This window comes from Flavobacterium sp. 22659, from assembly GCF_052044235.1.
In the GTDB taxonomy this organism is placed as follows: domain Bacteria; phylum Bacteroidota; class Bacteroidia; order Flavobacteriales; family Flavobacteriaceae; genus Flavobacterium; species Flavobacterium johnsoniae.
The window spans coordinates 17295-61847 of record NZ_JBQEMU010000002.1 but is presented as its reverse complement, the minus strand read 5'-3'; the positions used below and the strand labels follow the sequence as shown (position 1 = coordinate 61847).

Genomic DNA, 44553 nt, shown 5'->3' with positions numbered 1-44553 from the left:
GATGAATTTCATTTCCGCTTGGGTCAGAAAGCCAGATTCCTGATTTTTCAACGAATTTGAGCATTTGCCCAAATTTCATTTTTAAGCCTTTAATTAAATTTTTGGGATCAAAAAAATCTGGTTTTTCCATTCCGTTATAGAAACAGGCAGATACGTACGGGCAGTCGGTATTACTGCCTTCAAAACTTACCTGAACTTCTTCGCCAATTTCGGGTCTGAAATAATTTCCTTTTCCTGAACCTCCGTACGATTGTGCAACACGCATCCATTCGCTTTTAGAAGCATAAGTATACCAATTGTACTGTACTTTTACACGTCCGAGTTTTTCGGGGTCATTGTTATCAATTACTTTAGCCGACTGACTTTCGGCAGCAGCAAATGCATTTACATCAGTATAATGCGGCGCTGCAACATCGGCAGGAATTGCTTTGAATTCGCAGGTGTAATTTCCGTTTACCTCAGAACGGTGTACAACTTCAATTGCCAGTAAATGGTGTTCTACGGTTTTGTTTTCTATGGTAAAAGTCTGGCCTAAACCTATAGGCAGGTAGGAGGTACCGCTGTAAAATATGCTGTTGGCATCGTGCCCTGCGGTCTGCATTTTTACCATTTCTTCAATATCTTGTTTGTTTTGAGCATTGTTGGTATAAGCACCGTTTTCTAATCCCGGACGAACAATATATGGTTGTTTAAAATTGGCAATAGAAGCAAACCTGTCCCTGCTTCCTTGTGAGGTTTTTTCGGCACCGTTTTTTAAATTAGACGCAGTAGCGTAGTCGTAACCGCTGAATGAAGTTTTTTGCGAAACCAAATTGGCTTCGATACTAAAGTTATGAAGCGAGGATTCGTTTAGAAGCCTGATATTGGTATTTTTAATTTTTCCGAACTGCATGCGCATTCCGTCAAAATAAAACCATTGTGCATAACGTTGAGAAAGACGTTTAAGGAAATCAAAATTGGTTTCGTTATACTGGGTTTTAAATTTAAATTCTTTTGTATAAGTAGGAACAATAGATTCACGCTGATAAAATTCTCCAGAACTTTCTTCGGCAAAAATTTCGAGTCCAATTTGCTGTAGATTTTTTTCAAGGAATATTCGTGATTTTGGCATATCGTCAAGCGTTATGGTATGACTGATTCCCGAAACCTGAAGTCCGGCCGGGCTGCCGTCTTCGTCTAGAGAACCTAATTTTGTAATTCTTCCTTTAGACATGAGCCTGATGCCATTTACTTTGAAGGTAAAAATTACTTCACTGCCTATATAATTACTAAATGCTTTTTCTTGATCCTGAGGTTCTATAATAGGTTTTCCGGTATACTGCCAAAAGAAAGAAAAATGGTGATGATCGGCCATTTTTTGAGACAGTTGAAGATTGTAATAAATAACATTTTGAGAAAAACCTTCTATCGTAATTTGTACTTGTTCTGAAAAATGTGACATGGTTTGGTGTATAAAAATAAGTTTGATTTAGTTAAGTGAAATCCATTTTTTAGAAAAGTCGGCATCTCCAAAAACCAGTTGCTTAGCCGTTAATTCCATTGAAATAAGCATTGGGGTTTGGGTTGTACTTTTAAATTCTTCGTTATAAGAAATGCAGTAGGCTTTATCAAAAGTTAATTCCCTCATTTTGCTCATGGCATCTCTTCTAAAAAAAATAATTTTGCCGTTTTTGGTTAAATCACCGCTTAACATCCAGGATAAAAAACTGGTGCTTTGGCTGGCCTCGATACTTATTTTTATTGTGCCTCCTTTGGCGTTTCCAACGGGTTTATTTAATCCGTCAATTTTCTGCCAGAATTTTATATTAAAATCAAGCACATTAAATTCTTCTCCGTCAATTTGTAGTTTTGCTAAAAAGCTCATTATTTATTTTTTGATTTGATACAATAGATTGTTATTCCAGATTCTTTTGAAGAAAAGAATTAGAATATTTCGTAATATTTGTAGTTGGATTTTCTACGAAATAGGTATTCGAAGAATTTGTTATGCAGTATTGGCTATAAAATTATAGGGAAGTGAATTACAAAATATACCCCTAAACGGCATAAAAGTATCAGAATAAGCTTTTTTTTAGTTTTCAGCTTTGGGAAGATTTAATCAAAAAGACGGTTTTTGACAAAAAAACAAAACCCTCAATCTTTTTAAGATCAAGGGTTTTAATTTGAAATGCAGTATAATTTTATTCTACATCCAGATAAGGATTTAAAATTTCGGCTAGTTCATTGAGCCAGTAAAAGCTGTTTTCGAGTTTGGGTATTTCTTGTTGCAGGGTTTCGTTTTCTCTTATTAAACTTAACGAAAGAACAAAATTTACCTGCCTTAGGGCTTTTGCCATTTGTTCTGGCGTTATGTTTTGATTAAAGAAATTGGTAAGCCTGATTTCGGTTTCTTTAGAAAGGGTTTTGGTACTCATAATCTTAACTTTATGGAAATGAAACCCGCGTGACTTAGGTGTCCTACGCTGTTAAGAGAGCGTTGCAGTTGTTTCCAATACCGCCACCATACCACACGGGCAAACTTTTTTTCTGATATCATATCTTAACTATTAGGACTGTAAAGATATCAAAAAATGTTTTAATTGTAAGAAAAATATTTCTTTTTAGTTTTTTGTTTCTAAATCAAATTTCCAGAAAATTCTCTTATGAAAATGAGTGTTCTAGCCCTGATTGTAACGACATCCTTTTGTGGTGGGGTTCACCACAAAAGATATAGTGAAAAGCAGGAATCAGCTCCTTAAAAATCAAATACGAAGATATGAAATGGAAATGAAAACCTAGGCTTGTATTATACTCAAAATGGTTTTTGGAATTTCGGCAAAAGCCTCAAAAGAATAAGGTTTAATAAGATAGGCTTTTACGCCCAGAACGTCGCATTTTTCTTTGTATGAGGGATTTATACTTGTAGAATATACAAAGCAGGGAATGTTTTTTAAGTCTGAGTTGTTTAAAATTTGCTGTAAGGCTTCTATGCCGTCAACAATAGGCATGTTAATGTCGGTCAGGATTACGTCTGGGCTTTCGTTTGATGCGTTTTTTAGGTAATTGAGCAGTTCTTCACCATTGGCTACAAGGCTTACTTTGCCAAAATTTGGGTTTTGATTGAATGTTTCGAAGATTACATCAGCGTCATCATTGTCATCTTCGGCAATTATGATATGCAGGTTGTTTTTTTGTGGCATTTTATAAAATTGGGAAGTAAAGATTAAATGTCGTTCCTTCATTCAATGTACTTTCAACGGTAATGTTTCCGGAGTGGTTTTCCATAATCTTTTTACAAATCGCAAGGCCTATACCGTTTCCTGAATATTCGTTTCGGGCATGAAGGCGCTGAAAAATGGTAAAGATTTTAAGAAGATGGCTCGACTCCATGCCAATTCCGTTGTCTTTAATTTGAATCTTTACAAATTTAGCATTTTGATTTGGCATTTCAACATTTAAATTTTCGGCCTGATAAATTTCTATAAGCGGCGCAACGGTTTCTTTGCTGTATTTTATGGCATTGGTGATAAGGTTGCCAAAAAGCTGGCGGATTTGAACTTTTGAGGCTTTTATGGCGGGAAGTTTTCCTATTCGAATATCGGCTTTTTTATCGGTAATAATAATTTCGAGATCTTCGATGACTTCGGCAATTATCGAAGCGAGATTAATTTCAGTTCGTTCTTCCTGAGCAGTGTGCGACGAATACTGCACCAAATCATCAACCAGTGAATTTAACCGCAAGGCCGATGATTTTAGAACGTTCATTGATTTGGCATCGGTTTCAGAAAGGTAACTTCCGTCGATTCTGTCATTGTGCATTACAATTTTCCGAAGCGGTTCTTTTAAATCGTGTGAGATTACATGAATAAACTCTTCGAGATTGGTATTGATTCGGTTTAGTTCTTTGATTTTTTCTTCTAATTCCTGCTGATGTCGAATGAGGGCTTCTTCGTGTTTTTTCTTTTCGGTTAAATCGGTAATGACGATTCCAATGGCTTCTACAGCAGGTTCGAGATCAGTTAAGGCGATATAAGCCGGAAAAGTTTTTTTTTCGTTATTGGATTTAAAAAGGATTTCGTGTGTGGTGATTCCGTATCGAAGTGCCTGAATAATCTGTACAAACTGCGTGGGATTATCAAAATATTCGTTTAAATACGTCCCGATAATCTGCTCTGAAGGAATGCCGACCAGTTCTGAAAAATAGTCGTTGCAATACAATATGAGTCCGTTGCGCGAAATACTAAGCGCACCCTGGCGGAATTTTTCTATTAAAAGACGGTACGTATAATCTGCCGTTTCCAGAGAATAAAGTTCCGGAACTCCATTGTTGTTGACTACCAAAGCATCTACATCTCCTTGTTTTATGGCATTGACGATGCTGTTAGATTCATAAAGTTCTTCCTTTAATGATTCTATTTCAGCGAGTAATGATTCTATATTTATTTCTTTGCTTTTCAACTATGTGCCTATATTTAGTATATATAAAACCTTTTCTTTATCTGACAGATCGCCTAGAATAATTCTTCTGGGTTCTGGATAAACTTTAATTAATGTTGGGATTGCCACAATTTGATGAATCACGGCTTGTTCCTTGTCACGGCTTATATCTATTATTTCTAATTCGTAATTATCGCTTAGATAAGTGTCGCAGATTTTGCGTAAATTTTCGATTGCATGTCCTGATTTAACAGACATACCTGAAACAAAAAGCATGAATTTATGTTTGGTTGTACTTGTGCCATCAGATGAATCTTCCATAATTAGGTGTTTATAGGTTTAATATTAAGACCTACAAGAACTCTTTCCTCATTAGAAAGGTCACCAATGATTTTACGTATTGGCTCAGGAAATTTTCTCACCAAAGTTGGTACAGCCAAAATTTGATCGCCTTCTGCCAATTGCGGATTCTTCAGCAAATCGATAATCTCGATGCTGTATTTTCCTTTTAAGTGTTCTTCGGCGTACTTTTTTATGTTTTCAAGCGCCTTGATCGATTTTGGCGTTTGGCCTGCTATATAAAGCAATAATTGCCATTCGGCTACTTCTTTTTTCATTTTAATTTTCTTTTTTCTTAGAAGACAGTTTTTCCTGCAATTCTTCTGTTGCTTTAAGGATACTCAGTTCTTCTTCTGCCGATTCAAATTCGGTTCTCAACGCTTCAATATTGGCTTCAAGAACTTTGCGTTTGCGTTCAATTTCTCTGTCTTTTCGGCTTATTTCATTTTGCAGCTTAATATCAGAAATGGTTTTCTTAAACTGATGTGATTTTCTGGCTGCTCCGGTCAGGATTCCCTGCGGACCTAATTCTACATCGAGTAATTCAATTCCTTTATTGGTGATCACAAATTCTCTTACCTGGTTAGAATGTCCCATTCCTCTGGCTTTGATAATAAAAATGCCGCGGTTTCTTTCGCCAACGCCTTCCATATCACGAACCGTAATCCAGGTATCGACTAGTGACGATACAGATTCTTCGGCCAAATCTGGTCTGAAATTGTCCGTTTGTTTATTTAAAGACGTAAACATCGCCGTAATATTATTGGCTTTGAGCATATCAATTAACCTTACGAGCATAGAACGAACTTCGTGTTCGCTTCCTACCGAAATAAGATTACTAATAGGATCAATAATAATAGTGGTTGGTGCAAATTCCTTAATCATTTTTCGAAGGGTAAGCAAATGCAGTTCAAGACCGTTTAACGACGGACGTGAAGAGTGTATTTGCAAAATGCCTTTTTTGATGTGTTTATCGAGATCAATACCAATTGATTTCATGTTGCGAACCAATTGATGCGGTGATTCTTCGAAAGCGAAATAAATCGTTTTTTCGTTCTTTTCGCATTGTTCGTTGGCAAAATAGCAGGCAACGGTTGTTTTTGCTGTTCCGGCAGTTCCTGATATTAAAATGTTGCTTCCGCGATAGAATCCGCCGCTGTTAAACATTTCGTTTAATCCGGGAACTCCTGTAGAAATAATATCAGATGAAACTTCGTTATCGAGTTTTAATGATGTAATAGGAAGTACCGAAATACCTTCTTCATCAATTAAAAATGGATATTCGTTTGTTCCGTGTGTAGAACCTCTGTATTTTACAATGCGGAGTCTTCTGGTCGAAACCTGCTCTATAACACGATGATCGAGAACAATAACACAGTCAGAAACGTATTCTTCTAATCCCTGACGGGTTAAGGTTGCTTCGCCGCGTTCGCCTGTAATAACCGCTGTAACGCCTTTTGTTTTAAGCCAATGAAATAATCTTCGTAATTCGGCTCTTAAAATTGCCTGATTGTCAAGACCTGCAAATAAAGATTCGATTGTATCCAGAACAACACGGGTTGCTTTTATAGAATCGATCGCATGACCTAATCGTATAAATAAACCGTCTAGATCGTATTCTCCCGCTTCTTCAATTTCTGATCTTTCTACGCGAACATGATCTACTACGAGTTTTTTATCTTTTTTAAGCTGTTCAAGGTCAAAGCCAAGAGATTTTACATTTAAAGTAAGGTCATCCGAAGGTTCTTCAAAGGACATGAAAACTCCGTTTTCATTATGATCTGTAATTCCTTTAATAAGGAACTGCATTGACATTAGTGTTTTTCCACAGCCGGCACCACCGCAGATTAAAGTAGGACGTCCTTTTGGGAAACCACCTTCTGTAATCTCGTCTAGTCCGTCAACTCCCGTTGGAGTCTTTGGGAATATAAAATGATGTGATTTTGTTTTTTCCTGCACGATAATATAAATTCAGTAATTACTCAAATATACATTTTCTTACAGTATTTACAATGAATTCTGACTAAGATTTAACAGCTGTTTAATGAAGTTTTAAAAGTAAATTAAGAAAAAACGACTAGAAATATGAATATATCGGAGAATTTTAACCAAATAATTGCAAAATTGATTTGAATATTTAACACTAATTTTTCTGTTTTGCCTGAAATTGATTTTTGGCAATATTTAAATGTTAAAATCGGCTTTCCAGTATACTCAATGATACCGTTAAAAAAGCAATAGCTTTTGCAATTTAACTTTGTCCCGTTAATTTAAAACATACAAAAATGGACAATTTAAAAGATAAAACAGCCGTAATAACAGGCGGAAACAGCGGTATAGGATATTCTACAGCAAAACTGTTAAAAGAAGAGGGAGCGCAAGTTATTATTACCGGAAGAAGAAAAGAAGCAATCGAAAAAGCAGCACTGGAATTAGGCGTTACGGCAATAACAGCAGATCAATCGAGTATTTCTGATATTGAAAGTCTGGCTTTAAAAGTTAAACAGGATTTTGGTAAAGTAGATATTCTTTTCATCAATGCCGGAATTGCCGGATTAGGTAATATCGAACAAGCATCTGAAGAACAATTCGACAGTATTATGAATGTGAATTTTAAAGGAGCGTATTTCACATTAAGCCGATTTATTCCAATTTTGAATGATGGTGCTTCGGTCGTTTTTCTTTCTTCAAATACTGCGAGTATGCCTGGACCGGGATCTTCGGTTTATTCTGCAAGTAAGACTGCTTTGAATTCAGTTATGAAATCAGCAGCTTTAGAATTAGCGCCTAGAAAAATCAGAGTGAATTCTGTTAGTCCGGGACCAACTCAAACGGAGGTTATGAAGAAAGTAGGTTTAGACGAAGCTACTGTAAATGGTATTATGGATATGGTGGTAGAAAAAGTGCCGCTAAAACAAATGGGTAAAGCTGAAGACGTTGCCAAAATGGTTTCGTATGTAAGCAGTGATGCAGCAAAATTCATTACCGGAGCAGATTTTATTATGGACGGCGGAATGGTGTTAGCTTAATGGTGAATTGTGAATTATTAATTGTGAATTAAGATTTAACCGCAATGTCGATAGCTTATTGGGAGCGAAGCCGCAAAGTTTTTTTGTCTCACGCAGATTCTGCAGATTTGAGCAGATTTTAATTGATTTTTTATTCAAAAATAATCTGCTCAAATCTGTGAAATCTGCGTGAAAAAATCCTTTTATCCTAATTGCTGTCGGAGAGGTAAAAACACAAATAAAGATCGCAAAGTTATTACTTACATAGCTTTGCGATCTTTTTGTTTATACTACGTTTAGCTTAAAAAATATCTTAACTCCCGATAGCTATCGGGATTGCGGTTAAATCACCAGCATTCAAAAACTCATAGTTCAAAACTCCTAACTCCAAGACTGTCCGTTTCAGCCTAAAGTTTGTCCGTTTGGACTGTTTTCTCATTTCGTAAGAAGGGTTACCGTTCTACTTTTGACACAGAAATTAACAACAACAAAATAATTTAAATCAAAAGTTATGGAAACTAAAAAACAAAAAACATGGGTAATAATCGCCATTATCATTTTAGGAATAATCGCTTTTTTAATCCCGAATCAAATCGCAGCACAAACCGGAATAAAACGCACTGATTTACAAAAACACGATTTAAGCATTCCGGGAAGAGAAACCGTTCAGGCCAAAATTGATTTTGACGGACATACCGCTTTCGGAAAACATTCACATCCGGGAGAAGAAATCATTTATGTATTAGAAGGTTCACTTGAATATGAAGTCGAAGGTCAGGCGCCCATAACCTTAATAGCGGGAGAAGTACTTTTTATTCCGGCTGGAGTAATTCACTCAGCTAAAAATAATACAAACTTAAAAGCATCAGAACTGGCAACATATATAGTAGAAAAAGGAAAACCGGTTTTGGTTATGAAAAAGTAGTTTTAGGTTTCAGGTTGGATTGCGGATATTTTAACCGCAAAGAGCGCAAAGATTTTTAGCTTATTGGATTCTATAAAAACGCAAAGATCGCAAAGCTATGCGAAAAAACTTTGCGAACCTTGCGTAAACCCTAGCGTCCTTTGCGGTTAAACTACTCATAACTCATAATTCAAAACTCATAACCAAACAACTGTCCATTTCACCTTTTACTTTGTCCACTTCGGCTTTTTTCTCCTTTTAAAACGAGGATTGGCAAGATACCTTTGACGAAGAAATTAACTGATAATCAACTAATCAAAATATTAAAAATTATGAAAACGATATTTAAAATCAAAAACAGTATTATAAACGCAGTTCTTTTAATTGCCTTTCTTTTAGTAAACGCAGCAGCAATTGCACAGACAGAAAAACAACAAGGTTCACTTGGAATTTTAAAACAAATTAATGCCGGATTATTAAATGTAGGATATACCGAAGCCGGCCCATCTAACGGAACTCCGGTAATCCTGCTTCACGGCTGGCCTTATGATATTCACAGTTACAATGAAGTAGTGCCAATTTTAGTTTCAAAAGGATATCATGTATTTACACCTTATTTAAGAGGTTCAGGAACCACAACTTTTCTTTCTAAAGACACTTTCAGAAACGGACAGCAGGCAGCATTAGCAGCAGATATTATTGCTTTTATGGATGCTTTAAAAATCGATAAAGCCGTAGTTGGCGGATTCGATTGGGGAGCTAGAACAGCTGTTGTTATGGCGGCACTTTGGCCGGAACGTGTAAAAGGTCTGGTTTCGGTAAGCGGTTATTTGGTTGTAAACCTTGAAGCAAACCTAAAACCATTGCCTCCAAAAGCAGAACTTGGATGGTGGTACCAATACTACTTTGCAACCGAAAGAGGAAAACTAGGCTACAGCCAAAATACATATGAATTCAACAAACAAATCTGGCAGATTGCTTCTCCATTATGGAATTTTGACAAAGCGACTTACGACCAAACAGCACAGTCATTTAACAATCCGGATCATGTATCAATCGTAATTCACAATTACAGATGGAGACAATCTCTGGAAGCAGGAGAATCTAAATACGATGCTTTAGAAAAACGTCTTGCAGCAAGACCAGAAATTAAAGTACCAACCATTACAATAGGAAGTGATTTTGACGGTGCTTTCGCAGATGGAAAAGCCTACGCTAATAAATTCACCGGAAAATATGCCCACAGAATCCTAAAAGGAATAGGACACAATGTGCCACAAGAAGATCCAAAATCATTTGCACAAGCAATTATTGAAGTAGATGGGATGAAATAAATATCAATTCAATGTCAATGACAATTTCAAAAATCAATTAAAATAATCTAAAATCAACAATCTAAAATCTAAAATTATTATGAGCACACAAGTATTATACACAGGAAAAACACACACAACAGGCGGTAGAGAAGGAGCTTCTCAAAGTTCAGACGAACAATTGAATATCAAATTAAGTGCACCGGGATCATCGCGTCCGGGAACAAATCCGGAACAGTTATTTGCAGCAGGATGGTCGGCTTGTTTTATTGGAGCCTTAGGAATTGCAGCTTCTAAATTAGGCATTAGACTTCCGGCAGAAACTGCGGTAGATGCAGAAGTAGATTTATGTGTAACAGAAGGAGAATATTCGCTGCAGGCTCGTTTAAACATCAGCCTTCCGGGAATTGACCTTGAAACTGCCGAAACTTTAGCTTCTCAGGCACATCATACTTGTCCGTACTCAAAAGCGACAAGAGGAAATATAAACGTTGAGATTAATATTCTTTAAAGAGTTATAAGTTATGAATTATGAGTTATGATTTTTTTTGAAACTTAAATTTTACTCATAATTCATAACTTATAATTCATAATTTCAAAAATCATGAAAAAGATAAAAATAATAAGTGCTTTTGCGATGCTGTTTTTCTTAACAGGAAATACGATTTTCAGCCAAAGCAATCAGGATAAAAAAGGTTTTGCCCTTTTAGAATTATACACTTCCGAAGGCTGTTCGAGCTGTCCGCCGGCAGACGAATTATTGGGGAAAATTCAAAATGAATTAAAAGATAAAAATGTTTACGTACTTTCTTATCACGTTGACTATTGGGATAAACAAGGCTGGAAAGACATTTTCAGCAATGCAGATTTCACTAAAAGACAATACGATTATGCAAAATACATGGAGAAAGATCCAATCTATACACCGCAGGTAATTATTAATGGAAAAATAGATTATGTTGGTTCTCAGGAAACCAGTCTGCGAAACGGAATTAAATCGGCACTTTCTAAACCAGTTTCTACAAATTTAAGTTTAGAAGCCAGTCAAAATGCGAATTCACTTTCTGTAAACTATAATGTCGAAAGCACTTCAAAAAACAGTCGTTTATTAATTGCGGTTGTTCAAAAAGAAGCCAAAAGCAATGTAAAAAGAGGAGAGAACGCACACAGGGTTTTATCACATTATCAAATCGTTCGCAATCTGCAGTCTGTAGATTTGAACAAAGCCAAAAAAGGAACAGCATTGGTTCATCTTCCTAAAAATTATAATATACAGGATTTTGAAATTATTGGATTTATTCAGGATATGAATTCTGGAGCAATTTTAGAAGTAAAACGAGCTTAATTTTTTTAAACACATAGAGACATAGCTTTTCTTTGTCTATAAAAGGCATTTCATTTGTTTAAATACACATAACTATGTGTGAAAATCTAGATTTTCTTTTAGTTCTTTATTATTAAGAAATTAATCTATGTTTCTATGTGTTTTCACCCAAATTTTGCAGATTTTTTTGATTCTATTTCCATAAAGTTTGCGAATAAAACTTTGCGTCTCTGCGGCTTTGCGAGATTAAAAAAAATACTTCGTCGAAATGACAATACTCTGGGCTGACTTTTTAAATCTGCGTGAAAAGTTTTTTCAAAATAAACCTATCTTTGATTAACAGAATAACAAAACCACTATCATTATGGAAAAAGCAAAACGTTTTCAGGTTTCGCTCAAAGTTATTTGGGGAAGTTCTATTGCGCTGGCAGTTATGGCTTCGATACCTAAATTATTTGATGCCGATTCTACACCTGGAGACCTTATTATAAATTCTTCGATTACATTGCTGTTTTCTCTTTTTATATGGTATTACAACATTTACAGCTTACCCAAATTCTCATCGCAGCGCACGAACAAAAGTCTGTTTAACTGGAAACTTTTGCTTAGTGTTGTACTGGGAATTTTGCTGATGGTGATTCTCGTAATCGCACATCAGGAACTTTTTCAGGTTTCGAAAATGGATGCGCCTATTATGTTTGAACTCCGCGGGGTTTTAATCAATTTAATTGTCTACATGTTCCTGCATTTGCTTTTTCAAAATTATCAAACCCAGCAAATGGGAGTAGAACTGGAACGTACCAAAGCTGTACATCTGGGAGCGCAGTATGAACTTCTGAAACAGCAGGTCAATCCGCATTTTTTATTCAACAGTCTGAATACTTTAAAATCAATGGTCGATATGCAGGATCCTCAGAGTTCTGATTTTATCCTGAAATTATCTGATTTTTACCGATTTACCCTCGAAAGCCGAAAAATGGATTTGATTCCGTTAAAAGAAGAATTGCAGATTCTGGATTCTTATGTATATCTGCTCAAAGCCCGTTTTGAAGATGGATTTGAAGTTATAAAAGAAATTGATGCCCAGCAGTACGATTGTGCGATTCCGCCTTTTTCACTACAGTTATTGATCGAAAATTGTATAAAACACAATATCGTTTCGCTTGATAAACCTTTGAAAATTAAATTATATACCGAAAATGATTTTCTGGTAATCGAAAACCCAATCCAGCTGAAACGAGGCACTTTGTCAACAGGCGTTGGACTGAACAATATCAATCAGCGATTCCTTCATTTGGTGAACAAAGAAATTGAAATTGACAAAACCGAAACCCATTTTAAAGTTAAAATACCACTAATTTATGACTATCATAATAATTGAAGATGAAGTAAAAACGGCCAAAGCGCTTGGTCAGCTTATTTTGAGTATCAGACCCGATGCTCAGATTTTGTCGTATATTCAAAGTATAGACGGTGCTGTGAGTTATCTTTTAGAAAACGATCAGCCCGATTTAATTTTTATGGATATTCAGCTGGCTGATGGTTTGAGTTTTGAAATCTTCAAAAATGTTGAGGTTTTATCGCCGGTTATTTTCTGCACCGCTTTTGATGATTATGCAATCGACGCTTTTAAATCAAACGGAATCGATTACGTCTTAAAACCTTTTTCAAGAGAAAGTATTTCGCAAGCCATTAAAAAAGCAGGCGAACTGAAAAATTTCTTCCAAAGAAACAAAAAAATGATGCCTGATTTCGATTATCTTTTAACGAGAACAGGCGAAAACAAAGGTAAAAGCAGTTTTTTGGTTTTTAAAAACAATAAATACCAAACCATACAAACAGAAAATATTGCTTTTTTCTACATCAAAAACGAAACACCAACCATTGTTACTTTTGATAAAACAGAATATCAAATTACACAATCTCTGGATGAGGTCCATAAGCTGTTATCTCCCATTCAGTTTTTCAGAATCAACAGACAATATTTGGTGAACTTTTCGGCAATTAGAGAAGCAGAACATTATTTCTCAAGAAAATTGATTCTAAAACTTACTATTCCAACAGAAGAAAAATTATTAGTTGGAAAAGAGAAAGCAACGGCGTTTTTAAGCTGGCTGGAGAATCGATAGGTAAGGATTTAACCGCAAAGCTCGCTAAGTTTTTTAAAGCAGCAATTCTATAAAAACGCAAAGGTCGCAAAGCTATATGAATAATAGCTTTACGATCTTTTTTTTGCCACAGATTATTAGGATTAAAATGATTTAAAAAAATCTGTGGAAATCAATCTAATCTGTGGCAAAAAAACTTTGCGACTTCGCGTCTTTGCGAGATTAAAAAAAAATTGCTCCCGATAGCTATCGGGATTGCGTAAACCTTTGCGTACTTTGCGGTTAAATAAAAATCAAACTTTAGAAGGAGGCATTCCAAACTGTTTCTTAAAAGCGAATGAAAAATGCGATAAATCTTCAAAACCTACTTCCAAATAAACTTCAGAAGGTGTTTTTCCTTTTTCTTTAATTTGATAATACGCTTCCTGTAATCTTTTCTGGATGAGCCATCGGCTTGGCGAAATATCGAAAATACGCTGAAAATCCCTTTTAAAAGTTGCAAGACTTCTTCCGGTTAAATACGCAAAACGATCTAACTGCACGTTAAAATGGAAATTCTTTTTCATAAACGCTTCCAGATCAATTTTTCCGGGTTCGTTAAAATCAAAAAGAATATCTTTTAATTCCGGATTGCATTGCAGTAAAATCGTAATAGCTTCATTTACTTTTAAAGCCTGAAGTTCTTCGGTAATTAATTTGTCTTCGTTTATGTACGGAATCAGCGAATTCATAAAGCTTTTTAATAACGGCACTTCTTTTAACTGAAGAACCATTTCTGTTTCCGGGCTTTTAATTAAACTCGTTTTTTGATTGTATTGAATAGAATAATCCCGAAGCGCTTCCTGATTGAGATAAATCGAAATAGACTGAAAAGCTGTATTAGGATCCGGTTGTTTGATGAATTTTATGAGCTGATTTCTTCTAATGAATCTAAAATCACCAGGATTGAAAACATATTCTTTACTGCCGTTATTAAGAGTCAGTACTCCCGAAATTTGGAAACTCAAAACATGCTGTGAAGCAAACTGTTCGCCTTCTCTGTTCTGTGTGTAATAACAGGAATAAGCAATTGGCGAGTTTTTCTGATTTATTTTTGAATCGTTCATATCACAAAATTATGAAAATTAAAGTTGGAGAATATTTTAAACACATAGAAACATAGATTATATTCTAAATAAAAGATGTTTAAAAAATCTAGATTTTCACACATAGCTTTGTCTTTAAAATATTTCACGCAGATTTTAATGATTTAAGCAGATTCAGCAGATTTTTTTTAAATTTAATCTGCATAAATCTACCAAATCTGCGTGAAAAAATATTAAGCTATGTTTGTTCAAAACAAGTGAAACGCCTTTATAGACAAAGAAAGCTATGTTTCTATGTGTTTAAAAAATTATGCGTTATAATGATCTCATTGTTATTGCCATTGATATTGCATTTTGTAATTGTTATTTTTTACCGCTAAACCATTTAGCTTGCGCAGAATCTAGAAAACTTTCAGAATCTACGTGATCTGTAGACAAACTTACATTCATCCATTTTTCCATTTCTTCGGTTCTGTTTTGATCAGCGATTTGCAAGATTCCAATAGCCTCACTTCCCAGCACTAGATGCACAGGCGGATTTGGGTGCGAAGCGAGATCAACCATAACTTTTGCTGCTTTTTCAGGATCACCAACCGGAACAAAATTTCCAGCTTTAAAGAAATCGGTACGTTGTTTTACTGCCTCGTAACCTTCAATATCTTCAGCGTATGTCATTGATGCGCCAGCCCAATCAGTGCGGAAACCGCCTGGCTCAACACTCGTTACAAAAATTCCAAGCGGTGCAACTTCTTTGGCTAAAGCCTCTGTAAAACCTCCAAGACCAAATTTCGCTGCCTGATACATTGTTAATCCCGGATTTCCAACACGTCCGCCAACAGAGCTGATTTGTAAAATACGCCCTGATTTTTGTTTACGCATATAAGGCAGAACTGCACGCGTAATTTCAATTGGCGCATATAAATTAGTTTCTAACTGACTGCGAACCTGTTCGCTTGTATAAGCCTCTGCTGCACCAATAATTCCGAATCCTGCATTGTTAACCAAAACGTCGATTCTTCCAAAATGTTCAACGGCTTTATTTACTGCCTGATGCACTTCATCATAATTAGTTACATCTAATTTTAAAGGCAGAATCTGATCCTGAAATTTTTCTTTTAAATCATTTAACTGATTAATGTCTCGTGCAGTTGCTGCAACTTTGTCACCGCTTTCTAAAACTGCCTCAGTAAGATTACGACCTAATCCTCGAGAGCTTCCTGTAATAAACCATATTTTGTTCATTGTAATTGTGTTTTTAAGTTCATTACAAATTTACGTCGAGAAGGAAGGTTGTTGCTTTGTTGAAAAGCTCAATTTAATTTGTTTTAAAGCTCAGGGTTTTTAAGTTACAAAGGTGCAAAGGAGCAGAGGGACAAAGGTTTTTTTTAAGGATTAAAAAGATTTTTTATGCATTTAAATAATTATTAATGTGCATAAAGTAATTGTTAGTTTTAATTGCCTCCAGCTTTAGCTGGAGGTTACTTAAAGTCTGTTTGAGGGGCTTTAGCCAAAATTTTGAGTTCAGGTTAAAAGTATTTTGTTTCAAGCAGATTTAAAAGATTTAAGCAGATGTGAGCAGCTATTTTTAAAAATCTGCCCAATCTGCTTAATCTGCGTGAAATAAAACTTTGTTCCCGGATAACTATCGGGATTGTGAGATTAAATAAGACATCTTAATTTTCCTCAGGAACTCTAGCCGTATAAGTTACGCTGTATAATCTTCTAAACATGATATAAGTAACACTTACCATTACAAAGGCAATAATGGCATCAATAGTTGCGGGGAAACCTAAGACAACCAGTTTTGAAAAGAAAGCGAAGATAATGTCAAAAAATACGCCCACAAATACCCATTCTTTTAATCGTAATAATTTGTTAGGAATTAATAAGGTAATAACTCCAGAAACCTTCATAACACCCAGGATGTAAATAAAATGTGCAGGGTAACCTAAAAGTTGTGTGATTTCCCAAACTAATTTGTTTGTTGTTAATTCAAAAAATCCGCTGGCACCAAACCATAAAGAAGTTAAAATAATTCCTGTCCAATAAATAATTTTTGTTGTTTTTGCATTCATGATTTTAAATTTTAAGTTGTTAAACAGGACAAAATTGCATCAACGGCAGTCGATTTCATATTGGTATTTTGGTGAAACGGACAAATTGAAATGCGAAATAGACAATCGATAAGTTCATTTGATTTTATAACTTTACAAATGACTTTCAAATCAAAAAGTCACCATTTAAAATGCAGGCTAAAACACTTTTACAAGAGCATATCACTAAAACAGCTTCGCTTAATCAAGAAGAATTTGATTATTTCTTTTCGCATTTCAAATCTTTGACTTTTAAAAAAGGACAAACGATTATCAGCGAAGGCGATAAAGTCGATTGTGAATATTTTGTGATTTCTGGCTGTTTGAAAGCTTTTTTTATAAATGATGAAATCAAAATGTACATTCTTCAGTTTGCTATGCCAACCTGGTGGACATCTGACTATAATGCACTTTATAACCAAACTCCCGCACAAATAAATGTAGACTGTATTACAGATGCCGAAGTACTGTGTTTATCCAGCGCCGATCGCGAAAAACTCTGTTCAGAATTTCATCAAATAGAACATTTCTTTCGCTGGAGAACCAACAAAGGGTATATTGCTTCTCAAAAACGCCTTCTATCATTTATGAATAATAATGTAAAAACGCGTTATGAAGAACTTTTGGCTTTATATCCGCAATTGTACAATTTAGTGCCAAAACATTTAATTGCTTCTTATTTAGGAGTTTCCAGAGAAACTTTAAGCCGACTTCATAATTCTTAGCTTTTTAGCCACAGATTCCACAGATTAAAATGATTCTTTAAGCAGATTTGTTTTCACGCAGATTTTGTTGATTTGAGCAGATTCTATTTGAATTTGCGTTGTAAAACATAGCCCGTGGTTTCAACCACGAGGTTTTTGATTATTAAAATATTTTGCGTTTCAGCGGTTGAAACCGCTGGCTATGTTTAATTTTATATCTAAAAGCTCAGCACCTTAGGACCTTAGCAGCTTAGTATCTTAGAACCTTTTAAACCTAAAAAAACGAATGTGATCTACATCACGTAACCCATTTCTATAACCGCCGTTCCTTTGTATTGTACTTTTAAATACAATAAAAATGGAAACAATAAATTTTAATATCGTAAGCTCAAACAGCAGCGTAGAATGGACTGGCAGAAAAGTTACCGGTGCTCATAATGGTACAATTGGTATCAAAAAAGGTAATTTCATCTTTAATGATGGAAAAATAAAAGGAGGAAACATTGTTATCGATACAGCCTCTATCAAAATTCTGGACGTTACAGATGCGGCAACAAATGCTCAGTTTGCTGGACATTTGGCTTCAGATGATTTTTTCTCTATCGAAAAATTCCCAACTGCTTCTTTTGATGTTTTAAGTGTAAAAGAAATATCAAACACTGTTTATTACCTGGAAGGAAACCTGACCATAAAAGATATTACACATCTTGTGGGTTTTGAAGCTGAAATAAAAAACAGCAGTAATAGTATTTCACTTTCAGGGAAATTAATTATCGATCGTACAAAATACGATATCAAATTTCGTTCAGGAAATTTCTTCAAAGATTTGGGAGACACTTTAATCTACAACGACTTTGAACTTGATTTTAATATCACAGCCGAAGCCGTTTTTTCAGGACAATCTAAAAACTAATTATCATGCCTTACGTAAAAATCGAATTGACCCGCGAAGGAGTAACACGCGGGCAAAAACAAGAATTAATCAGCGGTATTACCAATCTGATTACAGAAGTATTAAATAAAGATCCGCATTTAACCCATGTTGTGATTCAGGAAATAGAACTCGACGATTGGGGTTATGCAGGAGAACAAGTATCAGTATTAAGAGAAAAAGGCATAACAGCCGATAAAAAATAACATCATGAAAAAACAAACTATAATCGTTACCGGAGCTGCTTCGGGAATTGGAAAAGGAATCGCTAAATATTTTTTAGACAGAGGCGATAATGTAGTAATCAATTCGTTAACAGAAAGTGTATTAGAAAAAACGTTCAATGAATTTGGTGCAGGCGATAATCTGGCAAAATTTGCCGGAGATGTAAGCGATAAAAAAACAGGAGAACAACTGGTTAAAATTGCTTTAGAAAAATTTGGTTCTGTAGATGTATTAATCAATAATGCCGGAATTTTTGCCAGTAAACCATTTTTAGAAGTAGACGAGGCGTATTTAGATACCTTTCTAAAAACCAATTTAAAAGGAACTTATTTCACAACTCAATCTGTTATTCCGCAAATGCTTAAACAGCAGGGAGGCGTAGTAATTAATATCGGAACGCCATTGGTAAATCATGGTTTAGGCGGATGGCCCGCTTCGGCACCTATTTCAAGTAAAGGAGCAATTCATGCCTTGACGATTCAGTTAGCGGCCGAATTTGGAAAACAAAATATTCGTGTCAATACTGTTGCTCCGGGTGTAATTCGTACGCCAATGCATGGTGACAATGCTGATCAGAGTGCCGGACTGCATTTATTAAACAGAGTAGGAGAGACCGATGATGTTTCTGAAATGGTTTACACTGTTGCCAAAAGTAATTTTATTACCGGAGCCATTATTAATGTTGACGGCGGAAAAGGTGCAGGACACAATTTAAATTAAATGAAAACGATTTTATTAACTGCTTTTATGCTCTGGAATTTTCAGGGCATAAAAGCTCAAAATACAATTAAAATGGAAAATCAAATAGAAATTCAGGCTATTACAGATGCCATAGAAAATTATTATTTTAAAGGTATTTATGAAGGTGATGAAATACTTTTAGGAAGTGTTTTTCAACCCGGAACATTCCTGTTTGGGGATGTAAAAGGACAGCCTTATTTTAAAACAGTCGATTTGTATCTGGATGGTGTTAAAAACCGACAAAGTCCAAAGGATTCCGGTAAGCCGTTTAAAGGAGAAATTCTGCATATAAGCGTTGTAAATTCTATTGCTGTAGCCGAATTAAATGTTAAAATGTATGACTTTAATTATCGGGATTTTTTATCTTTCCATAACATTAACGGCCGATGGCTGATTGTTAACAAAATGCTGACTGATACCAGCAGATAATTTAAATCTTGAAGCAATGTGGTACAATACAAAAGCTAAAGAACTTTTAGGAATTGATTATCCAATTTTACAAGGCCCTTTTGGAGGCAATTTATCAAGTGTAGAATTAACAGCTGCAGTTTCTAATGCAGGCGGATTAGGCGGTTATGGAGCTTATACAATGAGTCCGCAGGAAATTTTCGACATTGATAAACAGTTAAAAGCAGCCACAAATAAACCCTATAATATCAATCTTTTGGTTTCAGACCATGATATTCCCGAAGGCGGTTTAACCGATGAACAGTTTGAGAAAACAAAAGCCGTTTTTAAACCGTATTATGATGAAGCTGGAATCGCACTTCCGGAAAAACCAGCTCCATTTCAATCTAGATTTGAAAATCAGCTGCAGGTTATTTTAGACGTTAAGCCAAAAGTTTTCAGTTTTATGTTTGGCGTTCCCTCAGATGATGTTTTAGAACAATGCCGAAGATCAGGAATTGTAACGGTTGGAGCAGCAACAACTCTCGATGAAGCTGTTTTTCTGGACAGCAAAGGCGTTGATATGATTATTGCTTCTGGTTTTGAAGCAGGCGGACATCGTCCTTCTTTTTTAGATAAATCTGAAGCTTCTTTAACCGGAACTTTTGTTCTATTGCAGTTAATGCGCGAAAAAATAAAAACACCCATAATTGCAGCCGGCGGCATTGCTGATGGAAAAGGAATTGCAGCAGCTTTAACTTTAGGAGCAAGTGCTGCCCAGATAGGAACCGCTTTTTTAGCTACAAACGAATCTAATGCACTGCCAATTCACAGAGAAATGCTGTTTTCTGATGCTGCAAAATACACCACACTTTCACGCGCTTACACAGGAAGACTCGGACGCGGGATTACAAGCCGGCTTGCTAAAGATATAATGGGAAAAGAATCAGATATTCTGCCTTTTCCATTACAGACTACTTTTATTGCTCCACTGCGAAAAGCAGCGCTTGATAAACAAAAATGGGATATGATATTATTTTGGGGCGGTCAGATTTCTCCAATTTTAAAACATACTAAAGCTTCTGTTTTGATGAATGCTTTGATTGAAGAAACTACAGCTTATTTTGATGGATTAAAATCATAATTCTAAATACAAACTCATTTCATAACCGAAATGAGTTTTTTTTATGTCTTATAAAAACAAGCTAATCAATCATATTGGGATTGATGTATGAATTTCCATTATAAAATTGATGCATCTTTTAAATTTATATTTTGGTATAATTAGTTTAAATACAGTGATTTATATTTTGTTGAATAACACTTTTTTAATAAAAATGAAAAAAACTTATTTTATACTTGACTAATTTGGTAGAATTAGTATATATTTGTATCACAGAAAAATTATATAATGATACTTATCCAGAAAGACTGAGGGAATAGGCCCAATGAAGTCTTAGCAACCTGTTGCCGAATAAGGTGCTAAATCCTTCCGCTATAAGCGGGCAGATAAGAAAGATTTCCTCAAAATCTGAATAAGTTCATCCATTAAAATTTATTAAAATGAAAACAGAATCAATTTTATACGCCGGTTATGAGCTTTTGAATATAATTTTAGAAGAAAATAGTCTGGCCGTTTTTCGAATGTAAAAACACGAATTCTCTCTTAAACCTTCTTTTTAAAATACAATCTGCTGATGGTTTTTTCATCGGCCTGAAACCCTTTTGTCTAATCTAAAAACTAAAAATAAAATGAAAAAAATACTATTAGGTTTTGCTTTGTTTCTTGGAGCTGTTCAAACTCAGGCTCAGGAAAGTAATTTACAATTAAAAGGAACTGTTGTCGATACCGTTGCACAATACGTTTACTTACAGAAATTTCACAATAAAATGTTTACCACAATAGATTCAGTAAAAGTAAAAGACGGAAATTTTAGTTTTAAAACAAAAGTAAAAACGCCTGAATTATACGGATTAAGTGTAAACACAGAAAGTTCGCCTTTGTATGTTTTCCTTGAAAAAGAACCAATTACAGTAAAGCTGAGTCCGAAGAAATATTATACTGCTTCTGTCGTTGAGGGTTCAGCTTCTCAGGATTTATTCGAAACCTATAAAAAGAGCAAAGATCCAGAAATCAGCAAATTTATAACTGAACATCCAAAATCTATTGTTTCTGCTTATGTCTTATACAGAAATTGGTCGTACAGATTAACACCTGAGCAGATTACACAAAATATTGCCCTGCTGGATAAAAGTCTTCAAAATACCACTTACGTGAAAGAATTAAAAGAACTGGCTGTTGTTTTAGACGGATTAGCAGTAGGTAAAAAAGCCCCAGATTTTACAGCCAATGATCCTAACGGAAAGCCAGTTCGTCTCTATGATAATTTAAAAGGTTACACTTTAGTCGATTTTTGGGCTTCATGGTGCGGTCCATGCCGAAGAGAAAATCCAAATATCGTAGCCGCTTACAAAGAATTTCATGACAAAGGATTCAATATTGTGGGAATCTCATTAGATAAAAAGAAAGAAAACTGGATTAAAGGAATTCAGGACGATAATTTAACCTGGACACATGTTTCTGATTTACTTTTCTGGAACAGTGCCGTTGCCAAATTGTACGGTGTAAGAGCTATTCCGGGAAACTATTTAGTAGATTCTAAAGGAATAATCGTTGCAAAAAATCTGCACGGAGAAGAATTACAATCTACATTAAAAAGACTTTTAGAAAGTAAAATTTGATAAAGAAATACGCAATCTTGTCATTCCGAGGAACGAGGAATCACACTAGAGAATCCATATAGAAAGTCGTCAATCTTTGTCGAGTTACATGTGTGATTTCTCCTCCGTCGAAATGACAAAAAGAAGAATAAAACACATGCAAATACAATTTAGTTAATTAAAATGATAAAGGAAATGAATGCTATTGAGCCAACAACAAAACCAACAGAGTCTGAATGTTACTTTTCTAAGTTTAGAGAAAATACAGTAGGAATTGATCATACTTTCGAATCGGTTTACGGAGAACAAAATCTGATATATGCTGACTGGGTTGCCAGTGGAAGGCTGTATATCCCGATCGAAGATATAATGCTCAACAAAATAGGTCCAATGATTGCCAATACGCATTCACTTTCAAGTCAAACAGGAAAAACGTCTACGTATGCGTATCAGTATGCGAGAGATGTCATTAAAAAATCGGTTAACGCCAATCAATCAGATGTTTTGATAACAACCGGAAGCGGTATGACTGCAGCTTTATCGAAACTGCAGCGTATTATGGCTCTGCGAACAAAATCAGATCAGGACAGACCTGTCGTTTTTATCACACACATGGAGCATCATTCTAATCAGGTTTCGTGGTATGAAACAAATGCCGAAGTTGTGATTTTACCGCCAGATGAAAATAATTTAGTCGATCCGAAGGTGCTTTCTCAGGAAATCAAAAAATATGCAGACAGAAGCTTAAAAATAGGTTCATTTACGGGCTGTTCGAATGTTACGGGAATTATTACGCCTTATCATGAATTAGCTAAAATCATGCACCAAAACGGCGGACTTTGTTTTGTAGATTTTGCAGCTTCGGCACCGTATGTCAAAATTGATATGCATCCAAAAGATCCAGAACAGCAATTAGATGCAATTTTCTTTTCGCCTCATAAATTTTTGGGCGGACCCGGAACCTGCGGTATTTTGGTTTTTAATGAAAAATTATACCAATCTGATTTTCCAGATAATCCAGGCGGGGGAAATGTAAAATGGACCAATCCGTTAGGAAAATATTGTTACAGCGATGTAATAGAAGTGAGGGAAGATGGCGGGACTCCGGGGTTTCTGCAGGTTATAAGAACTGCTTTGGCTTTAGAATTAAAAGAACAAATGGGAGTTGAGAAAATCAAAAAGAGAGAAAAAGAACTGCTTGACCTTTGTTTTTCGAGACTTCAAAAAATACAGGGATTATCCATTTTAGGCGATTTAACCACAGAAAGAATTGGCTGTGTTTCTTTTGTAATCGAAGATATTCATTACAATTTAATTGTAAGACTTTTAAATGACCGTTTCGGAATTCAGGTTCGCGGCGGCTGGTCTTGTGCAAGTACTTATGCGCATTACTTGTTTAACATCAACGAAAAAAGATCGGCTGAAATTACAAATGAATTGTTACAGCGAAATCAATCCAATAAACCGGGCTGGGTGCGTTTATCACTGCATCCGATTATGACAAATGAAGCGCTTTTTTATATCTGTGATGCAATCGAGAAAATAGCTTCGAATTATAAAAAATGGCAGAAAGATTATGAATATAATCCAGTTTCGAATGAATTTGAAAACCCTGAAATAAAAGAAAATATAGCAGAAGAAGTAAATGAATGGTTTAAGTTAGTTTAAGTATAGTTAATTAAGTTTTAAACCCGACAGGTTTTTAAAACCTGTCGGGTTTATAATGAGTAATATTCCGTAGGAATATCTCGCTGGTAGAAAAATGGTATCGTTTTGTGTTATGTTCTGTAAGGACATTTGTTTGATTGAATTTGATATTTACGTCATTCATCAAACGTTCCTATGGAACGTATAATCAAAATTCAATTTTTGTTCTACCGACCAAACATTTCCAACGGAATGTTTTTTTAGAATTATTTAAGCGATTCGATAATCTTTTCCCGGTGTGCCAATCCCCAGTTAACTAAGGTTTCTGTAACTGGAAGCACTGATTTTCCATATTCGGTAATGGCATAAATTACGGTTGCGGGTTTGGTATCTTGTTCGGTTCTTGTAATAAGCAGATTAGTTTCAAGTTCTTTAAGTTCCTTGCTGAGCATTTTAGCCGAAATACCGTCAATTTCACGCTGCATTTTTTTAAAATGAATAACCTGATGAGTTCGGTTAGTTAAAAACCTTAGAATCATCAATTTCCATTTTCCGCCTAAAACGTCAAGACTGTCACGCATTGCCATAAGTTCTTCAGAACAATTGGCTTCCCGAAGTACTCCGTTATCATTAATTTTTGCCATACTAGTTTCTCTTTGGTAACCGGTTACCTTGGGTTAACCCATAACAAAAATAAAGTATTACGGCGATACTTTTGTAAACTAAAACGATAAAAATGAAAGCAGTTATATTACAGGAAAACCGAGAATTTAAGCTCGAAACAGTGGCAATTCCACAGCCAGAACCCAATCAGATTCAGGTAAAGATTACAGCTTCAGGATTTAACCCAATTGATTATCAAATGACTGAAAATGAATCTGAAAGAAAACTGATTCATTCGCCAATTCTGGGACGTGAATTTTCGGGAATAATTACGGCAATTGGTACAGAAGTAACAGGATTTAAAATTGGAGATGCCGTTTTCTGCGGTTCAGGCAGTATGGGATCTAATGGAACTTATGCCGAATATATTTGTGTTCCAGAGGAAATCGCGGTTAAAAAACCTCAAAATATTTCTTTTGAAGCAGCAGCGGGAATTCCATCGGCAGGACTTACGGCATTACAATCATTTAAAAGAATGAATGCTTCTGCAGCTGATTCGATATTTATTACAGGCGCTGCCGGCGGAGTAGGAAATATGTTTATAAAACTTCTTAAAGCTAATAATTTTAAAAAATTTTGGGTAACAGCCGGAAATGATGAAAGTATTGCTTCTTTGATCAACCTTGGAGTAAAACGAGAGCAAATCATCAATTATAAAAAAGAAGATGTATACGAAACCGCTCTTTCTTTAAACGAAAATAAAAAGTTTGATATCGTTGTGGATTTGGTTGGAAATAGTATTTCTGATATCGCTGCAAGACTTTTAAAAATAAACGGAACTTATATTGACGTCACAAATTTTTTAACGGCAGAATCCCGCAGTATTCTTTTTTCTAAAGGTGCAGCAATTTACAATATTTCTAATTATGCATACGGAATTGAGAAGCAGTATGAATATTACAAAAATAGTTTAAGTGAGTTAAGTTATTTAATAGAGAATGAAATTATTAGTCCGCCTAATATTTCTGTAATTGGTGAGCTAAATGCGGAAATTGTCAACAAAGCGCTGGCTGTTTTGCGTGAGAACAAAACATACGGAAGAAAATTAATAATGAAGATTAATAAAGAATGAAAACAATACCAAGAAGAATCGTAACGGGCTTACGAAACGGAAAATCAATTATCGAACAAGATGAAATCGTGAGCAATGTATCTGAGCATTTTCCGGGATTAATTATTTCTGATATCTGGTCGACTGATAGTACACCGGTTAAATTTGAAGAAAAAAGAATTGAAAATACCGCTTTTCCCAATACACCAAAAAACGGAAGTTATTTTCGTTATGTACAAATTCCACCCGATAAAGATTTAGGAATTGAAGCACCTCAAGGTCAGCCTCATCCGTTAATGCATCAAACTGATACTTTAGATTACATCGTCATTTTGGCAGGTGAGATTTATTTGATAGTTGATGAAGAAGAAACGCTTTTACAAGCTGGAGATATCGTAATTCAGCGTGGTACAAATCATGCCTGGAGCAATCGTTCAGATTTGCCCTGCATTCAGTTAGCTGTTTTACTGGATGCGAAAAAGGAGTAATTAATTTCAAGGAATCGTTATAGTAATCTACTATTTTGATAGGTTAATAAAAGTTTTGTATTTTTTACATAAAAATTAAAAATATCTGTTTAAATTTGCAACCGCAATGAGAAACGAGAACCAGAATTTGAATTATTATTATAGCTGCAGTATGATGTGCTGTGCTATTGCTATGAAATTCACTGATCTGGCTTATATATAAAATAATACAATTTATTTCAAAAAGCCTTTCATGAAGATTTGAAAGGCTTTTTTGTTTTAAAACCTTGAATTTGAACAAATGATTGAATTAAAAAATGTTACCAAAATTTTTCATCAGAAAGACAGGATAGTTTCTGCTTTGGATGGTGTTTCGCTCATGGTGCCGCCAGGAAAAATCTTTGGCGTAATTGGAACTTCGGGAGCGGGGAAAAGTACTTTAATCCGTTGTGTCAATTTATTAGAGAGACCCACATCTGGAGAAATTATTGTAGACGGAAAGGCTCTAATGCAGCTTTCAAACGCTGAATTGGCGATTGAAAGAAGACAAATCGGGATGATTTTTCAGCATTTTAACCTGCTTTCTTCAAGAACTGTTTTTGAAAATGTGGCTTTTCCACTTGAATTAGTGGGAACTCCAAAAGCCGAAATTAAAACGCGCGTTTTAGAATTACTGCAATTAGTAGGTTTAGCAGAAAAAGCAAATGATTATCCGGCAAGTCTTTCGGGCGGACAAAAACAAAGAGTTGCCATTGCCAGAACTTTGGCCAATAATCCGAAAGTTTTATTGTGTGATGAAGCAACAAGTGCACTTGATCCGGCTACAACACGCTCTATTTTGAATTTGCTGAAAGATATTAACCGTCGTTTAAATATCACGGTTTTATTAATTACGCACCAAATGGAAGTTGTAAAATCGATTTGTGATGAAGTTGCCGTTATCAGCCACGGAAAATTAATAGAGCAGGGAAGTGTAGGCGAAATTTTTGCTGACCCTAAACATGAGCTGACAAGAGAGTTTATTGCTTCGTCTCTTCATTTAGAAATTCCAAGCGTTTACGAAGAAAAATTACAGAAAGAAGATAACGGAACCTTAAATCCGTTATTAAAGCTTGAAATGACCGGAAAATCGGTTAATGAACCTGTTATTTCTGAGGTTTCAAGATTGTTTGATACCAATTTTAAAATTGTGAGTGCACAAATGGATCAGGCTGGAGATGTAAATTTTGGTGTTATGCTGATTGAATTATCAGGAAAACGCGAAAACTACGACGCTGCGATTCAATATTTTATTTCAAAACACATTAAAACAGAAATTATAGGTTATGTCTGATTCACTTATTGACTTATTAGTAAAAGGAACCTGGGAAACCATTGTAATGACATTTGTGTCGGGCTTTTTTGGTTTTCTAATCGGACTTCCAACGGGAGTTTTGCTTTTCCTTACCCGAAAAAATCAAATATTGGAACAAAAGGTTTTAAACAGAACTTTGTCAGTTGTGGTAAACGTTTTTCGTTCTATTCCGTTTATTATTTTAATCGTTTGGATGATTCCATTTACACGCGCTATCGTGGGAACTTCGATTGGTGTAAGTGCAGCCTTAGTTCCGTTGAGCATTGGCGCCGCACCGTTTATTGCCCGTTTGGTTGAGAACAGTTTATTGGGACTTCCGTCAGGATTAATTGAAGCGGCAAGAGCTTTAGGTGCAACACCTTTCCAGATTGTATATAAAGTATTACTTCCAGAAGCATTGCCTTCATTAATAAATGCAGCATCGATTACTTTGATTACTCTTGTTGGGTATTCTGCAATGGGCGGAGCAGTCGGCGCAGGAGGTTTAGGACAAGTAGGATATCAGTATGGCTATATTGGTTATGATGCCTTAACAATGAATTCGGTTTTGGCTTTGCTGGTGCTATTAGTATTTCTTATCCAATTTGCGGGAGATGCTTTGTCAAAGCGATTTGACCACAGATAATCTCAATTATAATTAACAATTTACAATAAAAATATATGAAACGTACTATTTTAAAAACGGCTGGAGTTTTGGCTTTGGCACTTGTTTTATCAAACTGCGGAAAGAGCAAAAACAATGATCCTCATTTTATAAAAGTAGGAGTTGCTGCCGGACCAGAATTAAAAGTAGCAGAAGCTGCTAAAAAAGTTGCTAAAGAAAAATTTGGACTAGAAGTAGAATTGGTTTCTTTTAACGATTATGTAGTTCCAAATGAAGCTTTAAGCCAGGGAGATATTGATGCTAATGCATTTCAGCATAAACCTTATTTAGATGAGCAGTCTAAACAGCGCGGTTATAAACTTGCCATTATTGGTAATACATTTGTTTATCCAATTGCAGGATATTCTAAAAAAATCAAAAGTCTTTCTGAACTGAAAAATGAAAGCACGATTATTATTCCAAATGACCCGACAAACGGAGGACGTTCGTTGTTGCTTTTACAGAAAAATGGTTTATTAAAACTAAAAGACGGCGTAGGTTTATTACCTAAAGTAACTGATATAGTAAGTAATCCTAAAAACTTAAAAATATTAGAGTTAGAAGCGCCTCAATTACCTCGCGCTTTAGACGATGCTAATGTTTCTATTGCGATTATCAACAATACTTTTGCTTCTCAGGCAGGACTGGTTCCGTCACGTGATGCTTTGTTTATTGAAGATAAAGAATCGCCTTATGTAAACTTAGTAGTAAGCCGTGAAGACAATAAAAACGAAGAAAAAGTAAAACAGTTTTTACAGGCTTTCCAATCTCCTGAAGTAGAAAAAGCTGCTGAGCATGAATTTAAAGGCGGTGCTGTAAAAGGGTGGTAGTTTTTAATTATGAGTTATGAGTTATTAGTTAAGGCTTACTTATCACTGATTTTATAAAAATTTAAAAAGGCAGATGAATTATTTCATCTGCCTTTTTTATTTAGAGGTATTTTTATCAGTGATCTCAAACCATGGAATGTCAAATCGGCCTTTCATTTGATGAATTTTTACTTCGTCATTTTCTTCATAAATATCATATAGTGTTTTTGAAACTATAATTTTATTTGTTTTTTGCTGTTTTGCCCATGGTGTTAGTTCCAGATGATAGGTATTAGCTTTACTAATATTATAATAATTCTTTTTAAGAATTGTCGAACTGTAAATTTGAGGATTTGATGTATCAAATATACAATTTAAAGAAATGCATGTACCATATGCATAGATAGAAGAAAAAAGCAATAAGAAAAAAGCAGTTGAAAAGACAGATTTATTCAGATCAAATTGTTGGTTTCTAAGAACAATTGCTATTGAAATAGAAATTATTATTATAAGAGGCAGCCAGAGATTAGAGTAATCTAGAATTTTAAAATCAATTAAAGCTCTAAATGCTAAAGCAAAAATAACTCCAAACAAACCAAAAGTAATGGAAGGTATGTCCTTATGTTTTTCTACATTAATTTTGAAGTTAGTTTTTTTTAAAACAAAGATGCAGATAATTGGAAATAATATTGAAATGATAATAGCATATTCATAAGGATATGGAATGAATATGGTCCAAAATGAAATTCCAATACCTAATTTGTTTACTAAGAGAATCGTTTTGTATTGATCGCTTATTTTTTTTGGTTTATGTTTTATTTCGCCCAAGTTTTTTGATTACAAATATAAGAGGATTTTTCTTATTTTTTTATACTTTGTTTTTATTTGAAAAATATGAATATAAGTATTTTAAATAAATGTCTTATTGTTTTGTTTTTCAGTCTTTTACTGGATGTTTAATTTTTTTATGCCAATTACATTTGCATCGTAAAAACTTGAAAAACAACTTTATGAAATTCTTAAGTCTGACTTTGTGTTTTGTATTATTTTCTTTTGGAAATCCTAAAGAAAGTAAAAATGAGATTAAGCCCATAAATGTTGAAATGGAGCGATTTAGTTCTCAGCTTGCAGATGTAAAAGCAATGATTAAAAAGAATGCTTCTTATAATACTAAAATTGCTTTTTTTATTGATATGAGAATCAAATCAGGGAAGAACAGATTTTTTGTTTATGATCTAGAAAAAGATCAAATCCTGGAAGAAGGACTTGTTGCAAACGGCGCAGGTTCTGAAACAGGAATCAGGGGAGAATTAAAATTTAGTAACGAGACTAATTCTAAATGTACTTCTTTAGGCAGATATATTGTTGGTAAATCCTATAAAGGAATGTTTGGAAAAGCTTATAAACTGGCAGGTTTAGACGAAACCAATAATAATGCAGCTAAACGTGCTATTGTTTTACACTCGTATTCTGCGGTTCCTAATGAAGAAAAGGATTATTATATTTCAAACAGTCAGGGATGTCCAATGGTGAGCGAAACTTTCTTTAAAAAGCTGGAGAAAATAATCGACAGTTCAAAGTCGAATATTATTTTGAATATTTATTATTGAGTTATGAATTATGAATTATGAGTTATGAGTTATGAGTTCACAATTTACCATTCATAATTCACAATTAATTCATAACTCATAACTTTTTTTAGAATCTTTTATATTCTACACCGTGCTTGTCGGCATAAGGCAAAAGTAAATCCATTACTTTTTTGTATTTTTTATCCAGTTCGATGCCTTTTGTATCATCAAGCTGTTTTGCTGCAAGATTGATTTCTTCCTCACTTTTTCCTTCGTCTATCATTTTGGCAATTTTTGGAAAATCGTTTGTTTGAACTTCCTGAGCATATTCAAATAATTCAATTCCGGCTTTTATAATCGGTTCTGTTTCATCGGTTTTGCTTAGGGCGTTAATTTTTTTGATGTCTTCTTTAAACGTGTTTCCGTAATAAAAATTAACTGCATCAACACAATTAGAAGAACGCATTGATTTTTTATCATCGGCAAGAGCTTGTAAACTTCCGTTTTGTTTTTGCTGATAGTATTCTTTAAATACACGCTCAAAGCTTTGTGGAATTTTATTGGCATTTAAACCAATTAGTTCAAAAACTCTGTTTGGAGAACTGTCTGTAAAAAAATTACATGAAAACAATAAGGTTGATACAAATACTAAGGCGAAGATTTTCTGGATTTTCATATATAAAAATAATTAAGATTGTACAGATTGAACAGATGCTGTCAGCTGGTTTAATTTTGCCAGAATATGTTTTTCATATTCGGCTTGTTTTTGATCGCTTTTTCTCCCTGAGCTGAAGTTTTCGCTGATGAAATAATTTTTAATAAAATGGCTTTTTCTGGCGCCTAAACTATAGTGCCAGCTTCCCATTTCGGAACTTACAAAGATAACAGCTTCTTCTAATTTCATGATTTTTTTATCAGGAAATAATGGTGTCATTTTGTAAACCGCATTATTTCTGCTGTCAAAAGTATAGCGAATTCGGGCTCTGATATAAATATCATACAAACTATGCAGTACGCCATAAGCTAATAAAACGTAAAGAGAATAAAACCATACTTCGCCCAGTTTCTCTTCAAAAAAAGAAAGTACAATTGCCGCAGCGATAATACCAGCTAAAAACCACTGCGATATTTTTTGCAGTGGTTTAACAGGCTGGAATGAAAAAGAATGGGCAGATTCTGTTATATTATATTTTTCACGAATGTTCATTGCTGTTCAGTATTTCATCAATTTCATTGGCCAGATTTTGAATTTTTCTGCTGGTAAAAGCTTGTGCAATCATGATACATTTTTCCTTTCCGTCTTTTAAATAATAAGCATTCAGAGAAGTATTTGTAGTAAGCATATATTGCCTAATACGTACTAATTCGAAGTTTTGAAAATCTTGCAGCGGAATATGAACCGGCGGATTTATAAGACCAATTTTTGCTGTTATTTCTTTTTTGTCCATGTCAATACTCACGTGTTTCATCCAAATTGAAATAAAACACAGAACAGCAAGAATGCCAAAAATCCAAAACATAATAGCTTCGTTGAGCCAAAGACCCGCAGCAGCAAAAGCCGCCATTCCAAAGCTCACTATAATGCCAAAACCATATTCTCGTTTCAGGGTATATTGACTGCCGTTTTTTTCAAAATATTTTAAATGCTTCATTGTCATTTATTGTATGGTTACACCATCTATAATTATCAGGCTGCAGTACAATGAAAAATAAGAGCTTGAATAATCTCCGGTAAGCTGATCGCTCAAACTGTCTAATTTAGCGCCCTTAAATTCAAATTTTCTAGTTGGTGTTTTTCCGTATGTATCGACCATTGTAATATGTCCGTCAAGACCGTTTTTACTGGTTGCAAAAGCGCGCAGTAAATTAATGTCCTGTTTTTCAAAATCCAGAGAGAAATAGTAGCTTCTGTTATCTGTTTTATCTTCAGGATCTTTATAATTGGCTCCTTTGGTAAATGAAACCGTAGCCGAACGCAAAGGAACTGTAATCGTTTTGTTTCCGTCTTTTATTGATATTTCAATTTTGGTGCGTTTATCATCGCTTTGCCCAAATGAAATTTGTGTTAGAAAACAAAAGCAGATTAACAGTAATGAAAGGATTTTCTTATTCATAATAAATTTGATTTTAAAATTATTTTATACAGCAAGATTACTTCATACCAAATCCATTAACAATTGCGAATTGGTAAATGGAGTGTTTAGATTTTTATTTGGTTAATTCTGAAATATATCAGGAATAATGCGGTTTTACAGCCTTAATTAAGAGGTTGTAAGTAAGAGTTTTATCCTTTAAAAACACAGGTAAATTGTTTGGTTTGTATAATGACAATTTGTACTTTGCCATCAATTACCACTAATTATGCTCCAAAAAATCACAATTGATCTTCAAAATTTCAGAAAACAAAAACGGCTTTTTTATGTTTTGTTTTTGGTTTTAACTGCTTTCAAAATTCAGGCACAAGATATTTCTCCTATCGAAAAAATAGCAGCAGAAGGATATGCCAAACGTTTTTCGGATACTGTTTCCTGTATAAAAATTCAGAAACAGGCACTTCATCTTGCACACAAGAATAAGAACAAGGAAGATGAAGTGATTTGTTATGCTTATCTGGCGCTTACCCAAAGACGATTGCTTCATTTAAAAGAGTTTATGCACTATGCAGATACAGCTTTCTATCTTTCGCAGCATATAACTAAAATAAGAGCAAAAGCCCATGCATCGGCCGCAATGGGATCTTTAAAATCTTATATTGAAGACAAACCTCAGGCGTTGAATTATTTATTAGAAGCCTATACATTATTTTCTAAAGTCAATGCGCACGATCAATGTGCTAAAATTGCTTCAGATATCTCGTATTTGTTTTCTCCCGCATCGCCAACAAAAGTCGAAAAATATGCCAGAGAAGCCCTTGCACATGCAGAAAAATCCGGCGATTCAGAAAGCCAATTGTATGCAAGGCTTGCTTTTGGCGGTTTTTTGGCAGATAATTTAGAAACGGGCGGGATTTTAGAATGGGCCGAGCCGGTTAAGTTTTTTGAAGAAACAGTGGCTTTGGCGGAAAAAAATGCAGATAAAATTGTGAGTAAAAGCAATATTGGAATTGCTTATGTAAATCTGGCTGATCTTTATACAAAAGGACCAAAGCCTATAGATGAAAAAGCTTTTTTGTGGAATCTGCAAAAAGCAGAAAGTATTGCCAAAAAGTATAATGTGAAAATTATTCTGCGAAGTGCCATTGGACTCAAAGGATATTATTTTATGCAAAAGGGCGATTATATTAGGGCTGAACTTCTTTTTACAGAAGGCATTAATTATCAAAAAAGCCTGCCGTATACAGATAATTATCTTTTTACTGCTTTTTATAAAAGTTTAAAAGATGTTGCGGTAAAGAGAAAAGATTTTCAGGCGTATTATGGTTACGATACACTTTATTCAAAATATACACAGTTAAAATATAAGGAATCTACACAGGCGCTGCTTCAAAATGCTGATGCCCGTTATGAATCTTCTAAAAAAGCAGAAAGAATCAAACAGCTGGAACTGGAAAAAGAACTGGAGCAGAAGAATAAATTATTGGGTTACGGTATTGCGGGAGTATTGTTAATTGGTCTTGTTTTTATGTTTCGTTCGTATTATTACCGCCAGCGTTATTATCAAAACAGAGAAGATTTTCTAAAACAGGAACAGGTGCATAACGAACTTAAAATGCAGCTGATGGAAAAGGAAACCATCGAAAATCTGGCTGCGCGGTTGTCACTCGAAAGAAGGTTGCTGCGTTCGCAGATGGATCCGCATTTTATTTTTAACGCTTTGGGAAATATCCAAAGCATGATTTTACAAAAAGATACCATTCCTGCAGTTTCGTATTTAAATAAATTTGCCAAGCTCACCAGACAGGTTTTAGAGCAGTCGCGAAAAGAAACCATTTCGCTGGAAGAGGAAATCAATACTTTAAAAAATTATATCGAATTGCAGCAGCTTCGTTTAAATAATGGTTTTGATTATGTTATTGAATGTGACGAAAATGTTGAAACTGATCTTTTAATACCGCCTCTGTTGATTCAGCCGTTTATAGAAAATGCGGTCGAACATGGTTTAAAACCTCAGGAAAATAGTGTAAAAGGTTTGATCGAAATTTATTTTAAAGAAGATGAAGAACAGCACAGTTTAATTTGTACAATTAAGGACAACGGAATTGGATTAGCGGCTTCGCGAAAATTAAAAATAAACGATACGCATCAGTCGCTTTCGACAACTATTACTGACGAAAGGCTGTCTAAAATGCAGAAAGAAAACCCAAGTGCCGGATTTACGGTTAAGGAGCGTGATCCTGAAACTGACGGCCGCGGTTGTATAGTAATTCTAAATATCCCGATTTTATCATGATTTATAAAACGATAATTATTGAAGACGAACATCGATTAAGAGAAGCTTTGTCGATTATGCTCGAAATGGTTTCCGGCGATACAATTCAAATTGTAGGTTATGCTGAAAGTGTTACAGAAGCTGTAAAAATGGTTGACAGACTAAAACCTGATTTGGTTTTTATGGATATTATGCTGAAAGACGGAACTGGTTTTGATGTACTGCAGCAAATTTCATTTAATTCATTTCACCTGATATTTACAACGGCTTTTGAACAGCATGCTATTAATGCGTTTAAATACAGTGCTGTAGATTATCTCTTAAAACCAATTGATCCGCAGGAATTAAAAACTGCGATAGACCGCATTGCGATTCTGGAAGAAAGGGTTTTAGAAAAACAGCAGATTACAGAATTGCAGACCAATTTATCTAAAACACCGGACCGGCTTGTTCTGCCTACGCAGGAAGCAATGTATGTTGTAAAATTGGATCAGATTTTAAGATGTGAAACTTCGGGTTCGTATACAACGTTTTTTTTAACAGACGGCAGAAAAATAATGGTTTCTAAGCCTTTAAAGAATTATGAGGATATTCTGCTTCCGCCGATGTTTTTCAGGGTGCATCAATCGCATTTAATTAATGTCAATTCTATTTTGAGTTATTCGCGTGAAGGAATGGTACATATGAACGATAAATCGGTTGTGCCGATTTCGAGAGGAAAGAAAGAACAGTTTTTTAAATTAATGAAAGATGAAATTTAATTTCTGATAGTTCCTGACGGTTTATGTATTCAATTTATGCAAATACCAATTAAAAGTGACCAATGACAAAGTGCGGGTTTGGGAGCTGTTTTATTGTATCTATTTTTGACCTGTAACAAATAATAGAACCATGAACAATAAAACTTTATCAATCCTGAGCTATGTAACCATTATTGGCTGGATCGTAGCCTTTGTACAAAGCAAAGATGCATCACCAAAAAGTGATCTTGTAACGTATCACCTTAAACAAGGTTTCGGAATTTTTCTATTCTCATTAGTGGTGAATATTTTACTTTCTGTTGTAGTCTCAATTGTGCCTTCGCTTTATTTTTTAAGCTACATTGGTTATGTAATTTTCATTTTATGGATTTTCGGAATCATTAATGCGGCTAATGAGCAAAAGAAACCTATTCCTGTTATTGGGCAGTTGTTTGAAGGTAAATTTGGTTTCATTAACTAAACCTTCAATTTTACACTTTTAGCAGTGTTTTTTTATTTTTTTGGATAGTATTATTCTCTGTTGGGGAATACTAAAAACAGATCAGTTTCTATTAGTTTAACTTGTAGTTTGTTATTGAGGTTACTGAGACGTTTAAAACGGCACGCAATGCTGACAATAATTCTGATTTGAAAAGAGACAGTTTTTAACTGTCTCTTTTTTTATGATTTTAAATGCTGTTATACAGCAGGAAAATTTAAGGTTTCTATTTCTGATAAATTATCGTTGAATTTTACAAAACTGGCAGGAAATCCTGTTTTTATCTTTCCAATTTTATTTTCTAAACCTATGGAGGCTGCGACTCTTGATGTTGCCATTTTTAGGGCTTCATCTGCCGAAACATTTAAATGATTGTAAGCATTTTGTACAGCTTCCAGCATCGAGATTGTGGCACCGGCTAAGTTTCCGTCTTCGTTTCTGTAAAAACCGTTTTCTAAATGGGCATCAAAATTATCCCATTTAAAGTTTTCTACTTTGCGTCCCAGAAAAGTTGCGTCGCTTATTAAAAAGAATTTTTCCTGTTTGAGTTTGTATGCCACTTTTGCAGCCGCATAATCGCAGTGTGCTCCGTCTAAAATTATGGGAGCGTACACATTTTCATTTTCAAAAACAGCACCAACCAAACCCGGTTCACGATGACCAAACTGTGTCATGGCGTTGAATAAATGGGTAACGAGGTTAATTCCTTTTGAGAAATAATGCTGTGCTTCTTTATAACCCATTGTAGAATGTCCTGCAGAAATAGTTATACCGCTTTCCAGCAGCATATTTAATTGTTCATCAGTAAAACATTCCGGAGCAATGGTGATTACTTTTATAACGTCTTTTCCATGTTTGATGATTTCTTCCAGTTCAACATTTGTTGGTTTACGAACCTGATCGATGCTGTGCGCACCGCGTTTTAAAGGATTTAAAAAAGGTCCTTCTAAATGCATTCCAATTACACCATTATTGTGTTTTTTAATGTAATTGCGGGTAGCTTCAATTCCTTGTAAAATGGTTTCTTTTGATGATGAAATTAAACAGGGCAAAACATGTGTTGTTCCGTATTTCAGACTCGAATCGTAAATATCCTGAATAGTTTCTTCATTTGGAGTCTGGCTGAAATAATATTTTTCTCCTCCGTTTATCTGAATATCTATAAATCCGGCACCAATATGTTTTCCCTGCAGATCGATGGTTTTTATATCATTTGGAATTTCTTTTTGTACCGAAAGAATAGTTCCGTTTTCGATGATAATAACTCCATTATCAATTATTTCGTCACCAGTATGTATTATGGCATTAACAATTGCCTGTTTCATTGTAGTTGTATTTCTTATTTTTATTTGAAAGTGAATTTCCAGAATTACAAATGTATCAATATCATTCGTAAGTCATCTTATTTAAAAATAAAATAAAAGAAGCAGAACCTGTATAATTGAATGTTTTAATGGGAGACGGATTATTTCCACGTTATATTAATAAATTTATGTTTGTAAATTCAGGTAGAATGACGTTAGGTTGGGATAGAGTGGGGATTTCAAATTTACATAAAGAAAGATGTAAGAAATTTATTTAGATGTTTCAAGTTATAAAATTCAACCATTTTTTTGTTTTGAAACACTGTATTTTGGGCAGAAAATCAATTTTGATAAAAAAATAAGGGCAAAATTAATTTGCCCTGTTTCTTTCTTCTTCATTTCCAAAATTGCTTTGTTTAGACTGAATTTTTTGATTTCCAAATTTATAGCTTAACGAAATTCTAAAACCTCTCGTATCGTTGTAGCTTTTTGCATTAGTTTTAATGCCGTTTGATTGGTAACTAATTAATGGCTTTTGTGCATTTAAAAGATCTTCACCAACAATGGTAAATGCCAGTTTTTTATTTAAAGTGAGAACTTTAACCGAAACATCTAAAATATGTAAAGTTGAAATATTAAAAATCTGATAACGTCCCGGAAGCTGCAACCCATAATTGAGACCCAAAAACAAAGTTTTGGTATGGTTTATCGTAAAATCATTATTGATATAAAAATACCCGTTATAACCTTTAATCGAATTGATAAAATCAGTTTTAGATTTTACATTTTGATGGTTCAGATTAAATCCTGTAAAACTGTTCCACCAAGACCATTTGTTGAAATTATAGGAAGTCGAAAATCCAATTTGATACGTATCAGCATAATTTAAAGGTGTACTTCTGGTCACGTTTGTAACGGAATCAATAATCGATAATTCCTGTCCGAAATCTGAAACCTGAGAAAAATAAACAGAATTCACCCATTTTTGGTTTCGAATAAACGAAAATTCAAAATTATCAATAATAGAAGGTTTCAAATACGGATTTCCTTCAGAATAATAATACGGGCTTGTTTTAATAACAAACGGATTTAGATAATCAAAATAAGGTCTGCGGATTCTTCGGCTGTAATTCAACGAAAAAGTGTTGTTTTCATTCGGTACATACGTCACGTAAGCCGTTGGAAATAGTTTAATGTAATTATTGGTATTCGTTTGGTTTAAATTTTCTGAGAAACCTTTTGTCTGCGTGGCTTCAAATCGCAGACCAATCTGCGTTTCCCATTTAGAGTTTATTTTTTTACTTCCCGAAAAATACAAAGCCTGATTGTATTCTTTATAATTAAAAACATTCGACTGATTGATATTTAAAACCGGATTTCCCGTTTCATTATCATACACCACAAGATTGTTATTTGTGTTGGTATGAAAAGCTTTTGCACCAAAACTAAGATTAGCCCAGACAGCAGGAAATGTAAAATCAACAGCGGCTGAATAATTGTTTATTTTATTAAGATTGCTGTTTGTAGAAGAAAAGAAACTGTTAGAAATAACATTCTTATCAGCATCTAATTCATTGCCGGAAAAAAAGCGGTAATCGTCTTTTTGATAATTGAAATAATCAAGATCAACCGAAATATTTTTTCCTAAACTATCCAAAACAAAAGTATTATGAAGATTTACTGAATTCATTTTTGGAGCATTTTCAGCCTTTACATCAGATGCGATATAAGAACTTACAGCATCATCAGTATATATAGTCGTAAACGGATTGTTAGCAGAAACTCTATTATTAAAACTGCCCAGATAGCTCATTCCTGCAGACCATTTAGTACTTAGTTTATAATCTATTCCAAGACTTAAACTCAATAAATCGTTTTTAGTTTTATTGGCTGTTTCCTGTTTCCATACTTCATTTAGGTAATAAATTTTACTTTCAGAAGTTCTTAAAAGCTTTCCTGTTCCTTTGCTTACAGAAGTCTGTAGAGAAAGTCTATCTTGATTATAAGTAAATAATCCATTGAGGTTGCCGCCTGCGTATGTTTTTTGTGTGTACGAACTACCAATATTAGCATTCCATGAATTTGCTTTTGCCGTTTTCAGTTTAATATTAATTAATCCGCTGTTGCCTTCAGCATCATATTTTGCCGGAGGTGTTGTAATCACTTCAATACTTTTGATATTATCTGACGGAATAGATTTAAGAAATGCAGCCAAATCTTCCTGAGGCATTTTTTGTAAACGATCGTCAATCATAACCAGGATTTCTCCCTTGCCCACAATCGAAATAACTTCATTTTGCACGCGAACCGTTGGAGTTGCTTTTAGTGCGTCTAATGCAGTTCCGCCGGCAGCTGTTACCGAGTTTTCTACATTAAAAACAAGTCGGTCAACCTTTTGTTCAACCAGTTTTTTTCTTGATTGTATCGTCACACTTTCAAGCTGTACCGTTTCTTTAATTTCAATCAATCCAAAATCCATGTTTTGGTCAAGTATAATTTCTTTGTTGAGGTATTCTGTTCCAAATTGTTCCAGTAGCAGTTTGTAAGTTCCTTTTGCAGATTTCATTTCAAAATTCCCTAAGCTGTCGGTAGAAACAGATACAAGTATTTTATTGTCTTTTAATAAACTCGCAATTACAAACTCGACAGCAATTTTATTTTGATTTACTACTTTTCCTTTCAGTTCAAATTGCTGGCCGAAAGAATTGATTTTAAACAGAAGAACAAACACTAAAAGAATAATTTTTTTCATGGGTTTTAAATTAATTACCCTGCAAAACTGTATCGAAAAAAGGCTGGAAACTACTTTTATCGACAAACCCCCGCGAATAATCTACAAACCCTGTTTTAGGCTTTTTTTTGAATGTATATCTTTGAAAAAAATTAAAAAAACATGCATAAGGGAACTTTATCAAAAAAAGCAGAAATACTGATTCATATTGTCTACTGGTTTTTGATGGCCTATTTTACATTCATTAAAAACCCAATACGAGCAAGACTTTATGTGCCGGATTTGTTTTTTATAACCTATCTGATTGTTTTTATCCTGACTTTCTATTTCCATTATTTTGCAGTAATGAAATTCGTTTTTAAGTCCTTTCAGTGGAAAAGATTTTTTGCAGGCGTTCTCGTTTCTTATTTGTTTTTTACAGCTTTAAGATGGCTGATTGAGCAGGTTATAACTCATATTTTATTTCAAAGAATAAATTATACCAATACTGCATTTTTAAATTATATGTTCGATAATCTGCAGTACAGCAGTATGCCGATTATTTTGAGTTCACTGCTTTGGTTTGTTATTTATTTTATCCGTCTTTTAGAGTACAACCAGATTATTTTAGAAGAAAACAAAAGCACGGAGATTAAATTTTTGAAAGCCCAGATAAACCCGCATTTTATTTTTAATACCCTCAATAATATTTATTCGATGGTTTATTTTCAGTCAGACAAATCGTTAACGGCGATCGAAAAACTGAGTCAGATTATGCGTTTTACGACTTACGAATCGCAGAAAGAAAAGATTAAATTATCAGATGAAATCGATTATATAAAAGCTTATATCGAGCTTGAACAATTAAGACATCAGGAAACCGCTTTTGTTAATTTGAAAACCGAAATCGAAAATGAGTTCGAAGAAATTCCGCCTTATATTTTATCACCTTTAATCGAAAATGCTTTAAAACACGGCAAAACTTCTACCGAAAATCCTATTACAATTGATTTAAAAGTAAAAGACAAAAAACTCATTTTTAAAGTTTTAAATAATATTGGAACACAAAAAAAAGACAAACTGGGAGGAATTGGATTAGAAAACCTCAAAAAACGATTAGAAATATATTATCCGCAAAAACATCAAATAACATTTACGAACCAAAACAATCAGTTTACAGCCGAACTTGAAATAGATTTAAAATGAAAAAAATAAATTGTATCATATTAGACGACGAACCTTTTGCAGTAAAATTACTGGCAGATTATGCCTCAAAAGTGCCAAGGCTGAATGTTTTATATGCCGATTCTGATGTTTTTAAAGCTATTGAAATACTAAACAACGAATCTGTAGATTTGGTTTTTATCGATATCCAAATGCCGCAGTTAACCGGTTTAGAACTAATGCAGATGTTCAATCAAAAGCACAATTTCATTATTACTTCGGCTTATCCGGAATATGCTTTAGATGTTTTTCAGTTCCATGTTATTGATTATCTGCTGAAACCTATTGTTTTTAATCGGTTTTATCAAAGTGTTGAGAAATTTATTCGCTGGCAGGAAACCTTTCAAAATCTCGATTCAGAAGATTATTTATTTGTAAAAGCCGATAGAAAACACCATAAAATAGCGACAGATCATATTTTGTATATCGAAGGTTTAAAAGATTATATCCGAATTCATACTAAAGATGAAAAAATTATGGTTTTGGAGAACATGAAAGACATTTTAGAGAAACTGCCGTTAAACCAATTTGTGCGCATTCATCGTTCGTTTATTATCCCAAAAAACAAAATCAAGGTCATCGAAGGCAACCAGATTAAGATGACAAACGGGGAATTTCTGCCAATAGGCGAAACCTATAGAAAACTAATAAGTGACTGGTTAAGTTAAAAAGTAAAAAGCTCTCAAAATAATTGGGAGTTTTTTGTTTATAAAGCTGATTTTCTTCTTAATAAATTACAATTTCGTTTTAATAAATCAAATGTTTTCAGAGGCTTTTCATGTGGGAACTATGTAAATTTTAAATGTAATTATTTCTATTTTATCGGAATGGGCATAGTAAATTGAACTTTCAAATAACAATGCACCAAATGATGAAAAAATTACGAATATCATTAATTAATATACACGGACTTTTAAAAGGGTCAGGTCTTGAAATAGGAAAGGATGCTGATAATGGCGGACAGACGAAATATGTGTACGAATTGGCCGATTTTTTATCGCAGCATAAAGATGTAGAACATGTTCATTTATTTACAAGATTAATTGATGATCCTGCACTTTCGCCAGAATATGCAGTTCCTGTTGAAATAGTTAATGACAAATTAGATATACGCCGAATTCCGTTTCTGGGAAAAAAATACAAACCAAAAGAACAATTATGGGAAGGACTTGACACTTTTGTAAATGGCGTTGTACAGCATATTAAAGCACATAATATTTTTCCCGACTGGATTCATTCGCATTATGGCGATGCCGGATATGCCGCGGCAGAATTATCGGCAGTTTTAAATATTCCTTTTGCACATACAGGACATTCGCTTGGTTTTTATAAAAAGAAAAAACTGCTCGAAAGCGGTTTAAGCGAAGAAGAACTTGAAAAAAAGTTTAAGTTTAAACAAAGAATCGCTGCTGAAGAAAAAACATTAGAATTATCTGAATTTATTGTTACTTCGACAGAACAGGAAATAGAAACCTACAAAGTTTATAAAAACTTTGAGCTGGGAAAATACCATGCTATTTCTCCCGGAATCGACACCAGAAAATTTGCTCCTTATTATTTTCAGGAAACCGATATTGACAAACAAATGGAAGAAACCCAAAGAAAATACTGGGTTTCAGAAACTATTTCCAAATTCCTGACCAATCCGCACAAACCTTTTATTCTGGCGCTTTCGAGACCAGACCGTCATAAAAATCTTCATACGCTTATTGATGTTTATGGTAAAGACAAAGAATTGCAGAGTATTGCCAATCTGGTCATTTTTGCCGGAATCCGTAAAGATATTGCCAAAATGCCGGAATCTGAAAAAGACGTTTTAACCGATTTATTATTGTTGATGGATAAATACGATTTGTACGGAAAAATGGCGATCCCAAAAAAGCATGATGTCGAAAATGAAGTTTCAATTATTTATCGTTATGCCGCTGAAAAACGAGGCGTATTTGTCAATCTGGCCTTGCATGAAAATTTTGGTTTAACCGTTATAGAATCGGCAAGTTCAGGGCTTCCGGTTGTGGTTACGAAGAATGGCGGGCCTTCAGAAATTATTCCGGTATGCCAGAACGGAGAATTAGTCGATCCGCAGGACGAAAATCAAATTAAAAAAGCCCTTCGAAATATTCTTACCGATGAAAATAAATGGAAATATTATTCGAATAACGGCGCTATAAACATTCAAAAACATTACAGCTGGCTGAGCCACGTTAACCAATATGTTGAATTGGTCAACGAAAATTTATCCTTGTCATCTGGCGCAGGAATAAAAAAACTGCATTATCCTAATATTAATGTCGACCGCTTAAAAAGGAAAATCGATCATTTATTAGTTTCGGATATTGACGGAACCCTGATCGAACCCAAACTGAACAATCCCGGATTAAAGGAATTAAAAACACATCTTGTAAACCGCACAGAAAAAATGGCTTTTGCCATGGCTTCGGGCAGAAACTTAATGCTTGTAAAAAAAGTTATAGATGAAGAACAGTTTCCGCTTCCTGATTTTATAATTTGTTCTGTTGGTACAGAGATTTATTATACAAACGGTAAAGACTACATTCTGGACAAAGGATGGGCAAAATTCCTGGCCGGACGTTGGAAAAGAGACGATATTGTCAATCGCTTAAAAGAAGTCAAATGGATTAAACTTCAGGAAGAAAACGCCCAGAATCCGTATAAGATTTCTTATTACTACGAAAAAGAACATTATGACCATGAAGAACTCATTCGGGTTCTGGGGACAGGCTGGTACAAAGTAAATATAATTCCGAGTCACGGTCAGTTTTTGGATTTTATTCCCAAAAGAGCATCAAAAGGAAATGCTATAAAGTTTTTATGCCGTAAATGGGCCATTCCGCTAAGTAATGTAATTGCCGCCGGAGATTCAGGAAACGATATTGATATGTTTAGAGGTCCCGTAAAAGGTATTATAGTAGGAAACCGAAGCGCAGAACTGGCAGAATATGAAACCAGCAAAAGTATTTATGTTGCCCAAAACTTTGCTTCTGAAGGTATTTTAGAAGGATTAAAGTATTATAAAATAATTAAATAATCATGTATGTGAAAAATGCTCCGGAGGAGCATAATATTTATAGCATAATTTATAACGGAATATGCACACCGTGATTTTGAGCTCCTGAGGAGCGATATATAAGGTTTAAAATATACCGCTCCGCTGGAGCTTTATGTGCATGAAAATAAATTGTG

Annotated in this window: 46 protein-coding genes and 1 riboswitch; of the genes, 27 read left to right on the top strand and 19 right to left on the bottom strand. The window is 34.4% G+C overall.

The genetic code is table 11. The features are described 5' to 3' along the window. The 8 genes from ACTJIW_RS02510 to kaiC all read right to left on the bottom strand — a co-directional run. A partial coding sequence (locus ACTJIW_RS02510; RefSeq protein WP_440718433.1) for a phage baseplate assembly protein V occupies nt 1-1441 on the bottom strand: 1441 nt, incomplete at its 3' end. Between the two features lie 27 nt (nt 1442-1468). After that, nucleotides 1469-1864: a type VI secretion system tube protein TssD gene (gene tssD, locus ACTJIW_RS02505; protein ID WP_012025990.1), complete on the bottom strand. Its 396-nt coding sequence runs from the start codon at nt 1862-1864 to the stop codon at nt 1469-1471. Nucleotides 1865-2180: 316 nt separating this feature from the next. Further along, nucleotides 2181-2414 carry a hypothetical protein gene (locus ACTJIW_RS02500; protein ID WP_149206958.1) on the bottom strand — a complete coding sequence of 78 codons (234 nt, stop codon included), beginning with the start codon at nt 2412-2414 and terminating at the stop codon, nt 2181-2183. 360 nt (nt 2415-2774) lie between these two features. After that, the gene (locus ACTJIW_RS02495) at nt 2775-3179 is read right to left on the bottom strand and encodes a response regulator (protein WP_440715584.1); all 405 of its coding nucleotides are present in this window, start codon (nt 3177-3179) and stop codon (nt 2775-2777) included. A gap of 1 nt (nt 3180) precedes the next feature. Then, entirely contained in the window at nt 3181-4437 is a 1257-nt protein-coding gene (locus tag ACTJIW_RS02490; RefSeq protein ID WP_121360922.1) for an ATP-binding protein, read from the bottom strand. Continuing rightward, nucleotides 4438-4737, bottom strand: coding sequence for a circadian clock KaiB family protein (locus ACTJIW_RS02485; protein WP_121360923.1), 300 nt, complete (start codon nt 4735-4737; stop codon nt 4438-4440). It lies immediately after the preceding gene. A gap of 2 nt (nt 4738-4739) precedes the next feature. Then, entirely contained in the window at nt 4740-5033 is a 294-nt protein-coding gene (locus ACTJIW_RS02480) for a circadian clock KaiB family protein (protein WP_012025985.1), read from the bottom strand. Nucleotide 5034: 1 nt separating this feature from the next. After that, entirely contained in the window at nt 5035-6714 is a 1680-nt protein-coding gene (kaiC, locus tag ACTJIW_RS02475; protein ID WP_012025984.1) for a circadian clock protein KaiC, read from the bottom strand. Nucleotides 6715-7040: 326 nt separating this feature from the next. On the opposite strand from kaiC, the gene ACTJIW_RS02470 reads away from it, so the two are divergent. From ACTJIW_RS02470 to ACTJIW_RS02440, 7 genes are all read left to right on the top strand, one after another. Continuing rightward, nucleotides 7041-7784 carry an SDR family oxidoreductase gene (locus ACTJIW_RS02470; protein ID WP_440715585.1) on the top strand — a complete coding sequence of 248 codons (744 nt, stop codon included), beginning with the start codon at nt 7041-7043 and terminating at the stop codon, nt 7782-7784. 490 nt (nt 7785-8274) lie between these two features. Next, nucleotides 8275-8688, top strand: a complete 414-nt coding sequence (locus ACTJIW_RS02465; RefSeq protein WP_440715586.1) for a cupin domain-containing protein — start codon at nt 8275-8277, stop codon at nt 8686-8688. Nucleotides 8689-8999: 311 nt separating this feature from the next. Beyond that, nucleotides 9000-10001 (top strand): alpha/beta fold hydrolase, encoded by a 1002-nt coding sequence (locus ACTJIW_RS02460; RefSeq protein ID WP_440715587.1) that lies wholly within the window; start codon nt 9000-9002, stop codon nt 9999-10001. A gap of 79 nt (nt 10002-10080) precedes the next feature. Continuing rightward, on the top strand, nt 10081-10491 hold the full coding sequence (locus tag ACTJIW_RS02455; protein ID WP_440715588.1) for an organic hydroperoxide resistance protein: 411 nt from the start codon (nt 10081-10083) through the stop codon (nt 10489-10491). Nucleotides 10492-10584: 93 nt separating this feature from the next. Beyond that, nucleotides 10585-11325 carry a DUF1223 domain-containing protein gene (locus ACTJIW_RS02450; protein ID WP_440715589.1) on the top strand — a complete coding sequence of 247 codons (741 nt, stop codon included), beginning with the start codon at nt 10585-10587 and terminating at the stop codon, nt 11323-11325. Between the two features lie 343 nt (nt 11326-11668). After that, a complete protein-coding gene (locus ACTJIW_RS02445) occupies nt 11669-12685 on the top strand; it encodes a sensor histidine kinase (RefSeq protein ID WP_012025978.1) in 1017 nt (338 codons plus the stop codon). Then, entirely contained in the window at nt 12666-13433 is a 768-nt protein-coding gene (locus ACTJIW_RS02440) for a LytR/AlgR family response regulator transcription factor (RefSeq protein WP_057123285.1), read from the top strand. The genes ACTJIW_RS02445 and ACTJIW_RS02440 overlap by 20 nt, the downstream gene beginning before the upstream one ends. A gap of 272 nt (nt 13434-13705) precedes the next feature. Here the strand turns inward: ACTJIW_RS02440 and ACTJIW_RS02435 are convergent, their stop codons facing one another. The 3 genes from ACTJIW_RS02435 to ACTJIW_RS02425 form a co-directional block, all read right to left on the bottom strand. After that, the gene (locus ACTJIW_RS02435) at nt 13706-14518 is read right to left on the bottom strand and encodes a helix-turn-helix domain-containing protein (protein WP_440715590.1); all 813 of its coding nucleotides are present in this window, start codon (nt 14516-14518) and stop codon (nt 13706-13708) included. Nucleotides 14519-14860: 342 nt separating this feature from the next. Further along, the gene (locus ACTJIW_RS02430) at nt 14861-15739 is read right to left on the bottom strand and encodes an oxidoreductase (protein ID WP_440715591.1); all 879 of its coding nucleotides are present in this window, start codon (nt 15737-15739) and stop codon (nt 14861-14863) included. 431 nt (nt 15740-16170) lie between these two features. Beyond that, on the bottom strand, nt 16171-16572 hold the full coding sequence (locus tag ACTJIW_RS02425) for a DoxX family protein (RefSeq protein ID WP_440715592.1): 402 nt from the start codon (nt 16570-16572) through the stop codon (nt 16171-16173). Between the two features lie 170 nt (nt 16573-16742). Here ACTJIW_RS02425 and ACTJIW_RS02420 point away from each other — a divergent pair, with 170 nt between their 5' ends. From ACTJIW_RS02420 to ACTJIW_RS02385, 8 genes are all read left to right on the top strand, one after another. Continuing rightward, the gene (locus ACTJIW_RS02420) at nt 16743-17315 is read left to right on the top strand and encodes a Crp/Fnr family transcriptional regulator (RefSeq protein WP_440715593.1); all 573 of its coding nucleotides are present in this window, start codon (nt 16743-16745) and stop codon (nt 17313-17315) included. Between the two features lie 337 nt (nt 17316-17652). Beyond that, entirely contained in the window at nt 17653-18207 is a 555-nt protein-coding gene (locus ACTJIW_RS02415; protein ID WP_440715594.1) for a YceI family protein, read from the top strand. Between the two features lie 5 nt (nt 18208-18212). Then, complete coding sequence (locus ACTJIW_RS02410; protein ID WP_012025971.1) at nt 18213-18431, top strand: tautomerase family protein; 219 nt, start codon at nt 18213-18215, stop codon at nt 18429-18431. Nucleotides 18432-18435: 4 nt separating this feature from the next. Beyond that, complete coding sequence (locus tag ACTJIW_RS02405; RefSeq protein WP_440715595.1) at nt 18436-19170, top strand: SDR family NAD(P)-dependent oxidoreductase; 735 nt, start codon at nt 18436-18438, stop codon at nt 19168-19170. After that, a complete protein-coding gene (locus ACTJIW_RS02400) occupies nt 19171-19620 on the top strand; it encodes a nuclear transport factor 2 family protein (RefSeq protein ID WP_440715596.1) in 450 nt (149 codons plus the stop codon). 16 nt (nt 19621-19636) lie between these two features. Then, the gene (locus ACTJIW_RS02395) at nt 19637-20722 is read left to right on the top strand and encodes an NAD(P)H-dependent flavin oxidoreductase (RefSeq protein WP_440715597.1); all 1086 of its coding nucleotides are present in this window, start codon (nt 19637-19639) and stop codon (nt 20720-20722) included. A gap of 271 nt (nt 20723-20993) precedes the next feature. After that, nucleotides 20994-21094: riboswitch (SAM riboswitch) on the top strand. A gap of 236 nt (nt 21095-21330) precedes the next feature. Then, complete coding sequence (locus ACTJIW_RS02390) at nt 21331-22320, top strand: redoxin domain-containing protein (RefSeq protein WP_440715598.1); 990 nt, start codon at nt 21331-21333, stop codon at nt 22318-22320. A 174-nt stretch (nt 22321-22494) separates the two neighbouring features. Next, nucleotides 22495-23967, top strand: coding sequence for an aminotransferase class V-fold PLP-dependent enzyme (locus tag ACTJIW_RS02385; RefSeq protein ID WP_440715599.1), 1473 nt, complete (start codon nt 22495-22497; stop codon nt 23965-23967). A 245-nt stretch (nt 23968-24212) separates the two neighbouring features. On the opposite strand, the gene ACTJIW_RS02380 is transcribed toward ACTJIW_RS02385, so the two are convergent. Then, a complete protein-coding gene (locus ACTJIW_RS02380; protein WP_012025965.1) occupies nt 24213-24590 on the bottom strand; it encodes a winged helix-turn-helix transcriptional regulator in 378 nt (125 codons plus the stop codon). A 92-nt stretch (nt 24591-24682) separates the two neighbouring features. On the opposite strand from ACTJIW_RS02380, the gene ACTJIW_RS02375 reads away from it, so the two are divergent. From ACTJIW_RS02375 to metQ, 5 genes are all read left to right on the top strand, one after another. Continuing rightward, on the top strand, nt 24683-25681 hold the full coding sequence (locus ACTJIW_RS02375) for an NADP-dependent oxidoreductase (RefSeq protein WP_440715600.1): 999 nt from the start codon (nt 24683-24685) through the stop codon (nt 25679-25681). Beyond that, complete coding sequence (locus ACTJIW_RS02370) at nt 25678-26148, top strand: cupin domain-containing protein (protein WP_440715601.1); 471 nt, start codon at nt 25678-25680, stop codon at nt 26146-26148. The genes ACTJIW_RS02375 and ACTJIW_RS02370 overlap by 4 nt, the downstream gene beginning before the upstream one ends. 280 nt (nt 26149-26428) lie before the next feature. Next, complete coding sequence (gene metN / locus ACTJIW_RS02365) at nt 26429-27460, top strand: methionine ABC transporter ATP-binding protein MetN (protein ID WP_149206978.1); 1032 nt, start codon at nt 26429-26431, stop codon at nt 27458-27460. Further along, entirely contained in the window at nt 27453-28106 is a 654-nt protein-coding gene (locus tag ACTJIW_RS02360; protein WP_149206979.1) for a methionine ABC transporter permease MetI, read from the top strand. The genes metN and ACTJIW_RS02360 overlap by 8 nt, the downstream gene beginning before the upstream one ends. Before the next feature lie 35 nt (nt 28107-28141). After that, nucleotides 28142-28954 (top strand): methionine ABC transporter substrate-binding lipoprotein MetQ, encoded by an 813-nt coding sequence (gene metQ, locus ACTJIW_RS02355; protein ID WP_012025960.1) that lies wholly within the window; start codon nt 28142-28144, stop codon nt 28952-28954. Nucleotides 28955-29050: 96 nt separating this feature from the next. On the opposite strand, the gene ACTJIW_RS02350 is transcribed toward metQ, so the two are convergent. Then, entirely contained in the window at nt 29051-29761 is a 711-nt protein-coding gene (locus tag ACTJIW_RS02350; RefSeq protein ID WP_440715602.1) for a hypothetical protein, read from the bottom strand. Between the two features lie 182 nt (nt 29762-29943). Between ACTJIW_RS02350 and ACTJIW_RS02345 the strand changes: the two genes are divergently transcribed. After that, nucleotides 29944-30543 (top strand): murein L,D-transpeptidase catalytic domain-containing protein, encoded by a 600-nt coding sequence (locus ACTJIW_RS02345; protein WP_440715603.1) that lies wholly within the window; start codon nt 29944-29946, stop codon nt 30541-30543. An 88-nt stretch (nt 30544-30631) separates the two neighbouring features. Here ACTJIW_RS02345 and ACTJIW_RS02340 read toward each other — a convergent pair whose 3' ends face one another. From ACTJIW_RS02340 to ACTJIW_RS02325, 4 genes are read right to left on the bottom strand one after another with little or no spacing between them, the layout of a single operon-like run. Continuing rightward, the gene (locus ACTJIW_RS02340; RefSeq protein WP_440715604.1) at nt 30632-31180 is read right to left on the bottom strand and encodes a hypothetical protein; all 549 of its coding nucleotides are present in this window, start codon (nt 31178-31180) and stop codon (nt 30632-30634) included. 12 nt (nt 31181-31192) lie between these two features. After that, on the bottom strand, nt 31193-31711 hold the full coding sequence (locus ACTJIW_RS02335) for a hypothetical protein (RefSeq protein ID WP_440715605.1): 519 nt from the start codon (nt 31709-31711) through the stop codon (nt 31193-31195). After that, on the bottom strand, nt 31698-32156 hold the full coding sequence (locus ACTJIW_RS02330; protein ID WP_440715606.1) for a hypothetical protein: 459 nt from the start codon (nt 32154-32156) through the stop codon (nt 31698-31700). The genes ACTJIW_RS02335 and ACTJIW_RS02330 overlap by 14 nt, the downstream gene beginning before the upstream one ends. Before the next feature lie 6 nt (nt 32157-32162). Further along, nucleotides 32163-32618, bottom strand: coding sequence for a hypothetical protein (locus ACTJIW_RS02325; protein ID WP_274250325.1), 456 nt, complete (start codon nt 32616-32618; stop codon nt 32163-32165). A gap of 247 nt (nt 32619-32865) precedes the next feature. Here ACTJIW_RS02325 and ACTJIW_RS02320 point away from each other — a divergent pair, with 247 nt between their 5' ends. The 3 genes from ACTJIW_RS02320 (at nt 32866) to ACTJIW_RS02310 (ending at nt 36093) form a co-directional block, all read left to right on the top strand. Then, nucleotides 32866-34893 (top strand): sensor histidine kinase, encoded by a 2028-nt coding sequence (locus ACTJIW_RS02320; protein ID WP_440715607.1) that lies wholly within the window; start codon nt 32866-32868, stop codon nt 34891-34893. Continuing rightward, nucleotides 34890-35633, top strand: coding sequence for a LytR/AlgR family response regulator transcription factor (locus tag ACTJIW_RS02315; RefSeq protein WP_274250323.1), 744 nt, complete (start codon nt 34890-34892; stop codon nt 35631-35633). The genes ACTJIW_RS02320 and ACTJIW_RS02315 overlap by 4 nt, the downstream gene beginning before the upstream one ends. 130 nt (nt 35634-35763) lie before the next feature. Continuing rightward, the gene (locus tag ACTJIW_RS02310; protein ID WP_012025951.1) at nt 35764-36093 is read left to right on the top strand and encodes a hypothetical protein; all 330 of its coding nucleotides are present in this window, start codon (nt 35764-35766) and stop codon (nt 36091-36093) included. A 218-nt stretch (nt 36094-36311) separates the two neighbouring features. Here the strand turns inward: ACTJIW_RS02310 and nagA are convergent, their stop codons facing one another. After that, nucleotides 36312-37436, bottom strand: a complete 1125-nt coding sequence (gene nagA / locus ACTJIW_RS02305) for an N-acetylglucosamine-6-phosphate deacetylase (protein ID WP_440715608.1) — start codon at nt 37434-37436, stop codon at nt 36312-36314. A 349-nt stretch (nt 37437-37785) separates the two neighbouring features. Beyond that, nucleotides 37786-40167 (bottom strand): TonB-dependent receptor domain-containing protein, encoded by a 2382-nt coding sequence (locus tag ACTJIW_RS02300; protein WP_440715609.1) that lies wholly within the window; start codon nt 40165-40167, stop codon nt 37786-37788. A gap of 141 nt (nt 40168-40308) precedes the next feature. Here ACTJIW_RS02300 and ACTJIW_RS02295 point away from each other — a divergent pair, with 141 nt between their 5' ends. The 3 genes from ACTJIW_RS02295 to ACTJIW_RS02285 all read left to right on the top strand — a co-directional run bounded on the left by ACTJIW_RS02295 (nt 40309) and on the right by ACTJIW_RS02285 (nt 44398). After that, complete coding sequence (locus tag ACTJIW_RS02295) at nt 40309-41331, top strand: sensor histidine kinase (protein WP_440715610.1); 1023 nt, start codon at nt 40309-40311, stop codon at nt 41329-41331. Next, entirely contained in the window at nt 41328-42017 is a 690-nt protein-coding gene (locus ACTJIW_RS02290) for a LytR/AlgR family response regulator transcription factor (RefSeq protein WP_012025944.1), read from the top strand. Before ACTJIW_RS02295 ends, ACTJIW_RS02290 begins: the two co-directional genes overlap by 4 nt. Nucleotides 42018-42217: 200 nt before the next feature. After that, entirely contained in the window at nt 42218-44398 is a 2181-nt protein-coding gene (locus ACTJIW_RS02285) for an HAD-IIB family hydrolase (protein ID WP_440715611.1), read from the top strand. Nucleotides 44399-44553 lie beyond the last annotated feature (155 nt).

Bases quoted from the DNA above. Each gene is read 5' to 3' on its own strand.
- tssD (WP_012025990.1), bottom strand. From the start codon at position 1,864: ATGAGCTTTTTAGCAAAACTACAAATTGACGGAGAAGAATTTAATGTG.
- ACTJIW_RS02500 (WP_149206958.1), bottom strand. From the start codon at position 2,414: ATGAGTACCAAAACCCTTTCTAAAGAAACCGAAATCAGGCTTACCAAT.
- ACTJIW_RS02495 (WP_440715584.1), bottom strand. From the start codon at position 3,179: ATGCCACAAAAAAACAACCTGCATATCATAATTGCCGAAGATGACAAT.
- ACTJIW_RS02485 (WP_121360923.1), bottom strand. From the start codon at position 4,737: ATGGAAGATTCATCTGATGGCACAAGTACAACCAAACATAAATTCATG.
- ACTJIW_RS02480 (WP_012025985.1), bottom strand. From the start codon at position 5,033: ATGAAAAAAGAAGTAGCCGAATGGCAATTATTGCTTTATATAGCAGGC.
- ACTJIW_RS02470 (WP_440715585.1), top strand. From the start codon at position 7,041: ATGGACAATTTAAAAGATAAAACAGCCGTAATAACAGGCGGAAACAGC.
- ACTJIW_RS02465 (WP_440715586.1), top strand. From the start codon at position 8,275: ATGGAAACTAAAAAACAAAAAACATGGGTAATAATCGCCATTATCATT.
- ACTJIW_RS02460 (WP_440715587.1), top strand. From the start codon at position 9,000: ATGAAAACGATATTTAAAATCAAAAACAGTATTATAAACGCAGTTCTT.
- ACTJIW_RS02455 (WP_440715588.1), top strand. From the start codon at position 10,081: ATGAGCACACAAGTATTATACACAGGAAAAACACACACAACAGGCGGT.
- ACTJIW_RS02450 (WP_440715589.1), top strand. From the start codon at position 10,585: ATGAAAAAGATAAAAATAATAAGTGCTTTTGCGATGCTGTTTTTCTTA.
- ACTJIW_RS02445 (WP_012025978.1), top strand. From the start codon at position 11,669: ATGGAAAAAGCAAAACGTTTTCAGGTTTCGCTCAAAGTTATTTGGGGA.
- ACTJIW_RS02440 (WP_057123285.1), top strand. From the start codon at position 12,666: ATGACTATCATAATAATTGAAGATGAAGTAAAAACGGCCAAAGCGCTT.
- ACTJIW_RS02435 (WP_440715590.1), bottom strand. From the start codon at position 14,518: ATGAACGATTCAAAAATAAATCAGAAAAACTCGCCAATTGCTTATTCC.
- ACTJIW_RS02430 (WP_440715591.1), bottom strand. From the start codon at position 15,739: ATGAACAAAATATGGTTTATTACAGGAAGCTCTCGAGGATTAGGTCGT.
- ACTJIW_RS02425 (WP_440715592.1), bottom strand. From the start codon at position 16,572: ATGAATGCAAAAACAACAAAAATTATTTATTGGACAGGAATTATTTTA.
- ACTJIW_RS02420 (WP_440715593.1), top strand. From the start codon at position 16,743: ATGCAGGCTAAAACACTTTTACAAGAGCATATCACTAAAACAGCTTCG.
- ACTJIW_RS02415 (WP_440715594.1), top strand. From the start codon at position 17,653: ATGGAAACAATAAATTTTAATATCGTAAGCTCAAACAGCAGCGTAGAA.
- ACTJIW_RS02410 (WP_012025971.1), top strand. From the start codon at position 18,213: ATGCCTTACGTAAAAATCGAATTGACCCGCGAAGGAGTAACACGCGGG.
- ACTJIW_RS02405 (WP_440715595.1), top strand. From the start codon at position 18,436: ATGAAAAAACAAACTATAATCGTTACCGGAGCTGCTTCGGGAATTGGA.
- ACTJIW_RS02400 (WP_440715596.1), top strand. From the start codon at position 19,171: ATGAAAACGATTTTATTAACTGCTTTTATGCTCTGGAATTTTCAGGGC.
- ACTJIW_RS02395 (WP_440715597.1), top strand. From the start codon at position 19,637: ATGTGGTACAATACAAAAGCTAAAGAACTTTTAGGAATTGATTATCCA.
- ACTJIW_RS02390 (WP_440715598.1), top strand. From the start codon at position 21,331: ATGAAAAAAATACTATTAGGTTTTGCTTTGTTTCTTGGAGCTGTTCAA.
- ACTJIW_RS02385 (WP_440715599.1), top strand. From the start codon at position 22,495: ATGAATGCTATTGAGCCAACAACAAAACCAACAGAGTCTGAATGTTAC.
- ACTJIW_RS02380 (WP_012025965.1), bottom strand. From the start codon at position 24,590: ATGGCAAAAATTAATGATAACGGAGTACTTCGGGAAGCCAATTGTTCT.
- ACTJIW_RS02375 (WP_440715600.1), top strand. From the start codon at position 24,683: ATGAAAGCAGTTATATTACAGGAAAACCGAGAATTTAAGCTCGAAACA.
- ACTJIW_RS02370 (WP_440715601.1), top strand. From the start codon at position 25,678: ATGAAAACAATACCAAGAAGAATCGTAACGGGCTTACGAAACGGAAAA.
- metN (WP_149206978.1), top strand. From the start codon at position 26,429: ATGATTGAATTAAAAAATGTTACCAAAATTTTTCATCAGAAAGACAGG.
- ACTJIW_RS02360 (WP_149206979.1), top strand. From the start codon at position 27,453: ATGTCTGATTCACTTATTGACTTATTAGTAAAAGGAACCTGGGAAACC.
- metQ (WP_012025960.1), top strand. From the start codon at position 28,142: ATGAAACGTACTATTTTAAAAACGGCTGGAGTTTTGGCTTTGGCACTT.
- ACTJIW_RS02345 (WP_440715603.1), top strand. From the start codon at position 29,944: ATGAAATTCTTAAGTCTGACTTTGTGTTTTGTATTATTTTCTTTTGGA.
- ACTJIW_RS02340 (WP_440715604.1), bottom strand. From the start codon at position 31,180: ATGAAAATCCAGAAAATCTTCGCCTTAGTATTTGTATCAACCTTATTG.
- ACTJIW_RS02335 (WP_440715605.1), bottom strand. From the start codon at position 31,711: ATGAACATTCGTGAAAAATATAATATAACAGAATCTGCCCATTCTTTT.
- ACTJIW_RS02330 (WP_440715606.1), bottom strand. From the start codon at position 32,156: ATGAAGCATTTAAAATATTTTGAAAAAAACGGCAGTCAATATACCCTG.
- ACTJIW_RS02325 (WP_274250325.1), bottom strand. From the start codon at position 32,618: ATGAATAAGAAAATCCTTTCATTACTGTTAATCTGCTTTTGTTTTCTA.
- ACTJIW_RS02320 (WP_440715607.1), top strand. From the start codon at position 32,866: ATGCTCCAAAAAATCACAATTGATCTTCAAAATTTCAGAAAACAAAAA.
- ACTJIW_RS02315 (WP_274250323.1), top strand. From the start codon at position 34,890: ATGATTTATAAAACGATAATTATTGAAGACGAACATCGATTAAGAGAA.
- ACTJIW_RS02310 (WP_012025951.1), top strand. From the start codon at position 35,764: ATGAACAATAAAACTTTATCAATCCTGAGCTATGTAACCATTATTGGC.
- nagA (WP_440715608.1), bottom strand. From the start codon at position 37,436: ATGAAACAGGCAATTGTTAATGCCATAATACATACTGGTGACGAAATA.
- ACTJIW_RS02300 (WP_440715609.1), bottom strand. From the start codon at position 40,167: ATGAAAAAAATTATTCTTTTAGTGTTTGTTCTTCTGTTTAAAATCAAT.
- ACTJIW_RS02295 (WP_440715610.1), top strand. From the start codon at position 40,309: ATGCATAAGGGAACTTTATCAAAAAAAGCAGAAATACTGATTCATATT.
- ACTJIW_RS02290 (WP_012025944.1), top strand. From the start codon at position 41,328: ATGAAAAAAATAAATTGTATCATATTAGACGACGAACCTTTTGCAGTA.
- ACTJIW_RS02285 (WP_440715611.1), top strand. From the start codon at position 42,218: ATGATGAAAAAATTACGAATATCATTAATTAATATACACGGACTTTTA.